Source organism: Thioalkalivibrio sp. ALE25, assembly GCF_000377285.1.
In the GTDB taxonomy this organism is placed as follows: Bacteria; Pseudomonadota; Gammaproteobacteria; order Ectothiorhodospirales; family Ectothiorhodospiraceae; genus Thioalkalivibrio.
Genome location: NZ_KB897929.1, coordinates 115,344 through 170,846, shown reverse-complemented (window position 1 = coordinate 170,846; position 55,503 = coordinate 115,344). Strand labels below are relative to the sequence as shown.

At 67.9% G+C, this 55,503-nt stretch carries 53 protein-coding genes and 2 pseudogenes (2 of these 55 running past the window's edge); 31 read left to right on the top strand and 24 right to left on the bottom strand.

Annotated elements, in window-relative coordinates; genetic code table 11:
• A protein-coding gene (locus C996_RS0105895; RefSeq protein ID WP_018866528.1) for a cupin domain-containing protein crosses the window boundary here: on the top strand, window positions 1-138 show its 3' portion. Its footprint begins 342 nt before the window's first position; only the last 138 of its 480 coding nucleotides appear in the window; its start codon lies off the left edge, out of view; the stop codon is at window positions 136-138.
• A gap of 134 nt (window positions 139-272) precedes the next feature.
• On the opposite strand, the gene C996_RS0105890 is transcribed toward C996_RS0105895, so the two are convergent.
• Window positions 273-695: a rhodanese-like domain-containing protein gene (locus C996_RS0105890; protein WP_018866527.1), complete on the bottom strand. Its 423-nt coding sequence runs from the start codon at window positions 693-695 to the stop codon at window positions 273-275.
• 275 nt (window positions 696-970) lie between these two features.
• On the opposite strand from C996_RS0105890, the gene C996_RS0105885 reads away from it, so the two are divergent.
• The 4 genes from C996_RS0105885 (at window position 971) to C996_RS0105870 (ending at window position 4,325) form a co-directional block, all read left to right on the top strand.
• Entirely contained in the window at window positions 971-1,597 is a 627-nt protein-coding gene (locus C996_RS0105885; protein ID WP_018866526.1) for a hypothetical protein, read from the top strand.
• Between the two features lie 313 nt (window positions 1,598-1,910).
• Entirely contained in the window at window positions 1,911-3,545 is a 1,635-nt protein-coding gene (locus C996_RS0105880) for a methyl-accepting chemotaxis protein (protein WP_018866525.1), read from the top strand.
• 111 nt (window positions 3,546-3,656) lie between these two features.
• Window positions 3,657-3,935, top strand: a complete 279-nt coding sequence (locus tag C996_RS0105875) for a hypothetical protein (RefSeq protein ID WP_018866524.1) — start codon at window positions 3,657-3,659, stop codon at window positions 3,933-3,935.
• Window positions 3,936-4,022: 87 nt separating this feature from the next.
• On the top strand, window positions 4,023-4,325 hold the full coding sequence (locus C996_RS0105870) for a DUF3817 domain-containing protein (protein WP_018866523.1): 303 nt from the start codon (window positions 4,023-4,025) through the stop codon (window positions 4,323-4,325).
• A gap of 286 nt (window positions 4,326-4,611) precedes the next feature.
• Here C996_RS0105870 and C996_RS0105865 read toward each other — a convergent pair whose 3' ends face one another.
• Window positions 4,612-5,943 (bottom strand): ethylbenzene dehydrogenase-related protein, encoded by a 1,332-nt coding sequence (locus C996_RS0105865; protein ID WP_018866522.1) that lies wholly within the window; start codon window positions 5,941-5,943, stop codon window positions 4,612-4,614.
• A gap of 177 nt (window positions 5,944-6,120) precedes the next feature.
• On the opposite strand from C996_RS0105865, the gene C996_RS0105860 reads away from it, so the two are divergent.
• From C996_RS0105860 to C996_RS0105840, 5 genes are all read left to right on the top strand, one after another.
• On the top strand, window positions 6,121-6,486 hold the full coding sequence (locus C996_RS0105860; protein WP_018866521.1) for a rhodanese-like domain-containing protein: 366 nt from the start codon (window positions 6,121-6,123) through the stop codon (window positions 6,484-6,486).
• 119 nt (window positions 6,487-6,605) lie between these two features.
• Window positions 6,606-6,953, top strand: coding sequence for an antibiotic biosynthesis monooxygenase (locus tag C996_RS0105855; protein ID WP_018866520.1), 348 nt, complete (start codon window positions 6,606-6,608; stop codon window positions 6,951-6,953).
• A 77-nt stretch (window positions 6,954-7,030) separates the two neighbouring features.
• On the top strand, window positions 7,031-7,441 hold the full coding sequence (gene mscL, locus C996_RS0105850; RefSeq protein ID WP_018866519.1) for a large-conductance mechanosensitive channel protein MscL: 411 nt from the start codon (window positions 7,031-7,033) through the stop codon (window positions 7,439-7,441).
• A 95-nt stretch (window positions 7,442-7,536) separates the two neighbouring features.
• Window positions 7,537-8,505 (top strand): daunorubicin resistance protein DrrA family ABC transporter ATP-binding protein, encoded by a 969-nt coding sequence (locus tag C996_RS0105845; RefSeq protein ID WP_018866518.1) that lies wholly within the window; start codon window positions 7,537-7,539, stop codon window positions 8,503-8,505.
• A complete protein-coding gene (locus C996_RS0105840) occupies window positions 8,502-9,269 on the top strand; it encodes an ABC transporter permease (protein ID WP_018866517.1) in 768 nt (255 codons plus the stop codon). Before C996_RS0105845 ends, C996_RS0105840 begins: the two co-directional genes overlap by 4 nt.
• Window positions 9,270-9,352: 83 nt before the next feature.
• On the opposite strand, the gene C996_RS0105835 is transcribed toward C996_RS0105840, so the two are convergent.
• The 4 genes from C996_RS0105835 to C996_RS0105820 all read right to left on the bottom strand — a co-directional run bounded on the left by C996_RS0105835 (window position 9,353) and on the right by C996_RS0105820 (window position 12,748).
• Entirely contained in the window at window positions 9,353-9,853 is a 501-nt protein-coding gene (locus tag C996_RS0105835) for a DsrE family protein (RefSeq protein ID WP_026279220.1), read from the bottom strand.
• A 72-nt stretch (window positions 9,854-9,925) separates the two neighbouring features.
• Complete coding sequence (locus C996_RS0105830) at window positions 9,926-10,417, bottom strand: DsrE family protein (protein WP_018866515.1); 492 nt, start codon at window positions 10,415-10,417, stop codon at window positions 9,926-9,928.
• Window positions 10,418-10,446: 29 nt separating this feature from the next.
• A complete protein-coding gene (locus tag C996_RS0105825) occupies window positions 10,447-11,058 on the bottom strand; it encodes a TetR/AcrR family transcriptional regulator (protein WP_018866514.1) in 612 nt (203 codons plus the stop codon).
• Between the two features lie 370 nt (window positions 11,059-11,428).
• Entirely contained in the window at window positions 11,429-12,748 is a 1,320-nt protein-coding gene (locus tag C996_RS0105820) for a rhodanese-like domain-containing protein (protein ID WP_018866513.1), read from the bottom strand.
• A 138-nt stretch (window positions 12,749-12,886) separates the two neighbouring features.
• On the opposite strand from C996_RS0105820, the gene C996_RS0105815 reads away from it, so the two are divergent.
• From C996_RS0105815 to C996_RS0105805, 3 genes are all read left to right on the top strand, one after another.
• The gene (locus C996_RS0105815) at window positions 12,887-13,120 is read left to right on the top strand and encodes a hypothetical protein (RefSeq protein WP_018866512.1); all 234 of its coding nucleotides are present in this window, start codon (window positions 12,887-12,889) and stop codon (window positions 13,118-13,120) included.
• 360 nt (window positions 13,121-13,480) lie between these two features.
• A complete protein-coding gene (locus C996_RS0105810; RefSeq protein ID WP_018866511.1) occupies window positions 13,481-15,016 on the top strand; it encodes a GGDEF domain-containing protein in 1,536 nt (511 codons plus the stop codon).
• Entirely contained in the window at window positions 15,013-16,314 is a 1,302-nt protein-coding gene (locus C996_RS0105805; RefSeq protein WP_018866510.1) for an NRAMP family divalent metal transporter, read from the top strand. Before C996_RS0105810 ends, C996_RS0105805 begins: the two co-directional genes overlap by 4 nt.
• A 4-nt stretch (window positions 16,315-16,318) precedes the next feature.
• On the opposite strand, the gene C996_RS0105800 is transcribed toward C996_RS0105805, so the two are convergent.
• Window positions 16,319-17,227, bottom strand: a complete 909-nt coding sequence (locus tag C996_RS0105800; RefSeq protein WP_018866509.1) for an NAD(P)-dependent oxidoreductase — start codon at window positions 17,225-17,227, stop codon at window positions 16,319-16,321.
• 76 nt (window positions 17,228-17,303) lie between these two features.
• Here C996_RS0105800 and C996_RS13760 point away from each other — a divergent pair.
• The 7 genes and pseudogenes from C996_RS13760 to rlmKL all read left to right on the top strand — a co-directional run.
• A pseudogene (locus C996_RS13760) lies at window positions 17,304-17,834 on the top strand (EamA family transporter); the annotation flags it as partial.
• A gap of 284 nt (window positions 17,835-18,118) precedes the next feature.
• Window positions 18,119-18,448 (top strand): annotated as a pseudogene (locus tag C996_RS13755) (EamA/RhaT family transporter); the annotation flags it as partial.
• A gap of 197 nt (window positions 18,449-18,645) precedes the next feature.
• Window positions 18,646-19,095, top strand: coding sequence for a DsrE family protein (locus C996_RS0105790; protein ID WP_018866508.1), 450 nt, complete (start codon window positions 18,646-18,648; stop codon window positions 19,093-19,095).
• A gap of 282 nt (window positions 19,096-19,377) precedes the next feature.
• On the top strand, window positions 19,378-19,824 hold the full coding sequence (locus C996_RS0105785) for a DsrE family protein (RefSeq protein ID WP_019583198.1): 447 nt from the start codon (window positions 19,378-19,380) through the stop codon (window positions 19,822-19,824).
• Between the two features lie 132 nt (window positions 19,825-19,956).
• Window positions 19,957-20,862: an ABC transporter ATP-binding protein gene (locus C996_RS0105780; protein ID WP_018866506.1), complete on the top strand. Its 906-nt coding sequence runs from the start codon at window positions 19,957-19,959 to the stop codon at window positions 20,860-20,862.
• Window positions 20,862-21,650 carry an ABC transporter permease gene (locus C996_RS0105775; protein ID WP_018866505.1) on the top strand — a complete coding sequence of 263 codons (789 nt, stop codon included), beginning with the start codon at window positions 20,862-20,864 and terminating at the stop codon, window positions 21,648-21,650. Before C996_RS0105780 ends, C996_RS0105775 begins: the two co-directional genes overlap by 1 nt.
• 67 nt (window positions 21,651-21,717) lie before the next feature.
• On the top strand, window positions 21,718-23,940 hold the full coding sequence (gene rlmKL / locus C996_RS0105770; RefSeq protein WP_018866504.1) for a bifunctional 23S rRNA (guanine(2069)-N(7))-methyltransferase RlmK/23S rRNA (guanine(2445)-N(2))-methyltransferase RlmL: 2,223 nt from the start codon (window positions 21,718-21,720) through the stop codon (window positions 23,938-23,940).
• A gap of 112 nt (window positions 23,941-24,052) precedes the next feature.
• Here rlmKL and C996_RS0105765 read toward each other — a convergent pair whose 3' ends face one another.
• Entirely contained in the window at window positions 24,053-24,379 is a 327-nt protein-coding gene (locus C996_RS0105765; protein WP_018866503.1) for a hypothetical protein, read from the bottom strand.
• A 9-nt stretch (window positions 24,380-24,388) separates the two neighbouring features.
• Window positions 24,389-25,720, bottom strand: a complete 1,332-nt coding sequence (locus C996_RS0105760; protein ID WP_018866502.1) for a sulfite oxidase — start codon at window positions 25,718-25,720, stop codon at window positions 24,389-24,391.
• Between the two features lie 330 nt (window positions 25,721-26,050).
• Between C996_RS0105760 and C996_RS0105755 the strand changes: the two genes are divergently transcribed.
• Window positions 26,051-26,788, top strand: a complete 738-nt coding sequence (locus C996_RS0105755; protein WP_018866501.1) for an FKBP-type peptidyl-prolyl cis-trans isomerase — start codon at window positions 26,051-26,053, stop codon at window positions 26,786-26,788.
• Here the strand turns inward: C996_RS0105755 and scpB are convergent.
• From scpB to C996_RS0105730, 5 genes are read right to left on the bottom strand one after another with little or no spacing between them, the layout of a single operon-like run.
• Window positions 26,785-27,498, bottom strand: coding sequence for an SMC-Scp complex subunit ScpB (scpB, locus tag C996_RS0105750; RefSeq protein WP_019592967.1), 714 nt, complete (start codon window positions 27,496-27,498; stop codon window positions 26,785-26,787). The genes C996_RS0105755 and scpB overlap by 4 nt on opposite strands.
• An 8-nt stretch (window positions 27,499-27,506) precedes the next feature.
• Complete coding sequence (locus tag C996_RS0105745; RefSeq protein ID WP_018866499.1) at window positions 27,507-28,376, bottom strand: ScpA family protein; 870 nt, start codon at window positions 28,374-28,376, stop codon at window positions 27,507-27,509.
• 9 nt (window positions 28,377-28,385) lie between these two features.
• On the bottom strand, window positions 28,386-29,606 hold the full coding sequence (locus tag C996_RS0105740; protein ID WP_018866498.1) for a tryptophan--tRNA ligase: 1,221 nt from the start codon (window positions 29,604-29,606) through the stop codon (window positions 28,386-28,388).
• A gap of 54 nt (window positions 29,607-29,660) precedes the next feature.
• Window positions 29,661-31,028, bottom strand: a complete 1,368-nt coding sequence (locus C996_RS0105735; protein ID WP_018866497.1) for a DUF945 family protein — start codon at window positions 31,026-31,028, stop codon at window positions 29,661-29,663.
• A gap of 50 nt (window positions 31,029-31,078) precedes the next feature.
• Window positions 31,079-31,693: an L-threonylcarbamoyladenylate synthase gene (locus C996_RS0105730; RefSeq protein WP_018866496.1), complete on the bottom strand. Its 615-nt coding sequence runs from the start codon at window positions 31,691-31,693 to the stop codon at window positions 31,079-31,081.
• Window positions 31,694-31,859: 166 nt separating this feature from the next.
• On the opposite strand from C996_RS0105730, the gene C996_RS0105725 reads away from it, so the two are divergent.
• A complete protein-coding gene (locus C996_RS0105725) occupies window positions 31,860-32,156 on the top strand; it encodes a YciI family protein (protein ID WP_018866495.1) in 297 nt (98 codons plus the stop codon).
• Window positions 32,156-33,013 carry a peptidylprolyl isomerase gene (locus C996_RS0105720; RefSeq protein WP_018866494.1) on the top strand — a complete coding sequence of 286 codons (858 nt, stop codon included), beginning with the start codon at window positions 32,156-32,158 and terminating at the stop codon, window positions 33,011-33,013. The genes C996_RS0105725 and C996_RS0105720 overlap by 1 nt, the downstream gene beginning before the upstream one ends.
• Window positions 33,014-33,031: 18 nt before the next feature.
• Here the strand turns inward: C996_RS0105720 and C996_RS0105715 are convergent, their stop codons facing one another.
• Window positions 33,032-33,586, bottom strand: coding sequence for a copper chaperone PCu(A)C (locus C996_RS0105715; protein WP_038028427.1), 555 nt, complete (start codon window positions 33,584-33,586; stop codon window positions 33,032-33,034).
• A 456-nt stretch (window positions 33,587-34,042) separates the two neighbouring features.
• On the opposite strand from C996_RS0105715, the gene C996_RS0105710 reads away from it, so the two are divergent.
• A complete protein-coding gene (locus C996_RS0105710) occupies window positions 34,043-35,299 on the top strand; it encodes an efflux RND transporter periplasmic adaptor subunit (protein WP_018866492.1) in 1,257 nt (418 codons plus the stop codon).
• Window positions 35,296-38,484, top strand: a complete 3,189-nt coding sequence (locus C996_RS0105705) for an efflux RND transporter permease subunit (protein WP_018866491.1) — start codon at window positions 35,296-35,298, stop codon at window positions 38,482-38,484. The genes C996_RS0105710 and C996_RS0105705 overlap by 4 nt, the downstream gene beginning before the upstream one ends.
• Before the next feature lie 205 nt (window positions 38,485-38,689).
• Here C996_RS0105705 and C996_RS0105700 read toward each other — a convergent pair whose 3' ends face one another.
• Complete coding sequence (locus tag C996_RS0105700) at window positions 38,690-40,012, bottom strand: MFS transporter (RefSeq protein WP_018866490.1); 1,323 nt, start codon at window positions 40,010-40,012, stop codon at window positions 38,690-38,692.
• A 70-nt stretch (window positions 40,013-40,082) separates the two neighbouring features.
• A complete protein-coding gene (locus C996_RS0105695; RefSeq protein ID WP_019592968.1) occupies window positions 40,083-40,751 on the bottom strand; it encodes a TIGR02281 family clan AA aspartic protease in 669 nt (222 codons plus the stop codon).
• A 201-nt stretch (window positions 40,752-40,952) separates the two neighbouring features.
• Between C996_RS0105695 and C996_RS0105690 the strand changes: the two genes are divergently transcribed.
• The 3 genes from C996_RS0105690 to ispG all read left to right on the top strand — a co-directional run bounded on the left by C996_RS0105690 (window position 40,953) and on the right by ispG (window position 44,307).
• Window positions 40,953-41,750 carry a hypothetical protein gene (locus C996_RS0105690; protein ID WP_369772450.1) on the top strand — a complete coding sequence of 266 codons (798 nt, stop codon included), beginning with the start codon at window positions 40,953-40,955 and terminating at the stop codon, window positions 41,748-41,750.
• A gap of 22 nt (window positions 41,751-41,772) precedes the next feature.
• Window positions 41,773-42,924 (top strand): hypothetical protein, encoded by a 1,152-nt coding sequence (locus C996_RS0105685; protein ID WP_018866487.1) that lies wholly within the window; start codon window positions 41,773-41,775, stop codon window positions 42,922-42,924.
• A gap of 165 nt (window positions 42,925-43,089) precedes the next feature.
• The gene (ispG, locus tag C996_RS0105680; protein WP_018866486.1) at window positions 43,090-44,307 is read left to right on the top strand and encodes a flavodoxin-dependent (E)-4-hydroxy-3-methylbut-2-enyl-diphosphate synthase; all 1,218 of its coding nucleotides are present in this window, start codon (window positions 43,090-43,092) and stop codon (window positions 44,305-44,307) included.
• Window positions 44,308-44,567: 260 nt separating this feature from the next.
• Here ispG and C996_RS0105675 read toward each other — a convergent pair whose 3' ends face one another.
• The 4 genes from C996_RS0105675 to C996_RS0105660 all read right to left on the bottom strand — a co-directional run bounded on the left by C996_RS0105675 (window position 44,568) and on the right by C996_RS0105660 (window position 50,436).
• Window positions 44,568-45,224, bottom strand: coding sequence for a TorF family putative porin (locus tag C996_RS0105675; protein ID WP_018866485.1), 657 nt, complete (start codon window positions 45,222-45,224; stop codon window positions 44,568-44,570).
• Window positions 45,225-45,307: 83 nt separating this feature from the next.
• Window positions 45,308-46,693: a magnesium transporter gene (mgtE, locus tag C996_RS0105670; RefSeq protein WP_018866484.1), complete on the bottom strand. Its 1,386-nt coding sequence runs from the start codon at window positions 46,691-46,693 to the stop codon at window positions 45,308-45,310.
• 610 nt (window positions 46,694-47,303) lie between these two features.
• On the bottom strand, window positions 47,304-48,875 hold the full coding sequence (locus C996_RS0105665; RefSeq protein ID WP_018866483.1) for a PAS domain-containing methyl-accepting chemotaxis protein: 1,572 nt from the start codon (window positions 48,873-48,875) through the stop codon (window positions 47,304-47,306).
• A 169-nt stretch (window positions 48,876-49,044) separates the two neighbouring features.
• Window positions 49,045-50,436, bottom strand: a complete 1,392-nt coding sequence (locus tag C996_RS0105660) for an HDOD domain-containing protein (protein ID WP_018866482.1) — start codon at window positions 50,434-50,436, stop codon at window positions 49,045-49,047.
• Window positions 50,437-50,546: 110 nt separating this feature from the next.
• Between C996_RS0105660 and motA the strand changes: the two genes are divergently transcribed.
• From motA to C996_RS0105645, 3 genes are read left to right on the top strand one after another with little or no spacing between them, the layout of a single operon-like run.
• Window positions 50,547-51,398 (top strand): flagellar motor stator protein MotA, encoded by an 852-nt coding sequence (gene motA / locus C996_RS0105655; RefSeq protein ID WP_018866481.1) that lies wholly within the window; start codon window positions 50,547-50,549, stop codon window positions 51,396-51,398.
• Window positions 51,399-51,417: 19 nt separating this feature from the next.
• Window positions 51,418-52,350 carry a flagellar motor protein MotB gene (gene motB, locus C996_RS0105650; RefSeq protein WP_018866480.1) on the top strand — a complete coding sequence of 311 codons (933 nt, stop codon included), beginning with the start codon at window positions 51,418-51,420 and terminating at the stop codon, window positions 52,348-52,350.
• Between the two features lies 1 nt (window position 52,351).
• On the top strand, window positions 52,352-53,404 hold the full coding sequence (locus tag C996_RS0105645; RefSeq protein ID WP_018866479.1) for a GTP-binding protein: 1,053 nt from the start codon (window positions 52,352-52,354) through the stop codon (window positions 53,402-53,404).
• 28 nt (window positions 53,405-53,432) lie between these two features.
• Here C996_RS0105645 and C996_RS0105640 read toward each other — a convergent pair whose 3' ends face one another.
• The 3 genes from C996_RS0105640 to C996_RS0105630 all read right to left on the bottom strand — a co-directional run.
• On the bottom strand, window positions 53,433-54,218 hold the full coding sequence (locus C996_RS0105640) for a sulfite exporter TauE/SafE family protein (RefSeq protein WP_018866478.1): 786 nt from the start codon (window positions 54,216-54,218) through the stop codon (window positions 53,433-53,435).
• A gap of 22 nt (window positions 54,219-54,240) precedes the next feature.
• Window positions 54,241-55,221: a M14 family metallopeptidase gene (locus C996_RS0105635; RefSeq protein ID WP_018866477.1), complete on the bottom strand. Its 981-nt coding sequence runs from the start codon at window positions 55,219-55,221 to the stop codon at window positions 54,241-54,243.
• 84 nt (window positions 55,222-55,305) lie between these two features.
• Window positions 55,306-55,503: the final stretch of an EAL domain-containing protein gene (locus C996_RS0105630; RefSeq protein WP_018866476.1), read on the bottom strand. The gene runs 3,708 nt beyond the window's last position; the window shows 198 of its 3,906 coding nt (coding positions 3,709-3,906); the start codon falls outside the window, past its right edge — the gene reads right to left on this strand; it ends in the stop codon at window positions 55,306-55,308.

The following is a 55,503-nucleotide window of genomic DNA, read 5'->3' as shown; positions in this document are numbered from 1 at the left end:
GTAGTGCTTCGGCCCGGGACCTACGCCTATGGCCCTGCGCGACTGGCGCATACCACCCACTGCATCTCGGACGAGGACTGCATCCTGTTCATCGCGTTCGAAGAACCGGTGGACGCGCACGAGACACACGGTCACTGAGGCCAGCCGATCCCTGCCATCCGGGCTTGACGCCCCGGGCTCGTTCCAACGGGCGGGCAGAACGACAAGCCTTTGCGCAATGCGCCGAGAGCCGGCGCATTGCCAGCAACGAGGCAGGGAGGCGAGTACGCGCCTTATTCGGTAGCGGCGTCGCGGGGCCACTCGCGAAAGCCTTCGCGAACCGAAAGGCAGCGGGTATACCCCAGGTCCCGCAGCAGTTCGGCGGCGCGCAGGCTGCGCCGGCCGCTGTTGCACAGGCACAGCAGGATCTGGTCCTGGGTGACGTGATGCCGGTTAATCAGGGAGATGAAGTGCTGGAAGTCGCGATCATCCGGCTCGTCCGCGTCCAGCAGCTCCTGCTCTTCCTCCGACAGGCCCCGACCCAGTAGCTGCTTCAGGCGGAACAGGGGCACCGGGACCGCCCCTTCCACCTCGCCCTCCAGTTCCAGCTCGAAGGGCTGACGGATATCCAGCAGCACCGCCAGACCAATATCCACCAGCTCGCGGGCCGCGTTGACGCTGATCTCCAGCTTTGGATCGTCCGTCTCGTTCACCATGCAGGCTCCTTTTGCGTCGGGGTTGTGAGGGCGCACGGGGTTCGCTTCAGCAGGCGCCCCTGGTTCCGATAGATTTCGCGAAACACCGCATGATTGCAAAAGGCCCGAAGCCCGACGCGCACGCGCGCTGGCCCTGCAGCGCCTCCACACACCAGTCCATGCCGCATGCATTGGGCCCCGTGGTTGTACGCGCCGGCCGAATAACCGGTCTCTCGCCTGCTCGAAGCGATCTTCGGGCACTATCGCAAGGGCAATCGTCCCCCATGGAGGCCCCCTTGACCGACGAGACGACCGGTGGAACCGAAGGCACGCTTCCCCTGCAGCGGCTGGCCGGCTGGGCGCTTCGCGGCATCGCCGCCCTGACGGGCCTCGGCGGACTGCTGGCCTCGCTGGCCTTCTGGATGCTGGCACAGGAGACACCGGAGCTCCCATGGCCGCTCGGCTCCCTGATCCTGCTGCAGATCCTGTTCGGGATGGCCGTAGTCGCCTGGGTCGCGTTGTTGTGGCGCCGCGCCCGGGTACTGGGAGCACTGGATACCCGGGACTATCCCGCCATCACCTGCGTTGTCGTCTGCATGCGGCTGGCGGGCGAGTTGCTGGCAACCGGCGTGGCCCTGTTCGCGGTGGCCCTGTCGGTGATCTCCCTGACGGCCGCAGAACCCTTCGCGGGCGCGGCCGTTGCCGCGTTCGGGCTGGAAGCGGAACAGGTGGAAGCAATCGGCTGGGCACTGGCCGTGCTTGCAGCCCTCCTGTGGCCGCTGGCCGGGCTGTTTGTGGCCGGAATGATCCTGTTCGGGGCCTACCTGTTCGCCGACGCCATGATGGCCATGCTGGAGTACGTGCGCGACCTACGGCGGATCCGCGAGACACTGGCATCGACCAGCGGGCGCGACCCGGAATGAGATGGCGGCCGGGCCAGGACCGCGGGTACCGATCCAACCGGCGACCCGCCACCTTGGGCGACCCTCGGCGCGGTTGATGTGGCTCAAGGTTTGGCGCGCGGGGCCGTTTAATCTGTCATCAGGGTAATGCCGCCGCCGGTGGCGTCCGCTGCCATGCGCGCGAACAAGGCGCGGCGCCTGCCGGTAACACCGCAGCCGTCTGCGCACGACGCCCGCCCCCGGAATACCCGGGGCACGGACGCCTGCATGGATCGGCATTCCCCCGGCCCGGCACCTCGGGCTTACCCCTTCCAGGCCATACAAGGACCCGCCCATGAACCTCCGCTCGCTCTCCGTTCGCTCCAAACTGGTCATCACCATCGTGGTGCCCGTGGCCGCGCTCCTGCTGCTGGCGGCCTTGGCCGCCCGCGGCACGGCCAATATCGAAGAAGGCGTGCAGAACATCTACCACGACCGGGTCGTGCCCCTGCAGCAACTGAAGACCATCGCGGACAACTACGCGGTGCTGGTCATCGATGCCGTGAACAAGGCCGATGCCGGGCGCATGACCGCGGAAGAGGCCCTGGCCGACGTGCGCGAAGCGCGCACGGAGATCGCCACGATCTGGGAGGCCTACCTGGCCACGACGCTGACGCCCCGGGAACAGGAACTCGCCGATGGCGCCCGCTCCCTGTTCCGCGCGGCGAACGCGGACCTGGATCGCCTGGAGGCGGCGCTGGGCGGGATGTCGGGCGATGTGCAGGGCGAGCTCGATGCCTTCAACGGCCCGCTGTACGACAGCATCGACCCGATCAGCGACCAGATCACCGAGCTGGTCGACCTGCAGATCGACGTGGCCGGTGCGGAAGCCGAACGGGTATCGGAGTTCTACACCCAGGTCCTGGTGCGCAGCGGCGCCCTGATGCTGCTGGTCCTGATCGGGGTCGTGATTACCGGGGTGTGGACCTATCGCTCGGTAGCGCTCCCGATCGCGCACATGCGCCAGACGCTGGAGGGGATTGCTGGCGACCATGACCTGTCGCGCCGGGTGAATGTCGGTGCGGACGACGAGATCGGCGCGACTGCGACTGCCCTGAACAGCATGCTCGACCAGTTCCAGGACTCCATCCGCGAGCTGCGCACCCTGACCGACCAGATGGCCTCGGCCGCCGAGCAGTTGTCCGCGGTCAGCGCGCAGACCGACGGCAATATTGACCAGCAGCGTTCGCAGACCGAGCAGGTCTCGACCGCGATGAACGAGATGGCGGCGACGGTCCAGGAGGTCGCGCGTAACGCCTCCGATGCCGCCTCCTCCAGCCAGGAAGCCGACCAGGAGTCCCGCTCGGGGGGCGAGGTCGTGCGTACCGTCGTCAGCGACATCGGCCGCCTGTCCGGCGAGGTCGCCACCATCGAAGAAACCGTGCGCAACCTGGACGAGAAGGGCCAGCAGATCGGCTCGGTGCTGGACGTGATCCGCGGGATCGCCGAGCAGACCAACCTGCTGGCCCTGAACGCCGCGATCGAGGCCGCCCGCGCGGGCGAACAGGGCCGCGGCTTTGCCGTGGTCGCCGACGAGGTCCGCACCCTCGCCTCGCGCACCCAGGACTCCACCGCCGACATCCAGGCGATGATCGAGGCCCTGCAGGCCGGCACCCGCAACGCGGTCACCGCCATGGGTCGCGGACGCGAGATGGCGGAGGCCACCAGCCACGATGCCGAGCGCGCCGGTCAAGCGCTGGAATCCATCGTCCAGGCCATCGGCCGGATCAGCGACATGACCACGCAGATCGCCAGCGCCGCGGAAGAGCAGAACGCCGTGGCCGAGGAGATCAACCGCAACATCTACGCGATCAACGACATCACCGGCGACACCGCCAATGGCTCGCGCCAGACCGCGACCGCCAGCCAGGAGGTCGCGGATATCGCGTCGCGGGTACGCGACCTGGCCTCCGCCTACCGCATCGCCTGATCCCCACGCAGGCGGCCCGGGCCCGGCCCGCGCCACGGCGGCCACCGGACCCGGCTTCCGGGCGCAGCAATCGCGACGGTATAGTCGTGCGGCGTTTTCCCGGGAGGTCGCATGAGACTCTGGTCGAAATGGAAAAAAGGCGGCACGCTGCTGGCCGATGTGCTCAAGCGCAACGGGGTCGACCCCAGGGCGGCCGCTGCCAGGGAGGTCTTTCGCCAGATCCTGGACGATGCGGAGGCGGCGGCCGATGCCCGCCTGAAAGACGAGCAGGCCGACGGCTCGCTATCCCCGGACGAACGCAACACCCGCTGGGAGGCGCTGTTCTTCGAGGAGATCCGCGCCCGGGCCAAGGACTACGCACAATCCGCGCGCAACCAGCGCAAGGATTAACCCGACCACACTGCCGGGTCCATTTCGTGGCGCCCGTCGCGCTTCGTGCTACCCTCCGCCGCGTTTCCCGACCCACCGGTCCCGCCCATGAAATTCTTCCGCCTGATCAGCGTCCTCGAGGGTTTGTCGCTCATTACCCTGCTGTTTATCGCGATGCCGCTGCGCACCTACGCGGACATGCCCCTGGCCGTCACCTATGTCGGCTGGGTCCACGGCATCCTGTTCATCGTCTACGGCGCGGCGTCGGTGATGGCCAGCCACCTGAGCGGCTGGCCGGTTTGGAAATGGCTGCTGGTGCTGTTCCTCGGCGTGGTGCCCTTCGGCTTCCTCTACGTGGACTACCTGATCCGCCGCGAAACCACCCCCACCGGCAACGCCGAGACGGCCTGACGCGCGGCACAGCCCACACGGCGTCATCCCGGCCTCAGCGAAGCGCAGAGCCGGGAGCGCCCACGCCGGCCTTGCCACCGACCGCGCCCGCCCCACCGGCGGAGACCCCGGATCACCGCTGCGCGGCGTCCGGGACGACGGAGCGCAGGAGACCCGACGTCAGGCTTTGTGCCTTGCCCTGCACGTCTGGTGGCGCAAGGGCGTCGGGCGCACCCCTTCCACGGCCGAGAGTGTCGACACCAGACGAGTCCGGGTCTGAGCGCGCGTGGTGCCGACCCGCGCCGGCTCAGTCTGCGTCGCGCAGGAGCTGCTGCTCCATGTCGACTATGAAGCCCGGCAGGGTGTCTAGATCGTGCTGATCACGCACGCCCTTCTCGCCCTCGCGCACCAGCGTGCCGCCCGGGTGGTCGTCGCTGTGCAGGAACTGATAGGTGATCTGACCCGGGTAGAACACCTCCACCTCGGTCCATTCCAGGTCGGCTTCGTCCAGGTCCCCATCGACACGGCGAGCGACGATGTCGGCCTCCCCGTCTTCCAGCCCCAGGGTCATCGGCAGCGAGACCAGGTGCCAGCGCGCGCCCGCGGCACTGTGAACCGCGAAGGCGACGTTGTAGGACGCGCCATGTTCCAGGGTCTTGCTGTCCCGGGCGTTGGGGGCCTCCAGCGTGCGGGTGAGTGCAATCCGCCAGGCGCCGTCTTCGTAGCCACCATCGGCACGGATCGCGCCGCGGCTGCCGCTCGGCTCCCGCAGGAACCGCTGCGGGATCACATCGCCTTCCTGCCAGTCGTGGTCCGGATCGAAGGCGATTGCGTTGCCCTCGTGGATGTAATAAGCATCGTCCTGGCCGTACTCGCGGGCGATCAGGGCCTCCCACTCCAGAGCGGGGGCTCCGACCTGCTCCGGATCGAACATCCAGGCAGGCTGATCGGCGTCGTCATCCCAGTTGGTCGTGAACATGCTGGTGCCCTCGGACGACAGGCGGTAGTGCAGCACGTAGTTGTTGTCCGCGTAGCCCATCGGGTGGCTGCGGTGGGAGCGCCACTGCCACAGGTCGAGGAACACACCGTCGGACTGCAACTGTTCCAGGGCCTCGTCATCGATGACCTGATCCCAGGAGACCTCTTCCGGATCCTCCGTGACGCGGGTCTGCGGGAGGTACTTGCGCACGTCGCTGCGCCCGAGGTCGCCGCCCAGCTTGGGATGCTCGCGAACGGCATCCGCGTCCACCTCGGAGGTCAGGCTGCGCATACCGTCGTGCGCGGTCATCCACCCGCCCATGCGGTCGAAGCCCTCCACCTTGCCGTCGTCCAGCATCATGGAGATCCGGTCCTCGTACAGGCCGTGCTCGTCCGGCCCCGGGCCGCCGGATCCGTAGCGCACCCACTCGCCATCCTCGTAGCGCCAGACCTGGTGATACCAGCTGGGCGTATCGGTCTCGTACTCGTAATGGATGCGGAAGTCTTCGTCGTTATAGACCGCGGCGACCCGCAGAACCGCGCGGGCATCCTCTTCGGCGGGAATAAAGACATTACGATCGGTGTCCACGACACGGGGTTCGGCCAGCGCCAGAGCCGGGCAGGCGGCGGCGACCGCAAGGGCCATCAGCGTTTTCTTCATGTGGCTCTCCCTATATATGGCTTTGAAGATATTTTGAACTCCCTACGACCACAAGGGAATTAGCCAGTTCCTGCCGGGTGTCCCGACAGAGATCACGGCCAGAGGCCGTGCAACGCTGGCACCCGCACCCGGCAGGAGCCGCACACCCTCAACAAACCCTCAACGAAGGAGACCTGGATGGATCACCACGACGAAGCGTTTCTCCGACGCGCACAGGCCGCGCGCGAGCGCATCGATGAAATTGAACCGAAACAGGTAGACGACCACCTGGCATCCGGTGCCATCGCCATTGATGTGCGCGAACCGGAGGAGTACCAGAAGGGCAGCCTTCCGAACGCCCGCAACGTTGCGCTGGATTCCATCACCCGCCAGATCGAGGGGGTGGTGCCTGACAAGGGCGCGCCCCTGGTCTGCTTCTGCAATGGTGGCAACCGCGGGGCACTGGCGGCGGCCCAGCTGGTGGATATGGGCTATACCAATGTCCAGTCCATCGCGGGCGGACTGCGCGCCTATCAGGACCCGGATGACACCCCGGAAAAATGAGTAATCCCCCTGATCGATGACAGGCCGTGCGCCCGAGCCTCCGCGGGCGGGCGCAGCTTCCACCTTGCGCCTGCGCGCATGGTTAAATCGGCCCTCGTCTTTCTGATAGCGAAACCGCCATGATTGCCGTGATCTTTGAAGTGGAACCGCACGCCGAGCGCAAGCAGGACTACCTGGACGCGGCCGCGAGCCTGCGCGAACACCTGAAGGACGTCGACGGATTCATCTCCATCGAACGTTTCGAAAGCCTGAGCCAGCCGGGCAAGGTGCTGTCGCTGTCCTTCTGGCGGGACGAGGCCGCGGTGCGGCAATGGCGCAACCTCGAGGAACACCGTCAGGTGCAGGCGGCCGGGCGCGGCGGCATCTTTGCCGACTATCGCCTGCGCGTGGCCGAGGTGGTCCGCGACTACGGCATGCACGAACGCGACCAGGCCCCGCACGACTCACGCGACGCCCACGGAAACTGACGCTCGCCACGCCCACTGCGCGCAACGGCCCCCGCGCTGGACTATAGCTTCAGGGTTACTCACTGGAGGAGACGGGCATGGGCATCCTGAACGAGTTCAAGCAGTTTGTGGCGCGCGGCAACGTGGTGGATATGGCCGTGGGCGTGATCATCGGGCTGGCGTTCGGCCAGATCGTGTCGTCCTTGGTATCGGATGTGGTGATGCCGCCGATCGGCCTGCTGATTGGCGGGGTCGACTTTTCCGATCTGGTGATCGTGCTGCGCGAGGCCGAGAATGGCGTGGCGGCGGTCACCATCAATTACGGAGTGTTCATCAAGCGCGTGGTGGACTTCCTGATCATTGCGGCCGTGGTATTCGCCGCCATCAAGATGATCGCGCGCCTCCAGCACAAGGAGGAGGCCAGGCCCGCGGAACCCCCGGCCCCCAGTAACGAGGAGAAGCTGCTGGCCGAGATCCGGGACCTGCTGAAGGCGCGCCAGGACGGCTAAGGGAAAAATCTGGGGTACCAACCCCGCGGGGCTGTCCGGCGGAACCCGGTCGCCCCGCCCGCGTCCGAGCGTGGAGAGCCGATCAGGAGACAGGTTTGGACAACGCCATCGAAGTACAGGGACTGGTACGGGACTTCGCCGCCACGCGGGCCGTGGACGGCGTCGATCTGCGGGTACCGACCGGGCAAGTCCTGGGCCTGCTGGGGCCGAACGGCGCCGGCAAGACCACCGTGGTGCGCATGCTGGCCACCCTGCTCGCGCCCACCGCCGGCACGGCCCGCGTGGGCGGGTTCGACGTGGCCCGCGAGGCCGCGCGGGTTCGCGAGATCATCGGCCTGACCGGCCAGTACGCCTCGGTGGACGAAAAGCTGACCGGCCGCGAAAACCTGATCCTGATCGCCCGCCTGCTGGGGCTCAAGCGGGCCGATGCCCGGGCCCGCGCGGACGCGCTGCTCGCCGACTTCTCGTTGCAGGAGGCCGGGCGACGCCCCGCGCAGACCTACTCCGGGGGTATGCGCCGACGCCTGGACCTGGCCGCCAGCCTGGTTGGACGACCGCGTATCCTGTTCCTGGACGAGCCGTCCACCGGCCTCGACCCGCGCGCCCGCCGCGACCTGTGGGAACGGGTGCGCCAGTTGCAGGCGGCGGGCACCACCGTCCTGCTGACCACCCAGTACCTGGAGGAGGCCGACGCCCTGGCCGATGCCATCGTGGTGCTGGATCAGGGCCGCGTGATCGCCGAGGGCACGGCCGCCGAACTGAAGGCCCGGGTCGGGGCGCGCAGCCTCTATGTGACAGTGGCAGACCCAGCCACCAGCGACCGCGCAGCCGGGATCGTCACCGAGCTCGCGGGACGCGCGGCCCAGGTCGAGGGGGCGCAGATCAGCGCGCCGGTGCAGGATGCCGGGCTGCTTCCCGCCGTGTTGCGGCGCCTGGACGACGCCGGGATCGAGGTGGTCGACCTGGGGCTACGCGGCGCCAGCCTGGATGATGTGTTCCTGTCCCTGACCGGGCGCAGTGGCGCCGGCCACGCGGAACCGGGCGCCGGGGAGGACGCGGCATGAACGCCATTGACCAGACCCTGGCGCTGGCCTGGCGCAGCCTGGTGCAGGTACGCCGCAACCCCTGGGAACTGGGCGACTACTCGATCCAGCCGATTCTGTTCCTGGTGCTGTTCCTGTTCGTGTTCGGCGGGGCCATTGCCGGTTCGCCCGAGAACTATCTGGCGTTCGTGCTGCCCGGGGTGATCGTGATGAACATGCTGTTTGTGACCGTGTACGTCGGCCACGGCCTGAACACCGACCTGACCCGCGGTGTGTTCGATCGCTTTCGCGCCCTGCCCATCCCCCGCTGGGCGCCGCTGGCTGGACGCATCCTGGCGGACGTGGTCAAGCAACTGCTGTGTATTGCCCTGTTGCTGATCGTCGGGTTCCTGCTCGGCTTCCGCCTGGAGACTTCGTGGGCGCACCTGCTGGCGATGGTCGCGCTGGTGCTGAGCTTCGCGGTGGCCTTTTCCTGGGTGATGGTGCTGGTCGGCGTGATCGCGCGCGACCCGGAGCATGTGCAGCTGTTTGGCTTTACCGCGCTGTTCCCGGTCACCTTCGTCAGCTCCGCGTTCGTGCCCGTGGACACGATGCCGACCTGGCTGCAGGGCTTCGTACAGGCCAACCCCGTCTCGCTGCTGGCGGAGGCCGCCCGCGCCCTGATGAACGCCGACGGCCCGGCCCTGCAGCCGGCCCTGTGGTCGCTGGCCTGGGCCCTGGGCATTGCCGGGGTGTTCGCGCCGCTGTCGGTCTATGCGCTCAACCGGCGACTGGCGCGCGGCTGAACGTGGCACCCGTCGGCTGACCAAAAAAGGGCCGCCGCTTCCCGCGACGGCCCGGCAGGCCCCGTGTGAGGGGGGTTACGGGATCAGTAAACCGGCACCAGCGCGTAGCCCTGGTTCTGGTAGCCCATGACCGCGATGAAGCCGCTGCGCACCGGCTGGATCGGATCCAGGATGGTGTCGTTGTCCACACCATAGGCCCGCGTCGCGGCGGCGCAGACCTCCATCTTCACACCCAGCTCGTCCAGGCGGTCCACCGCCTTCGCGATCTCCTCCAGGGTGTCGGCATGATCAATCGCCACCTCCGGCTCGGGGTCGGTGTTGATGAACTTGACCGCCTCGGCGATGAAGACCATGCGCAGGTCCGGCTCCACACCCTCCTTGATCAGGTTCTCGTGGTTGGTGGCGATGCCGCGCAGGTAGGCCAGCATCACGTTGGGGTCGGACTTGCGCATGTCGTAGACCGCGCGCATCGTCTCGATGCCCTGGGTGGCCTCGCGATTGTCCAGACCCTCGGCGCTCGCCGTGGAGGCCAGGCCAAACGGCAACAGCAGGGCCAGGAACAGGATCAGCATTCGATTTCGCATGGTGGTTCTCCTCCTTTCATGGTGAAGGCCCGGGTGTTGCGTCCCCGGGCTCGATACCCGAACCCTTCAGGCTCAATAGATCGGGATGACCGCGTAGCCCTGGGCCTGGTAACCGGTCAGGGACACGAAGGTGTTGCGCACCGGCTCGATGCCGGGCAGCAGCTCGCCGTGCTCGACGCCGAACAGGCGGGTGGCCACGGCGCAGGATTCCATGCGCACGCCCTTCTCCTTCAGTGCCGCCACGTGTTCCTCGATCGCATCCAGGTGGTCGAAGTCGGTTAGCTCGAAGCGCTCGCGATCCTCGGAGACCATGGTCACGGCCCGCCCGCGAAAGGCGAGGATCATGTCCGGGTCCACGCCCTGATCGGTCAGGTCTTCAAAGGTCTCGCGGATCACCATCAAATACAGCGCGAGCATCTCCGGGTCGTTGTTGTTCAGGTCGAACACGACGCGGCCCTGCTCGACGCCGTCCAGGGCGCGGGCGTCGGTGGGGGCTTCGGCCTGGACGGTCAGGGTGGCCAGCGACAGGGTCAGCAGCAGGAACAGGGATGCAATGATCTTCATCGGGGATTCTCCTTCGGTAGAAAAACGGGTTACGGGCAGTTAGCCGAGGGCATCGCGATGGCGCGCCAGGCGGCCTCCTGGGTCTCGGGCAGGTAGTGCGCCAGGGGTTTCTCGAGCACGCCGTCGAGGTACAGGTGCAACAGGCGGATGGCGCCACCGAACGCGACGGTGGCCGCCACCGGGATCTCCATGGGCCGGACCTCGCCGGCGGCCATGCCCTGTTCGATGCACTCGCGCATGCGCTGGAACGGCTGCGAGGAGCACACCGGCGGCTCGTCCGGAAGAAACTCGCGGTGCCGCGCCTCGAGCACGAAACGCATCGTCTGCGGCGCCTCGCTGGCGGCCCGGAACAGGAACGCGATGATCCCGTCGCAGCGTGCTCGGCAACCGCTCTCGCGCTCCATCACCTCGGTCAGGCCCGCGTCCATGCGTTGCAGCAGCGCGTCGTACAGCGCCTTGGCCAGCGCCTCCTTGTTGCCGAAGTGGTGATAGATCGAGCCGATGGAGACACCGGCCTGACGCCGGATGTCATGGATGGAGGTATTGAAATAGCCATCCTGACTGAACCGCTCGAGCGCGGTATCCAGTACCAGTTTGCGCAGCGCGGCGCCGCGCACGGATTGCTTCGGGTTCTCTGTCATCGCCCATACCGAACCGAACGTTCGTTCTAATTTAGCGCGAAGATATGGGAAATGCCATATGCGACCCGGCACTGCCTTCTTGCCAGGACCCATTCTCCGCACAACCGACCTTCACGTACGCGGTGTACTTCCCGCGCTGTACTTCCCAGGGAAATGCTGACCCACGTACACCCTCGCCCTTGCAAGAGCCCGGGCTTCCGGCCGATTGCAGTTGTGCAAGCGCCGCATCGGCCAGGGGGCTGGCCTCCTGCAAACGCTGACTCCAGACCAGTAGGAGCCGAGCCCTCTCGGCGATTGAGGCCTTGCCCACGCCCTGCCGGCAGGGGCTGGCTTCCCACAGGCGAGGGACCCGGACGCTCCGCATTGGGATTCAGAAGTCCTCGAACTCCATGGCGCGGAACACGCGGCCGGCGTTCTGGCGATGCAGTTCGCCGTAGGTGTCCAGGTGGCGGTAGGCGGTCTGGTCGATGTTGTAGGCATCGTTCAGCGTGCCGCCCTCGTCGAGGATGCGCTGGACCTCCTCGCGCAGGTACACGAGATAGTCGTGGGTGTAGCGGCGCAGCACGTCGAAGTCGTTCACCGGGCCGCCGTGGCCGGGGATGATGTACTCGGCCTCCAGGGCCTCCAGTTCATGCCAGGTCTCGATCCAGCCGGCGGTATCGGTGTATTCGAAGATCGGCAGCATGCGCTGATGGAACGCCAGGTCCCCGGTGATCAGGACCTTGCGCTCCGGCGCCCAGAGGGCGATATCGCCCGGCGCGTGGCCCGGCCCGAGGTAGAGGATCTGAATGGTTTCACCGCCCATCTCCAGGTCCAGGCGGGTGGCGAAGGTGACGTCCGGCGTGCCCAGCTCGGTCATGAACGCCTTGTCGCGGGTGCGCGTGGCGGCCGCTTCCAGGCTCGCCTGACCATTGGCCTCGATCTCGCGCCAGGCATCGTTGTGCGCGATCACCGTGGCGCCCTGCTCCTGCCAGTAGGTCATGCCCAGCATCGCGTGGCCCTGGGCATTCTCCAGTACCACGTATTTCACGGGCTGGTCGGTGATTGCCTTGATCTCCTGATGCAGCGACTTGGCCAGCAGGTAGTTGTCGCCGGCGTTCATCACCACCACGCCATCATCGGTGATGATGAACGACAGGTTGTTGTTGTGGCCGGAGTTCTCGTAGGTGGAGGGCTGGGTCGCGCCGATCGCGGACCAGACGCCGTCGGTCACCTCCTGCGGGCGGTCGTAGAGGAACGAGTCGCGGGCCTTGTCCAGCACATACAGCGGCAGCCCGGCGTCTTTCCACTCGAAAAAGCCGCCGGGGTAGTTGTACACATTGGTGTAGCCCATCTGCTGCAGGGTCTGCGCGGCGGCCACACTGCGCAGGTTCTGGCCGCAGTAGACGACGATCGGCGTGTCCTTGTCCGGGATCTCGCCGGGCACCTCGAACTCGATCCAGCCACGCGGGATATTCAGCGTCTCGCTGGAGCGGATCTGCCCGCCGGTGTGATCAATCTCGGTACGTGTGCGCACATCAATCACCACGTGGTCGGGCTCGCTGGCGATCAGGTCCTGCAGGCCCTCCTGGTCGATGTTGGTGATCTCCGCGTTCGCCGCCTCCAGCAGCGTGTCGCCCGTCAGCACATCGGCCTGCGCGGCACTGCTGCCCACCGCGGCAAGGGCCAGCCCCAGCCAGATCGCTCGCATGGTGATTCTCCGGTTCGTATCCATCCCTTCACCATAGCCCTCCGCGGCGGCGGCAGCCAGGCACGGTGCTTGAGCCGCCTCCGGCAGCGTCTATATTCATGTTGTAGGCACACGGCCCCGCGGCCGAAGGAGCCCGCAATGAGCACCCATATGGCGGATGTCACCATCCACATCGACGAAGACACCGACCACGCGGCCCGCGAACGCATCCAGGACGCCCTGCGCGAACTCCCGGGCGTGATGGCCGCGTCCAGCCACGATGAACGCCCGCACCTGATGGTGGTGGAGTACGACCCGCAACGCATCAACAGCCGCAAGCTGCTGGACACGGTCACAGCCTCCGGTGTGCATGCCGAACTGATCGGCCTTTAAGGAGACGCTGATTGAATCGCACGTCCGCGTTGGCGCCCCCTGTTTTCCGAGACAAGGCGCGTCGTGCAGCGGGTAGTGGTTCTACCCGCAAGCGGCGCAACGCAGGATCGGGGAACAGGGGGCACCAACCCCACAAGCCAGTGAAAGCAGGGGCTCGGCCGCTTTTGCGCGCGCACAGCGTTGCGGTTCCCTTGTGCAGAATGACTGCACGGCAGTCACCGCGCCTTGTTCGCGCGCAAAAGCGACTCGAGCGCGGACGTGCGATTCAATCAGCGTCTCCTTAAGCCCCCCCCTGCGGAGGGAGCCGCGCGCCGCCGCGGAGGCGGGACAATCCTGCATCGGTCTGTCACCATACGGCCGATGGGGGAATCGGCCGACATCCAGCGTGGCAGCACGCATGCCGCAAGCAGGGACGCCCGCCGCACCGCGCGACGGCCGCGCCCGGAGGGCTGGGGCGTACTGCTGGGCATCGGCCTGGTGCTGGCCATGGCCTATGTCGCCCTGCCCCATGGCCCGCTGGCCAGCGCCCTCTACGTCATCACGACCGCCGGCGCCGCGGTGGCAGTTGCCCTCGCCACCCTGCGCCCTCAACGCCCGTTCGCCGCCTCGTCCTGGGCCCTGATCGCCGCCGCGCTGGCACTGGCCGCCACGGGGCACGGCATCTGGTACTGGCTGGACCTGCAGGGCCTGGAGCCCTTCCCTTCGGCCGCGGATGTCTTCTACCTCGCCGTGTACCCGCTGTTCGCCGTGGCGTTGTGGCGCTTGGGGGCCCAGGCCGCGCGGAACGATGGCGCCTTCGTGGATGCGCTGATCGTGGGGATCTCGGCCGCGGTCCTCGGCTGGGCCCTGCTGATCGCCCCCTACACCTACGACCCCGGACTCGGCTGGCTGCAACTGCTGGTCTCCACGGGCTACCCCGTTGCCGATCTCATCCTGCTGGTGCTGGTGCTGCGCCTGGTGTTCCTGCAGCGTACGGGCATCACTGCCCACAGCTTCCTGCTGCTGGGGATGCTGGCCTATCTGGCCGCCGACCTGCTGTATGCCCACGGCAACTCTGCGGGCTGGTACCGGGCAGGCGGGCTGACCGACGCCCTCTGGCTCGTGGCCTATGCGCTGATCGCGGCGGCCGCATGGCACCCGTCCGCGAGGGTGGAACCGCGAACCCATACCTCGCCTGCCGAGCTCTCCGGGCGGCGCCTGCTGATCCTGGGGGCGGCCTCGGTGCTGGTCCCCATGGTGATCCTGGCCACCGCCGGCGGCGAGACGGAGACCATCCGCGTGGCCGCGATCGCGTCCATCCTGCTGTTCCTGCTGGTGATGTACCGCATGGCAGGCCTGCTCCGCGAAACCCACGTACTGGCGCAGCGACTGGAACACCTCTCCCGCAGCGACGCACTGACCGGGGTCGGCAACCGTCGCCACCTGGAGGAGCAACTGGACCGCGAAATCGCGCGGGCCGAGCGTAATGCCGGACCACTGACCCTGGCCTTCCTGGATATCGATCACTTCAAGCGCTACAACGACACCCACGGCCATGCCGCCGGCGACGCCCTGCTCCGCGACATGGTCCGCGCCTGGCGCCCGAGCCTGCGCCCCACGGACCTGCTGGCGCGCTTCGGCGGGGAGGAGTTCGTGATCGTGTTTCCGCATACGGATGCCCGGCAGACGCGCCATATCCTGGAGCGCCTGCGCGCGGCGATGCCCAGCGGCCAGACCTGCTCCGGCGGCATTGCCAGCTTCCGCCCCGGGGATACGGCCGATTCGCTGCTGGGCCGCGCCGACCAGGCCCTGTACGCCGCCAAGAACAGCGGACGCGACCGCATTATCATCGCCAGCACCGACGCCCTGCCCCAGTCGGGCACGGCAGCAACCGATCAAGGAAACATCGATTCATGACCGCATCCACCCGCGCCACGCTGCGCGCCGCCATCGGACCCGGCCTGCTGATGGCCGGCGCGGCGGTGGGCGTCTCGCATCTGGTCCAGGCCACCCGTGGCGGCGCCGAATACGGGCTGCTGCTGATCCCGATCGTGCTCCTGGCCTGCCTGTTCAAGTACCCCTTTCTGGAATTCGGGCCACGCTACGCGGCCGCCACCGGGCACAACCTGCTGACCGGCTATCACCGGCTAGGCAACTGGGCCCTGGGCTTGTACATCGCGGTGACGCTGGGCACGCTGTTCATCATCCAGGCCGTGGTGACACTGACCACCGCGGGGCTGTTCGCCCTGGTCTTCGGGCTGGACCTGTCGATGGTCGTACTCTCCGCACTGATCCTGGCCGCCTGCATCGCCTTCCTGATGGTCGAGGCCTACAAGGGGCTCGATCTGGGCATGAAGATCATCATGGCCGCGCTGAGTGTCTCCACCGTGGTCGCGGTCGCCCTGGCGTTCCAGGAGGCCCCCGACTGGCATGCGCTCTCCGGCGCCCGGGAATGGTCGAACCTGTGGACTCTGGCCGGGCTCGCCTTCGTGCTGGCGTTGCTGGGATGGATGCCGATCCCGCTGGACGTGGCCGCCTGGCATTCGGTCTGGACCCAGGAGCGCGCACGCATGACCGGGCATCACCCCAGTGTGCGCGAGGCCGTGTTCGACTTCCGGCTGGGCTTCTTCGGTGCCACCGCGCTGGCACTCGTGTTCATGCTCCTGGGGGCCCTGCTGATGTACGGCAGCGGTGTCGGCTTCGCCCCGGGGGCGGCCGCCTTCTCGGCGCAGCTGGTGGATCTCTACGCCCAGAGCCTGGGCGAGTGGAGTCGCTCCCTGATCGCGATCGCGGCGCTGACCACGATGTTCTCCACCACCCTGGCCGTGACCGACGCCTACCCTCGAGTGATCATGGCCACCCTGCGCGCGCTGCGCGAGAACAGCCACCAGCCCCGGGGCAGCGACCCGGACACGGGCGCCGAGGGCCGGCTGGAATGGTGGGGCTATCGCATCGCCCTGCTGATCGTCGCCACCGGGGCGTTGACCCTGATCTGGCTCGCCGGCGAGCAGTTCACACGCTTCGTCGATATCGCGACCACCCTGTCATTCCTCTCGGCCCCGATCCTCGCCTGGATCACTTTCCGAGCGGTGATGTCACCAGATATGCCGGCGGATGCCCGACCCGGGCCCGGCCTGCGTGCCCTGGCCTGGGCCGGCATCATCTTCCTGGCCGGGTTTTCGCTGGCCTGGCTGGTCTGGCGCTTCGTGCTCTGACCCCTCAGGAAGCGGGTTCGCTGGCGCGCACGCAGAAGCGGGCGAGGATCGACACATCATGCCGGGCCTGCCCGGCCTCAAGCGCTGCATCCACGGCCTCGCGCACCGGCTTGAGCCCATCGGTCGCGAGCCCAAGGTCCCGGCTCAGATCGGCGATGATGCCCAGGTCCTTGTGATACAGCCCGACCTGGAACCCCGGCTCGAAGTCCCCGTCCAGCAGGCGCTGGCCATGCACCTCCAGGATGCGCGAGCTGGCAAAGCCGCCCATCAGCGCCTCGCGGACCCGGGCCGGATCCACACCCGACTGCTCCGCCAGCGCGAAGGCCTCGCCCACCGCGACCAGCGTCTCGCCCACCACCAGCTGGTTGCAGGCCTTGGCGATCTGCCCCGCCCCGCTGTCACCCACGTGCGTCAGGGTGGATCCCACGACCTCGAAGATCGGGCGCAGCGACTCGACCACCGCGGCGGGGCCGCCTACCATCAGGCTCAGTGAACCGGCGCGGGCACCCGGCTCGCCCCCCGAGACCGGGGCATCCACGAAGGTCACTTCGCGTTCGGCGGCCGCGCGCGCGATGGCGCGCGTCCGCATCGGGTCGATGGTGCTGTGGTCGATCACGATCAGGCCGGGACGGGCGTGCTCCAGGATGCCGTCCGGGCCCAGCATCAGCGCCTCGACATCCGGCGTATCGGACACATTCAGCACCAGAACCCGCACGCCGCGAACCAGCTCCGGGAGGCTCGCGCACGACTGCGCCCCCTCCTGCGCGAGTGCCTCCGCCGTCTCCGGCCGGCGTGCCCAGACACGAACTTCGGCCCCGGCGGCCAGGAGGTTGCGGTTCATGGGCGCGCCCATGATGCCGAGGCCAATGGCCCCGATCGGCTGCAGTTCGGGCGGGATGGGGGATGCGGACATAGGGCACTCCGAAAACGGTACCCACGCACTGTAACAACCCCGCTGGAAAAGCGGCACATGGAGGGTGACCCGAATCATGCAACGTGAACACCTGCACGGCTCGCTGCTCGCCTTCACCGGTGTGATGGCGCTCAGCTTCGACAGGCTGCTGGTGCGCCTGGCCGACACTCAGGGCATGAACATCGTCTTCTGGCGCGGGCTGCTGATGGCGCTTGCCCTGACCCTGTTGCTGCGTGTCCTCGACGGGCGCTGGGCCTGGATCCACCTGCGCCTGGGCGGCGCGGATGCCGGCTGGGTCTCGGCGGGCTTTGCCGCCACCACCATCCTCTTCGTGCTGGCCATCCTGCACACCACGGTGGCCAACGTGGTGGTGATCCTGGCCGCCTCGCCGCTGTTCGCCGCCGTGTTTTCCGGGGTACTGCTGCGCGAGTGGGTGCCCCCGCGGACGTGGGTCGCGATGCTGGTCTGCCTCGGCGGGATCATCGGCGTGTTTGCCGGGTCGCTGGAGGCCGGGGGCTGGCTGGGGGACGGGCTTGCGCTGATGGCCGCGCTCGTGGTCGGCATCAACCTGACGTTGCTGCGGCGTTCGCCGCGGGTGGATCGCCTAGGGAAACACTGATCAATGTGCACGCTCGCGCTCGAGTCGCTTTTGCGTGCGAACAAGGCGCGGTGACTGCCGTGCAGTCATTCTGCACAAGGGAGCCGCAACGCTGTGCGCGCGCAAAAGCGGCCGAGCCCCTGCTTTCAATGGCTTGTGGGGTTGGCACCCCAGGTTCCCCGATCCTGCGTTGCGCCACTTGCGGGTAGAACCACTACCCGCTGCGCACCGCGCCTTGTCTCGGAAAACCTGGGGTGCCAACGCGAGCGTGAACATTGATCAGTGTTTCCCTAGCCGTGATCGCGGCGGGCGGGCTGCTGGCGGCCGTGACCGCCTGGCCGCTGGCCTCGCCGCTTGCGATCACGCTCGACAGCTTCGCGGTACTCGCCGTGATGGGGCTGGTCCAGCTCCCGCTGGCACTCGCGCTGATCGCCCTGTCGACCCGTTTCCTGCCGGCCGGCGAGGTCGCGCTGTTCCTGGTCCTGGAGGCGGTGTTCGGAACGCTCTGGGTCTGGCTGTTCCTGGCCGAGGCCCCGGGCCGCTTCACGCTGCTGGCCGGTGGCCTGGTACTCCTGACCCTGGCCCTGCACGCCGCCCGGGGCATGCGAAACAACATCCCCTAATGTTCTAATTTTCTACATATGATCAGGCAGTTATCTAGATTCTGATCGGAATAATCGCGGATAGTTCCCGTCCTACCTGTAACCGGAAACGAAAGGCATGGAAGCCCGCCACCGGATCCGGTCAGCTGCTTGCAGCGCGACATACGCCCCGGGCGTATCGACAACGAACACACGGGAACACAAGCAGGAGCCCGATCATGAAAAAACGCTACATCCTTCCGCTGGCCCTGGCCGCTGCCGCATTCGTCCTGCCGGGCACCGCCCTGGCCAACGACAACGGCTACTCCGAACAGAAAGTGGTCTACCACGTAAACCACGACAACGAACAGCGTCAGATCGGCGCGATGCGCAACATCCAGAACCACATCAACGCCGTTGGCGCCGACCGCATGAGCATCAAGGTAGTGATGCATGGAAACGGGCTCAGCCTGCTGCAGCACGCCAAGTCGAACGAAGACCTGAAGGCCTTCGTCGACCAGCTGAAGATGCAGGACGTGGACTTCCAGGTGTGCAACAACACCGTGGTCGGCCGGAACATCGATATCGCCAATGATCTCTACGACGCCTCCGCGGACGACATCATCCCGAGCGGCGTGGCCCACCTGTCGCATCTGCAGCAGCAGGGCTACACCTACGTGCGCCCGTAGGCGTTTCAGGCAAGTTCCCCCCGCGGCGGCCGCCATCTCCCGGTCGTCGCTTCGGGCCCGGGCCTTCCCGGGCCCTTTTCTTTGCTCCCATCCGAACCGAAGAACACCCCTTCAAGCCCGCCCGGACGGGAATAGGCGCATGCCCGGTGCGTCTTATAAACAGCCGCCGACCGCCTTCCCAGTGAAGCCCCCGGTCGCGGCGCGCCAACCCCGGCGCAAGGCCCCGTGGCGTACCCAAGACCCGCCCGGGTTCGTGATTGTTTCAGGAGAGGAGCCTGTGCAATGAACGCAATGAAACTGATCCTTCCCGCCTTGCTCGCGATGGTGCTGAGCCTCCCCGGCCTGGCCGCCGCGGGCGACTTCGACTATGGCTATCACAAGGTCGTCTACCACGTGAACTACGATGACGAACGGCGCTACATGGCGGCGATGGGCAACATCCAGAACCACATCAACGCGGTCGGCGCCGAGAACATGGACATCAAGGTCGTCATGCATGGCGATGGCCTCGGCCTGCTCCAGACCGCGATGACCAACGAGAACCTGCGCGGGCGCATCGAGAACCTGAAGATGCAGGACGTGGAGTTCCAGGTCTGCGCGAACACCCTGCGCGGGCGCAACATCGCACTGGACGAGCTGTTCGATGCCTCCGAGGACGACGTGATCCCCAGCGGCGTGGCCCATATTTCCTGGCTGCAGCACCAGGGTTATACCTACAGCCGTCCGTAACGCCGGCAGCGGTATCAGAACGACCGGCCCGGATCGAACGATCCGGGCCTTTTTCATGGCGCGGCACCGGGACATTGGGGGCAGGCACCCGAACCGGTATGGTATGCGCACCCCTTCGCCGCGAGTCCCGCCATGTCCGCGATCCGTATCGACCAGCTCCGCAAGACCTACGACGGCATCCACGTGGTCGACGGCGTGGATCTGGAGATCGCTCCGGGCGAATTCTTCGGGCTGCTGGGCCCCAATGGGGCCGGCAAGACCACCACCCTGCGCATGCTGCTCGGCATGACCCCGATCGACGGTGGCCGGGTCGAGGTCCTGGGCCTGCCGATGCCCGAGGGCGAACGCGCCGTGCGCGAACGACTGGGCATCGTGCCGCAGTTCGACACCCTCGACCCCGACTTCACCGTGATCGAGAACATGCGCACCTACGCTGCCTACTTCGGCCTGGCCGGACCAACGGTGGAGGCGCGCATTGACCGGCTGCTGGAGCAGGTCAACCTGAACGACAAGCGCGGCGCGCGTATCGACGCCCTGTCCGGCGGCATGAAGCGACGCCTGACCCTGGCACGCGCCCTGATCAACGAGCCGGAGGTGGTCGTCCTGGACGAACCCACCACCGGGCTGGACCCGCAGGCCCGCCATCACCTGTGGCGCCAGCTGCGGGCGCTGCGCGCCTCCGGGGTCACGTTGGTGCTGACCACGCACTACATGGAGGAGGCCCAGGAGCTGTGCGATCGCATCGCGATCATCGACCACGGCCGCATCATCGCCTGTGACGCCCCCAGCCGTCTGATCGCCGAGCACATCGAACCCTGGGTGCTGACCGTCGGCGGGGCCGGGGCCGGCGATGTGCTGCAGCGCGAACTGGGGGCGAAGGACCGCGCCCACCAGGTGGCCGATACCTGGCTGGTCTACACGACCGAGCCGGACCGCCTGCGCGAACGCCTGCGCGCGCTCGGCCACGAGCCCACCCTGCGCGAGGCCGACCTGGAAGACGTCTTTCTGAAACTCACCGGACACGAGCTGCGCGACTGATGGCCCATCCCGCGATGCCCCTGCTGCCCCGTCCCAGCCTGCGCTTCGTCGCCGTCTGGCGGCGCAATGCGCTGGTCTGGCGCAAGCTGATCGTGCCGTCGATGCTCGGCAACTTCGGCGAGCCGATCCTGTACCTGCTGGCGTTTGGCTACGGTTTCGGCAGCCTGGTCGGCGACCTCGACGGCATGAGTTACATGGTGTTCATCGCCTCCGGCATCATCTGCTCCTCCGCGATGTTCACCGCCAGCTTCGAGGGCATGTATTCCGCCTACACCCGCATGGCGGAGCAGAACACCTGGCTGGGCATGCTCGCCACGCCGCTCACGCTCGACGACATCGTCTTCGCCGAGGCCGTCTGGGCGGCGACCAAGGGCCTGGTCAGCGCCATCACCATCCTGGTCGTCGCCAGCCTGCTGGGGCTGGTCAGCGATGCCCGCGCACTGCTCGCGCTGCCGGTGATCTTCCTGGCCGCATTCACCTTCGGCGCGCTGGCGCTGGTGATCACCGCGCTGGCGCGCAGCTACGACTTCTTCCTCTACTACTTCACTCTGGCGGTAACCCCCATGCTCCTGCTCTCCGGTGTGTTCTTCCCGCTCACCGAGCTGCCCGGCTGGGTGCAGGGCCTGGCGCTGGCCCTGCCGCTGGCGCATGTGCTCGAGATCGTCCGCCCGCTGATGACCGGCGCCTGGCCGGACGCCTGGCTGCCGCATCTGACGGTGATCGCCGCCTACGGCGGCGGCGCCATCGTCCTCGCGACCTTCCTGATCCGCCGCCGCCTGCTGCGCTGAGGGGCCGAACGCGCCGCCGGGTGTGCCAGAATAAGCGGCCTTCCCGCCCTGCCTGTCCGAGCCCGCAATGACCGACACCCCTGCCGACGACACGATCCTGCCCTACGACCCGGCGGCCACAACCCGCACGTATCTCGCAACCGCCGCCGGCGGGCTGGCCCCGCTGGTCGCGCGGGAGCTGGAGGGCTTCGGCGCGACGGACCTGCGCGAGGACCGCGCCGGCATCCACTTCCGGGCGGACCTTGCCACGCTGTACCGCTGCCTGCTCGGCAGCCGGGTGGCCAGCCGCATCCTGCTGCCCCTGGCCCGTTTCGACGAACCCGACGGCGATGCCTGCCACGCCGCCAGCCGGGCCCTGGATTGGCCCGCCCTGTTCGGTCTCGAGGCCACCTTCGCGGTGGACGTGACGGGCAAGAGTTCGCACGTCCGGCATACCCATTTCGCCGGGGTGCGGGTGAAGGACGGCATCGCCGACGCCTTTCGCGCCGCCACCGGCGAACGCCCCGACGTGGACGCGGCCGACCCGGACGTACGCGTACTGCTGCAACTGCAGGGTCGGCAGGCGCAGCTGAGCCTGGACATCGGTAACGGGGGCCTGCACCGGCGCGGCTATCGCGGCGCGGGCGGCCAGGCCCCGCTGCGCGAGAACCTGGCCGCCGCGCTGCTGATTCGCGCCGGCTGGCCGGAGCACCTGGAGGCCCATCCGGACGCGCCGTTCCTCGACCCGTTCTGCGGCAGCGGGACGCTGGTGATCGAAGCGGCGCTGATGGCGACCCGTACCGCACCGGGGCTGCTGCGCGCGGGATTCCGGGCCCGGGGCTGGTCCGGCCATGATGCGGAGCTCTGGGACCGCTGCCTGGCCGAGGCTCGCGATACCGTGCGCCCCTGGCAGGGCCCGCCCCTGCTGGGCAGCGACCGCGACCGGGGCGCTGTGGCCGCCGCCCGCAAGGCGGCCCGGGCCGCGAGTGTGGACGACTGCACGCGCTTCGATCAGGCCGATGCCCTGACCCTGGAGCCCCCGGCCGATCACGGCATGCTGGTGAGCAACCCGCCTTACGGCGAACGCATCGGCAACACACCGGAGCTGATCAAGCTCTACAGCCTGCTGGGCGAGCGCCTGCGCAGCGCGTTTGGCGGCTGGCATGCCGCCCTGCTGGTCGCGGACACCACCGACTCGCAGCGCCTGGGTCTGCGCGCCAGCCACAAGCACCGCTTCTACAACGGCACCCTCGCCTGCCACCTGCTCCAGTTCGAGATCCATCGGCGCGAGGAACCGCCGGCTGACCCGGCGCCGGACTTCGCCAACCGGCTGCAGAAGAACCTGCGTCACCTGACCCGCTGGGCGCGGCGCCAGGGCATCACCTGCTACCGCATCTACGATTCCGACCTGGCCGAATATCCCCTGCAGATTGACCGCTACGAGGCGGAAGACGGGACGCTGCATCTGCATGTGCAGGAGTTCGCCGCCCCCGCCAGCGTCGAGCCCGCCCGAGCCGAGGCCCGCCTGCGCGGCGCACTGGCCGCCACCCTGGAGGTCACCGGCGTCGAACCCGCACACCTGCACTACAAGCAACGCCGGACCCAGAAGGGGCGCTCGCAGTACCAGCGCGCCGAGGCCGCCGAGGCCGCGCCCTTCACGGTGGTCGAACACGGCTGCCGCCTGCGGGTGGACCTGGATGCCTACCTGGATTCCGGGCTGTTCCTGGACCACCGCCCGATGCGCCTGCGACTGCAGCAGGAATGCCGCGACCTGCGCCTGCTGAACCTGTTCTGCTACACCGCCGCGGTCAGCGTGCATGCCGCGGTGGGGGGCGCACGCCAGACCGTGTCCGTGGACCTGTCCAATACCTACCTGGAATGGGCCGAGGCGAACTTCCGCGCCAATGGCCTGGAGGCCGAGATCCGCGATGGCCGCAGCCGTCGCCTTCCGGGCACCCACACGCTACTGCGCGAGGACGTGGTGCGCTGGCTGGAGGGCGCCACCGACATGCCCGGCATGGTCTTCGAGCGGATCTTTCTGGACCCGCCCACCTTCTCCAACTCCAAGCGCACCGAGGATGACTTCGAGGTCCAGCGTGATCATGTGCCGCTGATCCTTGCGGCGGCGCGCCTGCTCACCCCGGATGGCGTGCTGTACTTCTCTACCAACCGTCGCCGCTTCGAGCTGGACCACGCGGCGCTGACCGGGCTCGTTGCCCGCGACATCACCCGCGAGACCCTGGACGAGGATTTCCGCCGTCCGCCGCCTCCCCATCGCTGCTGGGCAATCACACCCGCCAACGCCGGATAGCCGGATCCCCGAGGCGCTTCCGCCGACCCGCGCGACGCCCTGCCAACATGCAGTGAGGCCACAAAAAAACGCCCCGGACCAGCCGGGGCGTTTCGTCATCACCGTGTCAGGATCAACTCGGTGGGTAGTAGGTTTCCAGGTAGTCCAGGATCTCTTCCTCCACTTCGGGAGAAAACTCCCAGAGCCCCTGGGTGTCCTGCATCCAGCGGATCTGTTCCAGCCAGATCTTGCGGGTGTACCCGCGGCTCGTGAACAACCGGGCCGAGTGGCAGACCGTGCAATTATTCTTGACGGTATCGAACCCCGGGGCCTTGAGCAGGCCGGTTTCCGGATCGGTCTCGTACTCCTCGGCGGCCTCGACGTGGTCGCCCGCGATCGCGGGCGCCACCCAGAGGAGGCCGAGGATGGCCGGCAACAACAGGACCATCTTCGACTTCATTAGTGCTCCTTACGCTTTGACTCGGACATCGATGTGGTGGGCCTTGTTGTTGCCGTAACCGCGCGGGTTCCAGCCCGGCAGCACCATCGGCTGACGGTCGCCCTTGCTGTTGGTGGCCACGGCCCACACCTGATAGAAACCCTGCTCGGGGAACTCGATGTCTGCCTCCCAGGTTTGCCAGGCAAACTTGTTGACCGGCCGCTTCAGGTCGGCCTTCTGCCAGGTCACCCCGTAGTCGGTCGACACGTGGAGCTCCTCGACATCGCCGTAGCCATCCCACGCCTTGCCCTCGACCTTCAGCGTGCTGCCAGCGGAGGTCTCGACGCCGGTCTGCGGATACGTGATCAGCGACTTCACCGGCATTTCCTCGAGGACGACCATGTCCTCGTTCGGCACGTCAGCACCCGGCTCCACCGGATGACGCGGCACGCGGTAGCTGTGGCCGGTCATGCCCTGACCATCATGCTCGCGGTCGCGCACCAGGATCTCGGTCAGCCACTTGCCGCTGGCGGAACCCGGGAAGCCAGGCGTAATCAGGCGCAGCGGGTAGCCGTGCTGTTCCGGGATGTCCTCGCCATTCATCGCCCAGACGATCAGGGTCTCGTCCTCCAGGGCCTTGCGCATCGGGCAGCCACGGGACAGGGCGTCCAGGTCGTCGCGACCGCTGAGGTGGGCATCGCCCGCCTTGTAACCGATGTACACGGCCTTGTCCGCGTCGTAGCCGACGTCTTCCAGCACGTCGCGCAGGCGCACACCGGTCCAGGTCGGGCAGCCGACCGCACCCAGATCCCACTGGTTACCGCGCGGAGACGGCGAGAATGCGGCACGGCCATTGCCGCCACACTCGATCCAGATCTGCAGGGTGTGGTGCTCGAACTTCTCCTTGAGGTCGGCGATCGTGTAGGACTTCTCCTGATTTGCCGCCTCACCGTGCACGGTGAGTGTCCAGGCCGCGGCATCGATGCCGGCCTTTTCCGGCGGGACACCGTTGTTGCGGATGAACATGTTGGGGAACGGGGTGACCTCGTCGTGCAGGAGGTGCGGCGGCAGCTCGCCGTTGATCGGGCGATCATTCAGCCAGATGAACCCGTCCACCTTGCCGTCCACGTGGAAGCCCTCGATGCCGGCGGCGACGGCGCTCGACAGGGTGCTGCGGTTGAACATGGTCTGCATGGCGGTTTCCGCCCCCATGCCGAACACGGCCAGGGCGGCGCCGCCCTTGCCCAGTTTGCCCAGGAAGCTACGACGGGCCGCGCCCGTCTCGGTCAGCTCCCCGGTTTCCTTGATCGCTTCTTCGGATTTGTTTTCCAGCTCGGTATGGTCATTCTTGTGGTCTGTCATTTGCCAGCCTCCGGCTTGTACTTCGGATCGAAATCGCATGTGCTGCCCCTCTCTCCCTGGGACAGCCGAGTGCAGTTTTAGTACATCCTCTAAAAACCTGCAATAAAAGATCGGGATTTTTTACGGATTCCAGAATGCCTCCTCTAACACCTGTATTCGGGGCTCGGAATACGGTGTAGAATACCGACCACAACGACACTGCAAGTGACTGACAATAAAGAATGATCACAAATTTTTAATATTAGCGGAATCTACATAATGAAGAACCGAATTCATCAGTTCGTATATACCCCTATTGTTATATTTTCGGCTGCGCTGGTTGCGGCCCTGATGGTCACGGGAACCGCCGGTGCGGAATCCGAGCCCTCCATCGAAATTCACGAGGTGGAACGCGGGGAGGGTCCCGAAATCGTTCGCCACGACACGGCGATCCTGCATTACACCGGGACCCTGGAAGACGACGGCAGCGTGTTCGACTCCAGTCGCGAGTCCGGTACACCGTTCGCGCTGACCTTGGGCCGGGGCCAGGTCATCCCCGGCTTCGAACAGGGGGTGATGGGCATGCGCGAGGGTGGCAAGCGCGAGATCGTGATCCCGCCGGAGCTTGGCTACGGCGAACGCGGCGCGGGCAACATCATCCCGTCCAACGCCACGCTGCGCTTCGAGGTCGAGGTGCTGGAGGTCGAGCGGGCGCCCTTCAGTGGCCTGGACAACGAGGGACTGGCGGAGAAGATCGAGGAAGGCGCGACAATCGTCGACATCCGCCGGCCGGACGAGTGGGCGGAGACCGGCGTGATCGAGGGCAGCCATCGCATTACCGCTTTCGATGAGAACGGCGACCTGCATCCGGAGTTCGGGCAACGCTTCACCGACCTGGTGGACCCGGACGAAGAGGTCGTGCTGATCTGCCGCGTGGGCAACCGGACCAGCGCCCTCGCCCGCGCGCTGGCGGACGGTCTCGGCTACGACAACCTCTACAACGTGACCGACGGCATCATGGAGTGGTTGGCCGAGAACCGTCTGGTGCAGCACGACTGCCCCGAGGCGGCCGAAACGGCCCAGTGCTAACTATGGGCTGAGCCGGACCGGGAGTCCGGTTCCGGCTCGGCGTCTGCGACGTCGAAATCCAGCCGCTGGTTCGTGCCCGGGCCAGTGTCTTCTTCCGCTTCCGGCGGTGCCAGGCTCAGCCCCGCGTCCGACGCCACGTCGGCCAGATCGCGGATCTGGTCCAGCGGCGGCAGCTCCTCCAGGCGCTTGAGCCCCAGGTCGTCCAGAAAGCCGCGCGTGGTCGCATACAGCGCGGGCCGTCCGGGGACCTCCTTGTGCCCCACCACGCGCACCCATTCGCGCTCCTGCAGCGTGCGCATGATGCCCGAGCTGACCGCCACGCCGCGCACGGCCTCGATCTCCGCGCGCGTGACCGGCTGGCGGTAGGCGATGATCGCCAGCGTCTCCAGCAGCGCCCGCGACAGGCGCGCCGGGCGTTCGGGCTGAGCCGCCTGTACGGTGGCGGAGAAACGCGAGCGCACGCGGAAGCGATAGCCCCCGGCGGACCGAACCAGTTCAATGGCGCGGTCCCGGTAGCGCTCCTCAAGACGGCCCAGCGCCTGTTCAAGCAACGCCTGATCGATCTCGCCGAGGTCCTCACAGGCCGCCTTCAGGTCGCGGGGGGCGACGGGCTCGGCGGCCGCGAACAGTACCGCCTCCACCGCCAGCTCGACGGCCCGCAGCTGATCGTCATCCGCGGCCGCCACGGGTGCGTGGATCGTTGAATCCATCGTGTCGCTCACGCCGGCTCTCCCCCCTCATCGTCTACGGCCGCCCCGCGCCGGCGCAGCCGGATCGGGCTGTAGGGCTCGCTCTGGCCCCATTCGACCAGGCCCGCCTTGGTCAGCTCCAGCACCGCCAGAAACGATACCACCACGCCCTGGCGCCCCTCGGCAGCCAGCAGCAGGGCCACGAAATCCGTGAAGCGCTCGGGGTGCAGGCTGTCGAGGATGCTGGACATACGCTCGCGCACGGACAACTGCTCGGTGGAGATATGGTGATGCGCCATCAGACTGGCGCGGTGCATCACCGCGGCCAGGGCCTCCATCAGCTCGTCCATGCTCGGGGCCGGGGGCGGCGGGCCCTCCAGTGCCTCGACGCTGGCGCCCGCGGCGAACACGTCACGGTCCATGCGCGGCAGGGCATCCAGGCGCTCGGCCGCGGTCTTGAACTGTTCGTACTCCTGCAACTGACGGATCAGGGCCATGCGCGGGTCGGCGTCCTCGTCCGCCTCGGCCTCCTGCGGCCGCGGCAGCAGCATGCGCGACTTGATCTCGGCCAGCAGCGCGGCCATCACCAGGTATTCGCCGGCCAGCTCCAGGCGCAGGGCCCGCATCACCTCGATGTAGGCCATGTACTGGCGGGTGATCTCGGCGATGGGGATCGCCAGGATGTCGAGGTTCTGCCGCCGGATCAGGTACAGCAGCAGGTCCAGCGGCCCCTCGAAGGAGTCGAGAAAGACCTCCAGGGCATCGGGCGGGATGTAGAGATCGGCCGGCAGCTCGGCCACCGGCTCGCCATGCACGCGATAAAGCACCTCCCCGTCCGCGCCCGTCTCGACCGTCGCGGGGCGCTCGAGGTCACCGTTCGCTTCAGCGTGCGGATCCATGCCCCGGGCTCATCGCAGGTAGTCCAGCCCCATGGCCCGGCGCACCTCTTCCAGGGTCTCGCGCGCCTCCTCGCGGGCCGCCTCGGAGCCCTCGACGATGATGGACCGCACCAGCGCGGGGTCCTCGGCGTATTCCTTCGCGCGCTGCTGGATCGGCTCCAGCTCCGCCTGCACCGCCTCGATCAGGGGCCGCTTGCAGTCCAGACAGCCGATACCGGCCGTGGTGCAGCCGGTGTAGAGTTCCTCACGCTGACTCTCGCTGGTGTAGACCTTGTGCAGATCCCACACCGGGCACTTGGCCGGATCGCCGGGGTCCGTGCGCCGCACCCGCGCAGGGTCGGTGGGCATGGTGCGAATCAGGCTCTCCACCTCGGCCGGCTCGGCACGCAGGCTGATGGTGTTGCCGTAGCTCTTGGACATCTTGCGCCCGTCCAGCCCCGGCATCTTCGAGGCCGGGGTCAGACGCGCCTGCGGTTCCGGCAGGATAATCTTGCCGCCCCCCTCGAGGTAGCCGAACAGGCGCTCACGGTCCCCCAGCGAGATGTTCTGCTGCGACTCGAGCATCGCCCGCGCCACCTCCAGGGCCTCGTCCTCGCCCTGCTCCTGGTAGCGCTTGCGCAGGTCGCGGTAACGCTTGGCGGCCTTCTTGCCCATCTTGTCGGCAGCGGCCTCCGCCTTCTCCGCGAAGCCCGGCTCGCGGCCGTAGAGGTGGTTGAAGCGCCGCGCGATCTCGCGCGTGACTTCCAGGTGCGATACCTGGTCCTCGCCCACCGGGACCATGCCGGCGCGGTAGGCCAGCACGTCCGCGCTTTGCAGCACCGGGTAGCCGAGGAAGCCGTAGGTCGCCAGATCCTTCTCGCGCAGTTGTTCCTGCTGGTCTTTCCAGGTCGGTACCCGTTCCAGCCAGCCCAGCGGCGTGATCATCGACAGCAGCAGATGCAGCTCGGCATGCTCGGGCACGCGCGACTGCACGAACAGTGTCGCGGACCCGGGGCTCACACCCGCCGCCAGCCAGTCGATGACCATCTCGGTCACATGCTGCTGCAGGTCACCGGGGTCCTCGTAGTGGGTGGTCAGCGCATGCCAGTCGGCGACGAAGAAGAAGCACTCGTAGTTGTGCTGCAACTCGATCCAGTTCTTCAGCACACCGTGATAATGGCCCAGATGCAGGCGCCCGGTGGGGCGCATGCCGGAGAGCACACGCTGGTTGCTACCCTGATTGCTGCTCACGGAATCAATCCCTTCCTGTCAGGAAACGGGCGCATCCACGCCCGGTCAGTCGTCTCAGAACATGCCGCCGGAAAAGGCGAACAGCATCGCCAGCAGCATGGCCGTGCGATCCACGTCGTTGATATGCACCCGGCCGTCCGCCATGGCCAGCGTACTGTGCCAGTACCCGGCCTCGGCATCGCGGCGGAGCCAGCCGTCGGCCGCCAGCGCGTGCAGCTGTGCATCCAGGTCGATATCGGGATAGGCGGCGTCGAATTCGGCCACCCATTCCAGCCCGAGTCGCAGTTCGCTGTCCAGCCGCAGCGTCTCCAGCGGACGGGTAGCGAAGGTCTGTTGCGTGCCGTACAGCCCCAGTTCGGTGTCCAGCGCGACCTGACGCGCCGGCTCCTCGTTCAGCGATGCCTTGAGCTCGACCACCGGGCGGTGCTCGATCATCCCGCCGACGGCGTCGATCATCGCCGCGCCGATCAGGGCAGTGCGCTGCTCGCCCTTGATGCCACGCGCCTCGATCGATTCCAGTTCGCCGAGCAACTGCAGCAGGCTGGGACGATCCCAGCGCAGGATGCCCGCCTGCAGGTCCAGGGCGCTCAGCGTCAGCGCATCCCCGGCGCCATCGTCCATGCGCGCCTGCTCGACCTGCAGGCGCAGGCGCGAGTCCATGCGGTCGTTGTTGGTCTGCTGGAAGGCATCCAGACGCGGGCGCTCGATCCGCAGCCGACTCGCCTCGCCCTCGCGCAGCTCCACCACGGACGCCGCCAGGCCGCCCTCGTAGTCCGGCAGGCGCCCGAAGACCTCGTCGGCGTCGGCCTCGAACACCGTGGCATAGCGGGCGTCCTGCGCCTCCCAGACGAAGGTGTCGTCCGACAGCCTCAGCTCCGGCAGATCCAGGCTCACCAGGATCTGCTCGGCCGACCAGGCGAACCGACCCTGGCCGGCCGCCAGATCCAGCCACAGCGGGCCACCCACCGTGGCGGCATGCTCGGCCACCTCGGGCACGCTCATCAGGTCCATGCGCAGGTCGTCGAACGCAACGCGGGTCGTCACGCCACCGCCGATCCCCGAGCGCGAATGCACCTGCAGATCCAGCGAGCGCAGCAGATGGCCGAGCAGGGAATCGTCCGGCGCTGCCAGGGTATCGAGATCCACGAACGAATCGCCGCGCGCCCCGAGCAGACCGTGACGGATATCGTGCACCAGCGGGATCTCGAAGCGCCCGTCGGGGTCTTCCAGGATCAGCTGGCTGCGGCCGCTGGCGCCCAGGTAGCCGCGTTCGTATTCAAGCATCTCGTGGCGCAACTGCACCTCGCCCAGCTGGGCCTCGTGCGTTCCGGCAACGGTACCCTCCACCTGCTTGCCGACCACGACCGGCCACACAGCGGCCACCGCCAGCACGACCACGGCCAGAACCACCCACTTACGCATTGCGCCTCCCTGCGGCCGTGCCGCGCCGTAGCCTCGGTATGCGGCCGGGGCTATTCATCCAGAAATCCCACATCGCCCATCCCGTGACGGATCACCTCGGGGGCATCACCGGTCAGGTCCAGCACACTGGTCGCCTCCAGGGTCCCGGCCCCGCCATCGACCACCAGATCCACCACCTTGCCCAGGCGATCCTCGATCTCCCAGGGTTCGCTCAGCGGGTTCTCGTCCCCGGGGAGCTGCAGGGTCGCCGACATCAGCGGTGATCCGAGCTCCGCCAGCAACGCCGACAGGATCGGACTAGCCGGCACACGCAGCCCGATGGTGCGCCGCTTGGGGTGCTGCAGACGCCGCGGCACCTCGCGGGTGGCAGGCAGGATAAAGGTGTAGGGCCCCGGCGTTAGCGCCTTCATCAGGCGAAACGCGCTGTTGTCCACCTTCGCGTACACGCCCAGCTCGGAGAGATCGCGACACAGCAGGGTCAGATGATGGGTCTCGTCCACCTGGCGGATACGGCGGATCCGGTCCGCCCCGGTCTTGTCCCCCGGCAGGCAGGCCAGGGCATAGCAGGCATCCGTCGGCAGGGCGATCACGGCCCCGTCCTGGAGCCGGTCCAGGACCTGCCGGATCAGCCGGGGCTGGGGGTTTTCGGGGTGGATCGAGATCATGGATCGATTCGACGCGGGGATCGGCTGCGCAGTGTAGCGCATCCGCCGCCACGCCCATAAGAACGCGCACGGGCCGCCCGCGCGGAAAGGGGAAAACTGCGAACCCGGAGCGCGAGGCGCGGCCAGTGATCGGTTACGATGCACCCAAAATCAAGGAGAACACCCCATGCTGTACATGATCCAGGGCCAGGACGCCCCCGACTCGCTGGATGCCCGCCTCGCCGCGCGGCCCGAACACGTCGCCCGGCTGCAGGCCCTGCGCGACGACGGCCGGCTGGTCCTGGCCGGCCCGTTTCCCGCCATCGACAGCAACGACCCCGGCCCGGCCGGCTTCACCGGCAGCCTGATCGTCGCGGAATTCCCGTCCCTGGAAGCCGCCCGCACGTGGGCCGACGCCGATCCCTACGTCGCGGCCGGCGTGTACACCGCGGTCGACGTACGCCCCTTCAAGCAGGTGTTCTGATGCGACTTCGTCCCCTTGCCACCACGCTCGCCACCCTGGCCTTCGCCGGTGTGCTGGTCGCCTGCGACGCACAGGAGGCGCCCGCACCGGATGCCGAAACGGACGCGATCACCACCGATACCGACGACGTCGACACCGTCGCCCTCGTCAACGGCGAGCCCATCACCCGGGCCGACCTGTTTACCTACTCCGGCATGGACGAGGACCCGGGCCTGGCCGAGGGTGATGGCACGCTGGAAGAGCTGATCAGCCTGGAGCTGTTGCGCCAGGAGGCGGTCAACCGCGGCCTGGATACCGATGCCGAGACCCGGCGGATCCTGCGCATGGTGGAGACCAACCTGCTGGCCTCGCTTTTGATGGAACGCATCACCGCAGAGCTGGAGATCACCCGCGACGACCTCGAGGCGGAGTACGAACGCCAGGTTGAGCAGATGCGCGGCACCGAGTACCGCGCCCGCCATATCCTGGTCGAAGAGGAACAGCAGGCCCGCGAACTCCTCGCGGAGCTGGACGACGGCGCGGACTTCGGCGAACTGGCCGAGGCCCATTCCATCGACCCCGGCTCGGCCGCCCGCGGCGGCGAGCTGGGCTGGTTCTCTCCGGAGCAGATGGTCCCCGCGTTCAGCGACGCCACCGTGGCCCTGGAGCCGGGTGAAACCACCGCGGAGCCGGTCGAAAGCCGCTTTGGCTGGCACCTCATCCGTCTGGAGGAGACCCGCGAAATCGAGGTGCCGGAACTGAATGCCGTGCGCGCCGAACTGGTCGAGATCCTCGAAAGCCGCGCCATCCAGGAATTCCTGGAGACGCTGCGCGCGGATGCCGACATCCAGATCCCGAACCGGCCCGCCAATCAGTAGTCGGGCAAGCCCCGGGCCTCAGTGCCCGTGGTGTCCGCCTTCGGCACCCATGCCAGGGGCGTCACCCTCCATCATGTGGCCACCCGAATGGCCGCCACTGGCACCCTCGCCACGCTGTACGCGGGCATGGATCTCCATGGTCTCGCCATCCGCGAACTCCAGGGTCACCGGGATCCAGTCGCCGGCCGTCAGCGGCTCGTGCAGCCCGATGAACATCAGGTGCAGGCCACCGGGCTCCAGCACCAGGGTCTCGCCCGCCGGGAGGTCCAGCCCCTCGACCTGGCGCATGCGCATCACCCCGTCCACGTGGGCATGCTCGTGCAGTTCCACCACCTCGGAGATCGGCGCCTGCGCGGCGACGATCCGGAGGTCCTGTTCGCCATGGTTGCGCAGGACGAAGTAGCCGCCGGTCATGTCACCCGGCATCAGCCGAATCCAGGGCGTCCCCTCCATCTCGAGGCCCGCCCGGCACTCGCAGACCTCGGGCGCGTCGGCCAGCGCCGGTGCGACCGCGCCGCCCGCCAGAAGGGTGGTCGTCAGCAACACTGCCGGAAACAGCCTGGATCCTTTCATGACCTTTCACCTCATTTAAGCAAAACGTAATATTGACACACAAGGGAAACACTGATGAATGTGCACGCTCGCGTTGGCACCCCAGGTTTTCCGAGACAAGGCGCGTCGTGCAGCGGGTAGTGGTTCTACCTGCTAGCGGCGCAACGCAGGATCGGGGAACCTGGGGCGCCAACCCCGGAGGGGCTCGGCCTCTTTTGCGTGGGAACGGCGTTGCGGCTCCCTTGTGCAGAATGACTGCACGGCAGTCACCGCGCCTTGTTCGCACGCAAAAGCGACTCGAGCGCGAGCGTGTACATTCATCAGTGTTTCCCTGGGGACCGACCGCAACCGCGGGGGTTCCCCCACAAACCGCGGTGGTACGATAACGCCCGCGAAGGGAACCTCCGGCCCGCAGGTGCCTCCAAGCGACGGGCCGCACCCGCCCCACCGAACTGCCAAGCCACAAACGAGACGTCCATGCCGCGCGCCCTCCGCCGAGCCCTTCTTCCCGTCCTGATCCTCGCCGTCGCCGTGGTGGGCTTCATGGTCCTGCGCGCGACCGGGCCCGAGGCGCCGCCGCCGGAGGCCAGCGAGCGCACCTGGCCGGTACAGGGCGTGACCGCCGAGCCCGGGACGCACCGGCCGGGGGTGATCCTCAACGGGCGCAGCCGCTCCGCCCGCGATGCCCAGCTGCGCGCCGCGGTGGAGGGCGAGATCGAAGCCGTGCCGGCGCGCGCCGGCCAGCGCGTGGCCGCCGGCGACACGCTGGTGCAGATCGACCCGCGCGAGGCCCGGCTGCTGCTGGACCAGCGCGAGGCCGAGCGCCGCGAGCTGGAGGGCGCGGTCGAAAGCGAGGAACTGCGTGCCCGCTTCGACCGCGAGGCCCTGCAGCGCGAGCGCGAACTCCTGGCGATCGCCGAACGCGGCCTGGAGCGCGCCCGCGACCTGCGCGAGCGCAACCTTGGCTCGGAATCGGATCTCGATGCCGCCCGCGAGCGGCTGCAGCAGGCCAGCATCACCGTGGACAACCGCGAGCAGGCCGTGGCCGACGCCCCGATGCGCAGGGCCCAGGCCGAGGCCCGCCTGGCACGTGCCCGCGCCGCCGAGTCCCAGGCCGAGATCGACCTGGAACGCACGACCATTCGCGCGCCCTTCGACGCACGTATCGTGGAGGTCGACGTCGCCGCGGGCGAGCGCGCCCGACCGGGAGACCCGCTGCTGCGCCTGTTCGCGGTGGATGACCTGGAGATCCGCGCCAGCCTCCCGGAACACCTGATCGCCCGGGTCGAACGCCTGCTGCAGGGGGACACACCCCTGCCCGCCCTTGCCCAGGTCGCCGGCCACACGGTCGAGACCGAACTGGTGCGCCTGGAGGGCGAGACCCGCACTGGCGATGCCGGGATGCGCGGGGTGTTCGAGGTGCGCTCCGGGGGCGAACAACTCCCGCTGAACCGTTTTGTCGAACTGCGCCTGCAACTGCCGGAGGAACCCGACAGCCTCGCGGTGCCATTCGAGTCCCTGTTCTGGCGTGACCGCGTGTTCCGAGTGGTCGACGGGCGCCTGGAGTCGCTGCAGGTCGAGCGCCTGGGCGATTTCATCGATGCGGACGGCAATACCCTCGCGCTGATCCGCAGTGACGCCATCGCCGCCGGCGACACCCTGATCGCCACGCGCCTGCCGAATGCCGTCGATGGCCTGCGGGTCGAGGTGGAACAGCAGGATTCCGGTCGATGAGCGAAGCGGAACCCGGCAACTCGCCGGCATCCGGACAGCCGATGCCCGGGGGCGGCGCGCAGGACCCTGACCGGCCCCCACGCGGGCCGATCCAGCTGTTCCTGGAACACCGCCTCGCGGCCAATCTGCTGATCGCGCTGATGCTGCTGGCCGGGGCCTTTGCCCTGACCAAGCTGAACACCCAGTTCTTCCCCAACTTCGAGCTCGATTTCATCACCGTGGAAGTACCCTGGACCGGGGCCAGCGCGGAGGATGTCGAGCGCGCCATCGTCGACCCGCTGGAGCAGGACCTGCGCACGGTGGACGGCCTGCGCAACATGACCTCCACCTCGGCACTGGGCATCGGCGTGGTGACCATGGAATTCGAGGCCGGGACCGACATGACCCTGGCGCTGGAGCAGGTCAACGACCGCGTGAACCAGCAGCGCAACCTGCCGGAAGCCGCCGAGACCCCGGTGGTCACCCGGGTGATCCGCTACGAGCCGGTGGCACGGCTGCTGCTGACCGGCCCCGACGACCCGCAGCAGCTGCGCATCCTCGCGCGCCAGTTCGAGCGCGAGCTGCTGGATACCGGGATCGCGCGCATCGAGTTCACCGGCCTGACCGAAGACGAGATGGCCATCCAGGTGCCCTCGGCCACACTCTATCGCCTGGACATGACGCTGGCGGACATCGGCGAGCAGATCCGCGCGATGGCACAGGACCTGCCAGCCGGCTCGGCGGGCCGCGACGACACCGCGCGCCAGATCCGCAGCCTGGAGCAGGCCCGCGACATCGTCAGCTTCGAACGCCTGGTCCTGCGCGGCGACGGCGAACTGGGACGCCTGACCCTGGGCGACATTGCCACCCTCGACCTGCGCCACCGCGACGGCCAGGTGCGCGCCCGCGCCAACGGCCAGCGCGCGATCGAGATGCAGCTGCTGCGCTCGGAGACCGGCGACTCACTGGAGGCCGCGCAGGTCCTGGAGGACTGGCTGGCAGAGACCCGCCCGGCCCTGCCTCCGGGTGTCGATCTGCAGGTGACCGACGCCTTCTGGGAGCTGCTCTCCGAGCGCATCACCCTGCTGCTGAAGAATGGCCTGGGCGGCCTGCTGCTGGTGCTCGGGATCCTGTTCCTCTTCCTCAACCGGCATATCGCCCTGCGCGTGGCGCTGGGCATCCCGATCGCCTTTACCGCCGCGTTCGTGGTGCTGTGGGTGGTCGGCGGCTCCATCAACATGATCTCGCTGTTCGGCTTCATCATGTCGCTGGGGATCATCGTCGACAACGCGATCGTGGTCTCCGAGCACGCCTACAGCCTGCACCAGCGCGGGCTCTCGGCCAGCCGCGCCGCGCGCGACGGCGCCCGGCGCATGGTCGGGCCGGTGATCGCCGCCTCGCTGACCACGGTGGCGGCCTTCCTGCCGCTGATGCTGATCGGCGGGATCATCGGCAACATCCTGTTCGACATCCCGCTGGTGGTGATCTGCGTGATCGTCGCCACGCTCCTGATCGCCTTCCTGATCCTGCCCGCGCACCTGAAAGGCGTGATGCACCGGCTCAAGCCGCCGCGCGCCGGCAGCCTGCGCGAGCGCTTCGACAACGGCTTCGAGACCTTCCGCAATGGCGCCTTCCGCCGCGCGGTGACCGTGTCGGTTAACCACTCGGGCACCACCCTGGCGCTGGCGGTCGGCGCGCTGATCCTCGCCATCGGTCTGGCCGCCAGCGGACGCATCGGCTTCACCTTCTTCCCGTCGCCCGAGGGCACCATCGTCAACGCCGGGGTCAACTTTGTCGCCGGCACACCGCCGGAGCGGGTCGAGGCCTTCCTGATCCACGTCGAGGAGGCCCTGGCCGAGACCGAGGAGGCCCTGGGCGGCGACCTGGTGCGCGCCTCCGTCACCCGGCTCGGCCGCGGCATCGATCCCGGAGACGGCAACGCCCCGCGCGGCGACCAGTTCGGCAACATCCAGGTGGAGCTGGTCTCTCCCGAACAGCGCGAAGTGCGTAACCGCGAGTTCATCCAGGCCTGGGAGGACCGCGTGCGCCAGGCCCCGGGCATCGAGAACTTCAGCATCGACGAACGCCAGACCGGGCCGCCCGGACGCGACCTGGAGGTGCGCCTGACCGGTGATGACCCGCACGTCCTGAAGAACGCCGCCCTGGACCTGGCGGAGATTTTCGATGACTTTGCGGGTACCTTCGCCACCAACGACGACACGCCATTCGGTCGCGAGCAACTGGTGTTCCAGGTCAAGCCGGAGGGCCGCGCCCTGGGCCTGACCACCGAATCGGTCGGCGCCCAGCTGCGCGACGCCTATGACGGCCACCTCGCCCAGCTCTACCAGGACGGGCTGGAAGAGGTGGAGGTGCGCGTGCGCCTGCCGGATGCCGAGCGCCATTCCAGCGAGAGCCTGGAGCGCCTGAATCTGCGCCTACCCAGCGGCGAGTTCGTGCCGCTGGGCAGCGTGGTGGACCTGCGCTCGCGTCAGGGCTTCGAGACCCTGCGCCATGCCGACACCCGTCTGGCGATCCAGGTCTCCACCGAGGTTGACCGCAGCGTGAACAACGCCGCGCGCATCCGTGCGGCGCTGGAAGACGGCCCGCTGGACGACCTCGCGACGCGCTACGGCATCGAATACTCGTTCGAGGGGCGCGCGGCCGACCAGGCCGAGACCTTCGCCGACATGCGCACGGGCCTGGTCCTGGCGCTGGGGCTAATGTACATCACCCTGGCCTGGGTGTTCGGGTCCTGGGGCTGGCCGTTGATCGTGATGGCGATCATCCCGTTCGGCATCCTCGGCGCCCTGCTGGGCCACTGGATCCTTAACGTGGAGCTGACCATCCTGTCGCTGTTCGGCCTGTTCGGCCTGACCGGGATCGTGGTCAACAACTCGATCATCCTGGTCAGCTTCTATCAGGGCCTGCGCGAGGCCGGCCTGGCCCTGCAGGAGGCGATCGTCGAGGCCGCCTGCCAGCGCCTGCGCGCGGTGATCCTGACCTCGGTGACCACCATCGCCGGCCTGACCCCGCTGCTGTTCGAGCGCTCGGTCCAGGCCCAGTTCCTGATCCCGATGGCCATCTCCATCGTGTTCGGCCTGGCCATCGCCACCGTGCTGGTACTGTTCGTGATCCCGGCCCTGCTGCGCCTCTACGAAGGCCGCTTCGACCGCGGCGCCACCCTTACCCACCACGCCACCGACTAACACTTGCATGTGGCCCACCGCTAAGAGGGCCAGATCAAGAGCGATCGACAGGAAGGTTCGAAGATGGGAAGGATGATTTGGGTGTGGACAGCGTGATCTGGCCAGCACCCTGACACTCCCGCACCCCTGCCACACCAGCTACGGCCAAACCCAATCCCTCTTCCTGTCTTCACATCTTCCTGTATACCGCTTTTGACCTTCACCCTCAGTGGCGGGAGCGACCGGCGAGGTGGACGGGGATGGAGGCGAGCAGCGCGGCGAGGAACAGGAACAGGCAGAACAGGATGGCGTTGGCCAGCCCCAGCCAGGCCTGCAGCAGCCCGATCCCGGCCAGCCCGAAGATCGCGGCGGCGCGCGCCGACAGGGCCCAGAACCCGAACCAGCGCCCGGCCTCGCGCACCGGCACCATCATCCCGACCAGCGCGCGCCCGGCCGACTGCGCCGACCCCAGGCACAGCCCGGCGACAATCCCCACGCCGAGGAACACGATCTGCGCCTCCACCGGCCGGCCCAGCAGTGCGCTCAGCCACTGCGCGATGGTCGTGGTGCCGAAGATCGCCAGCACCGCCAGCGCCCATAGCGCCAGGGTCAGCCGATAGATCCGCACCGGCCCGGCACGGTCCTGCAGGAAGCCGAAACCGATCGCCCCGATGATCGCGGTGACCTGGGTGATCACGAACATCGCGATGCGCACCGGCTCGTCCCACTGGATCACCTGCGAGCCGTAGATGAAGGTGAAGGAGATGATGATGTAGATCCCGGCCATCATGAAGAAGATGGACACATACAGCGCGCGCAGCTCACGGCGCTGCCCCAGCGTGACCAGCGCCGCGCGCACCCGCCGCCAGCCCAGGCCCAGCTGCAGCTGCCGGCGCATCCGCCGACGCGTGCCGCGCTCCTTCAGGAACAGGAAGGTCGGGATCGCCGAGATCAGGAAGAACACCGCGGCAAACGGCCCCACCCAGCGAATACGCTCAAAGTTATCGGCGCTGACCTCGCCCAGCAGGCCCAGGGCAAAGGCGGTGGCGATCAGCCCGCCGATATAGCCCATGCCCCAGCCCAGCCCCGAGATCCAGCCGAGCTTCTCCGGCGGCCCGAGGCTCGGCAGGAAGCTGGCGATGAAGGATTCGCCGATCGCGTAGCCGAAGTTGGAGGCGATGATCAGCGCCATGCCGAACAGCACCAGCCCCGGCTCGACGAAATACAAAAGCCCCGTCGTCACCACCGTCAGGATCCACGAGGCCATCAGGAAGCGCTTGCGCGAGGCCGTTGCATCCATCACCGCCCCGGCGAACGGGGCCGCGATCACCACCATGGCGTAGCTGATCGCCAGCGCCAGGCTCCACAGCAGGTTGCCCAGGCGATAGTCCGGGGCATCCCCGACGATGATGCGGGTGAACAGATCGCCGAAGATCACCGTGATGATCAGCAGCGTGTAGGCCTGGTTGGCGAAGTCGAACATCGCCCAGCCGAAGATCTCGCGGCGCGGGGCGGGGGCGTCCTCGGGGTGGCGCCGAATCAGCGGCATGCAGGCATCCTGGTGGGCGTGACGGCCGCCATGCTAACGCAGCTCGGGGAAACACTGATCCATGCTGCCCTCAGCGATCCCGGATCACCAGCGCGTCGCCATCGCGCTCGACCGCGAAGTGTTCGAGGAAGCTGCGCCCCAGACGCGAGCGCGGCAGGTCGCCGTCCGGCAGCACGATCGCGCTGACCCCCGCACGCCGCAGCCCCCCCACCTGGAGCTGGTCGATGCGCACCCGCTGGCCATGCCGTGTGCCGCGCTCGTCACGAAAGCGCACCGAGCGCCCCTGGTCGGGATCAATCCCGACGCGCCCGGCATCCGTGGCGCGCAGCAGCACGGAGTCGGCCTGCGGGTCGACCACCAGGGTCACCGCGGTGCCATTCAGACCGGCGGTCACGGCGTGATCCCCCCGCGAATCGCGGTGCACCCGAACCGCTCCAGCCTCCCCCGCCGAGGGATCCGGGCGTGCCGGCGCGGGCCGCGGCTGCACCCGCAGCTCGCGCTGCTCGCCGCGATACTCCACCAGGGCCATCCCGGGGCCGGTGCGCAGGACCCGCACGCCACCGGGCCCCGTATCCCCGGTCGACACCACCGCTCGCTCGTCGCCCACGGACACCACGGCACGTTCGCCGAACACCGCGTGCAGCCGAAGCTCCTCCGCGGCAACCCCCAGAGGCAGCCAGAGGGCCAGGAGCCCGACGAGCCAGAACCGGCGCCCCGTCAAAGCCCAGGCCGAAACCATTGCATGCGCTGTACGATCCATGGGCCGGTTATACCGGGTTCGGCTGAACGAAGCCCGAACGTCCGCAATGGCACCACGGACACACCACGGCCCGGGCCCGCGCGCCTGCTACCATCGGGGCATTCCCCTTCGCGTGGAGCTGCCGTGTCCCGCCAACCGTCTGACGATTCCGCCCGCCCCGGCCCGACCACCCATGTCGCGCTGCGGCATGCCTTTACCGTAACCGTACTGGTGATCGGGCTATGGCTGATGCACATGAACCTGCGGGTCCTGCCGGAGGCCGGCGTGGTGGCGCTGTGGATCGCCGTGACCCTGCTGATCGCCCATGGCGGCTTCCGCCGTCATCGGGTACGGCGCGCGGCGTTCCTGCGCGGCTACCTGGAGCCCACCAGCCAGTGGCCCCGGCGGTTGCGCGGCGGCCCGCTGATGGCCCTGCGTCACCTGGTCATCGGTGCCCTGCTGGGCGGCCTGCTGCTGATCACCCTCGCGCGCATCCCGACGCAGGAGGTCTGGGCCGCCCTCCTCGTCGCCGGCTTCGTGCTGGTATTCGGCGAGGCCCTGTTCGACCGACTGCTGCGGGGACATGCCCATCCACAGTTCGCCCCGGAGCTGGCCCGCCGCGGGGCCCTGCGCCTCACCGGGCTCCTGCTGATCGTCGCCCTGCTGATCCTGGCCCTGCAGGCGCGCTATCCCGACCTGACCGGCGCCACACTGGAACAGGCGGTGTGGTTCCTGGTGCACCACGAGGCCGCGCGCAGTCACCTGCTGGAGGCCGGGCTGCAGCTCGCCGCGGCGCAGGACGGCCTGCGCCTGTGGCTGGGACAGCAGTGGTTCCCGCAGGGCGTGGAGTCCCTGCCGGCCCTGCTCGGCTGGCTGCTGGTGCTTGCGGAACAGGCCTTCCTCGCGGCCGGGTTCCTGCTGCTGGCCAACGGCCTGCTGCCGCTGCGACCGGCAACCGACACCCTGGGCGATCCGCGCAACGCGCCCGTGATCGAGTAGTCGGGTCCGGAGCCACCGACCCATGACCACGCCGGCAGCGCACACCACCTCCAGCTCAGCCCGCGCCGGCCTGTGGCTCTGCATGACCCTGCTGGCCAGTCTCGCCCTGCTCTGGCTCGCCAGTCAGCACGAGCCGCGCAGCTGGGACGGGGACGGCGCGCTGACCCTGCAACTCGGCGAGCAGCGCTACCAGCTCGACCACCAGCGCCTCACCGCGCTCGAGCGCTACACGCTGGAGTGGCTGGAGGCCGGCGACACCGCCGCCCGCGAGCACTGGCAGACCCGCGTGGACGCGGAACTCGAGGCCCGCTTCGCCACCCTCCATGACCGTGTCCCCGAGGTCGTGGACGGGTACTACTCCCTCGGCGCGGAATACACCCGGCTGTGGCGGCGCGGCGTACAGTGGCTGGGCGACGCTGACCCGGATGCCGGGGCCCGCATGCTGCGCGAACAGCTGCTACCGGACGCCCTCTGGGACGAACCCCTGCGGGAACTCGCGACCCGCGTCGAGTGGGGACTGGACGAACAGCAGCGCCAGGTCCGCGATGCCTGGCGCCTGGAACTGATCGACCGCCTGGCGGATGCCCGTATCCCCAACCCGCCACCCCGCGCCACGGCCACCTCGGCCGCCGAGATCGAACGCGGCCACGCCCTGCATACGGCCCTGGACATCGACCTGGAGCGCTTCGATCAACGCACCGGCCTGGCCGCGACGGCCGCCGCCGGCAGCGGCCTGGCCACGCCCCTGATCGCCCGCGCCGTGCAGGCCCGTCTGGCCGCCCGCACCACCCAGGCGGGGCTGGCCCGCAGCCTGGGGCGCGCCGGACGCGCCGGGGCCCTGGGCGCCGGGGTCTGCGCCTGGAGCGGACCGTTCTCGCTGGGCTGCGGCATCACGGCGGCCGGGGCCACCATCATCGGTGTCGACTGGCTGCTGCTGCGACTCGACGAGGCCCGCCATCGCGAGGATCTGGAACAGGCCCTGCACGAGGCCCTGGACGCACTGGAGACCGAGACCCGCCAGGCGCTGCAGCAGGCAATCGCCGAGCGCGTGGAGGCCCGCCACGCGGCCAGTCGCAGCGCGGTGGAGAACACCTTCCAGCCCTGGCGCGGACCAGGACCAACGTCGGGGGTTGCGTCCGGAAATGGCCACGCCCCCTCCGGGGCCTCGCCATGACAGGAAAGTGAGCACCGTCATCGCGAGCGCCGCAGGCGCGTGGCGACCTCCGTGGACACCCCGACGCCGTCCAGCGGGGACATTACGGGGCCTGCAGCTTCTCGGCAGTCGCGCACGCCTGCGTTACACTCCACGCACCGTTTCCACGCGCCCGCGTAGGTCAACATGAACACGACCCCAACCCGCCACAAGACCGTCCCCGTCCGCGTCGGCAATGTCACCGTCGGTGGCAATTCCCCGGTGATGGTGCAGTCGATGACCAACACCGACACCGCCGATGCGCTGCGCACCGCCGTGCAGGTGGCGGAGCTGGCGCGCGCCGGCTCCGAGGTCGTGCGCATTACCGTGAACTCCGAGGACGCGGCCAGGGCCGTGCCGGAGATCCGCGAGCGGCTGGAGGCCATGGGGATGGACGTGCCGCTGGTCGGGGACTTCCACTTCAACGGGCACAAGCTGCTGACCAAGTACCCGGAGTGCGCCGAGGCGCTGGCCAAGCTGCGCATCAATCCCGGGAATGTCGGCCGCGGCTCGAAGCGCGACGCGCAGTACGCCGCGATGATCGAGACCGCGATCCGCTTTGAGAAGCCGGTGCGCATTGGCGTGAACTGGGGCAGCCTGGACCAGGCCCTGCTCGCGCGAATGATGGACGAGAACAGCCAGCGCGCCGAGCCGGCCGCGCCCGAGGCAGTGATGCAGGAGGCGCTGATCGCCTCGGCGCTGGAGAGCGCCGCCGAGGCCGAACGCATCGGCCTGCCGCATGACCGAATCATCCTCTCGGCCAAGGTCAGCGGCGTGCAGCCGCTGATCAGCGTCTACCAGGACCTGGCCGCGCGCTGCGACTACCCGCTGCACCTCGGCCTGACCGAGGCCGGCATGGGCGCCAAGGGCATCGTCGCCTCCACCGCCGCGCTGGCCGTGTTGCTGCAGCAGGGCATCGGCGACACCATCCGCATCTCGCTGACCCCGGAGCCCGGCGGCGACCGTACCCAGGAGGTCCTGGTCGCCCAGGAGATCCTGCAGAGCATGGGGCTGCGCAGCTTCCTGCCGTCGGTGGTCGCCTGCCCCGGCTGCGGTCGCACCTCCAGCGAGTACTTCCAGCACCTGGCGCAGGACATCCAGTCCTACATCCGCCAGCAGATGCCCAGCTGGAAGCAGCAGTACCCGGGTGTGGAGAAGATGACCGTCGCGGTGATGGGCTGTGTCGTCAACGGCCCCGGCGAGAGCAAGCACGCCAATATCGGCATCTCCCTGCCCGGCACCGGCGAACAGCCGGTGGCCCCGGTGTACGAGGACGGCGAGAAGACCGTGACGCTCAAGGGCGAGCATATTGCCGAAGAATTCCAGGCCCGCGTCGAGGCCTACATCGAACGCCGCTACGGCTAGAAAAATCCATAATCACCACGAAGCACACGAAGGCACGAAGAAAAGCGATCGCACCACAGAGGGCACGGAGAACACAGAGAAATCCAAAGAAGGTTTGGATGGGGCTCAAACCCGCCGAGCACAGCGAAACGGTTCAACCCCCCTATCGACCTTTCTCCGTGCACTCTGTGGTGCAAAAGCCCTTGACCTTGATCTCCTTCGTGCCTTCGTGTGCTTCGTGGTGAAAAACCAACCCGCGCCGGACCGACGCGGGCGGTGGGTCAGAAGTTGTAGGTGTAGCCGCCGACCAGCAGGTCCTGAGCGCCGCTCTCGTCGCGCGAGCCGTAGGTCAGCGAGAAGGTGCCAAAGTCGGTCGCGTGGGCCGCGCCCAGTTCCCAGAACACGGCATTGTCGTCATCGGCGGGACGATCCTGGCCCACCTCGGCGAAAAGCTCGGTACGCGGGGCCACCTCGAATGCCGTACCCGCGAAGAATTCCCGGCTGCCCCGGGCGTCGCGATCATGGGCATGGGCCAGGTAGTTCACCCCCGTGTACACCGGCCCCCAGTCCACCACCACAAAGGTCTCGCCCTCGTAGCGCTCGTCGAGCTCGGTGTAGTGAAAGTGCTCGTAGCCGAACTCGATACCCACCGAACCGACGTCGAAGCCGTAGCCAACGAACGGCACGATCTCGCTGCCGCGACCACTGCCAAGAGTGGAGGCCTGCACGCCGGTAAACACGCCGGTGGGGAAGCCCAGCTCGAAGCCGCCCTGCACCACCGGGTCGTTGTCGGACTTGGACGCACCGTCATCGATGTAGTCGGTGAACACGCCGATGTTGAATTCGGCCTCGGCGGCCTGGATGGCCGGGATGCCGAAGGCGAAGACCCCGGCCACGGTGGCGGCCAGCACGCCGCGCTGGAAGTTGCGATGGTTCATGTCGATTCCTCTTCTATCAAACGTTCTTTGCAGCCGTGTTGCCGGATTCTGTCTCCGGCAACACGGTTCGGGTTCCCCGGCATTCAGGCCGGCATGTGCGCGCTCAGCAGCCAGGCGGCCATGCCGAAGTACACAGCCAGGCCGGTAAAATCCTTGATGGTGGTGATGAACGGGTCCGCCCCCGGCGCATGGTCCACCCCGATCTTCAGCAGCACCCACGGCAGCAGGAAGCCCAGGATCGAGGCGGTGAACACCGAGAAGAACAGCGCCGTGCCAACCACGAAACCCAGCTGCGGGATGTCATTCGGCGCACCCTGCCAGAAGTAGGCGATCGTCCCGGCGAGCACCGCCATGATTACCCCCATGGCCAGGCCCACGCCCCCCTCGCGCACCAGATGGTTGCGGAAGAAGCGACCCAGGTTGATATGCCCCAGGGCAAGCCCGCGGGCGAAGATCGTGGTCGACTGCGTGCCGACGTTGCCGCCCATGTCCATCACCAGCGGGATGAAGATGGCCAGCGCGACCACCGCCGCCAGGGTGTCCTCGAAGAAGTCGATCACCCCGCCCACGGCCAAGCCGCCGGCCAGCGTCACCATCAGGAAGGCCATGCGCACCTTGACGGCGTAGCCGATCCCGCCGGAGGTCAACTTCTCCGAGCGCACGACATCCCTGTGGTGCAGCAGGTCACCAATCCCCGCCTTCTTGTAGAAGTCCTCCGAGGTGTCCTCCTCGAGTACGTCCATCGCGTCGTCGATGCGCAGCACGCCCACCAGGACCCCGTCGGCATCCACCACCGGCAGGTACGGCAGATCCGTGCGCTGCAGCAGGCGAGCGGCCTCCACCTTGTCACCGTCGGGCGTGGTGCAGAAGTCCTCCAGCTCGATCAGCTCGCCGACCGCCTGGCCAGGCTCCGCGCGAAACATGCGGCCCAGACGCACCAGCCCCTGATAGTGGTGGTCACGATCGGTAATCAGCAGCGCCGCCCCGACATCGTCCGGCATATTGCGATCCCCGCGCAGGCGGGCAGTGACCTCGCCGACGGTTTCTTCCGGGGTCACCCAGAACACCGGGCGGCGCATTACACGGGCCACGGTGTCCTCGTCCTGCCGCCACAGCGCACGCACCTTGTCGCGCTTGGCGCCCGGCAGAGCACTCAGCAGATCGGCCGCGAGCGGCTTGCCCACCAGGGTCAGAGCGCGCGCCAGGGTATAGGCCGGCAGGCCCTGAACCAGCTCACGCGCCTCCGGCTCGGGCATGTGCTCGAACAGGATCGCCTGCTCTTCGTCGTCCATCGCCAGGAAGATGGCGCGGCGCTCGTTGGTATCCACGCCCTCCAGAATCACCCAGCGAGAACGCGGGTCCAGCTCGGACAGGCGATTGGCGGTGATGGCCGGCACCGGATGGATCATCTCGTCGCGGGCAGCGCCCACGTCGCCGGCATGAATCATTTCCAGGATCTTGTCGTTCATTGCAATGCTCCTTGTGCTTAAAAAATAAAAAACGCACGCGGGGCATCACAAAAGACAAAAGAATCCCGTGACCGCTGGTGGCGGTCTTTTACAAAACCCCCATCAGCGAGACGAACACACTTTTACTTTTCTCACTGCCCCGCAGTGAATTTCCGGGCTAGACCCGGGGTCGTCGTCTTCAGGCGCTGGCATGGCGGCCTCCTGCTGGGTGTTCATGGGTGTGATCCATATCCGTTACGCGCACAGCAATGCACGCACCGGCCCGGTATCCGGACAGAGGGAGGACAAATCGAATGGCATGGGAGCCCTCGCGCCGCGCACACGGGCGGGCGCAGGGACAGGCTTCGGGGCTGGGGAGGCGCCCGCGAGGGGCGTTAGGGGAAAGGCGTTCTGTCACCCCCCGGAGTCACGCATATCGCTGACACCGGGGAGGCACCACCGCATTACCGGGTGGCGGGACCCCGCTGGCAACGATATGCACGCTCGTACTGGCCACCGGCCCGACGTTCATGCATCCATCGACAACAGTCCATTGACAGACCTCTGCTACTCAAGATGGGCGCGATTGTAATTGCGCATATTCAATGGCGCAACCCGGAAAAGTAAAATTCTAGCCAGCCTTTTGTTCAAACCGCTGGATCAGCGCTTTCAGCTCGGCGGCCTCGGCCTGCATGCGGGCGCTGGCGTCGCGCGCATGTGCCGAAACCGATCCCGTTTCGCTGGCCACATCGCGGATGGAGGTGACGTTGCGGTTGATCTCCTCGGAGACCGCGCTTTGTTCCTCGACGGCCGTGGCGATCTGGGTGTTCATCTCGGTGATCTGGGCCACGGCCTCGCGGATCGTGGTCAGCGAGTCGCCCGCCGCCTGCGCCTTTTCCACCCCGTCGGCGGCCTGCTCCTGACTGGCCCGCATCGCGGACATCGCCTCGCGCGCACCGTTTTGCAGGGTCTCGATCATGTTGCGGATGGTCACGGTGGACTCGTCGGTGCGCTGCGACAGCGAGCGCACTTCGTCGGCCACCACCGCGAAACCGCGGCCGTGCTCGCCGGCGCGCGCGGCCTCGATCGCGGCGTTCAGCGCCAGCAGGTTGGTCTGCTCGGCGATCTCGCGGATCACGCTCAGGATCTTGTCGATCTCCTCGGTGCTGGCCTCGAGCTTGCCCAGCTTCTCGGCGGTGGATTCCACCTCCGCCGCCATGCGATTGATCACGGACACTGTACCGTTCACGACATCCTGCCCGGCGCCGGTCTCCTTCTCGGCGTTGTTGGCGGCCTCGGCCGCGCGCGCGGAATTGCTCGCCATCTCCTGGATGGTCGAGGTCATCTCGTTCATCGCGGTGGCGACCTGGTCGATCTCGTTTTGCTGGCGCTCCACGCCGGAGGCGGTCTGCTCCACGCTGCTGGCCATGGCATGGGCATCGTCGTTCACCGCGTCGGCCTTGTCCTCGATCCGGCCCAGCACGGTGCGCAGCTTCGCCTCCCCGAACTGCTGCACCAGCTCCAGCGAAGCGCTGTCGTCGCGGCGCCCAGTGTAGATCGCCTCCATTACCGGGTTGTCGAACTGCTCCCGGGCCCGATTGACCGCCTGGCGGATACCGGACGTGAACGCCAGCGACGCGATGCCGCCGGCGGCAAAGATCAATACCAGCAGGCCCGCCTGCACCGCTGGCGAGGACGCCAGAAACACGACCGCCAGCGCCAACAGGAAGCCGACGATCCAGGTCCCGGCGAGGCGGCAGGTGAGGCCGTGGTACCAGCGCCGCGCGAAGCTCCGGCCCCGGTTGATCGCGGCATACACCTTCTCCGCACGGGCGACATGCTCGCGCTCGGGGATCGCCCGCACCGACTCGTAGCCGGTCTTGCGGCCGTGCTCGTAGGCGGGGGTCACAAAGGCGTCCACCCAGTAGTGGTCCCCGTTCTTGCGGCGGTTCTTGACGATGCCCATCCAGGCCCGGTCGGCCTTCAGGGTCTCCCACATGTTCGCGTAGGCGGCCTCGGGCATATCCGGGTGGCGGACGATGTTATGGGCGGCACCCTCCAGTTCCTCGCAGACGAACCCGCTGACCTCGACGAAATCACTGTTGGCGTAGCGAATACGCCCCTTCTCGTCGGTGGCCGAGATCAGGTCGCCGTGCTGATCAATCGAGTACTCCGTCTGGGTGACGGGCAGGTTCTTGCGCATGTCGTAGGTCCTTTTGATTGTTCCACGGGCTCGGGGCCCGTGGGATCAGCCATACGCCGTGGCCAACCCCTCGCGAATGCTGCGGATTATGATCGCCTGTATACGACCCTGTACATGTATCGACCACCCCGCGAAAGACTTGAGCCACCGACCCGGCCCGGGGAAGCGCTCAGTGTTCCCCTGAGGAGCCGAAAGGACGCTCGGCCGCCGCCAGCACGCGGCGAAACCCCTCGAAGGCCACCGGGGTCAGGTCCAGATCGTGCGCACGCCGGTCGGCATAGACCATGCCCAGTACGCGGTCGCCATCGCACAACCGGGCGACCAGACAGTCCACCCCGCCGGTCAGGCGGCGGACAGCCGCCGGCATCTCGTCATGGATGCGTCGGCGATCCCACCACTGGGCGGCGTCCTCCTCCAGGACCCGACCCAGCGGTCCGAGCGCGGACCGGTTGATCACGAAGTGGCTGAACTCCGGTTCGTGCAGGGTCCCGACCAGGTGCTCGGCGCGCAGGCTCTCCCCATCGCGGGACAGACGGGCGAATACCACCCGGTTCAACCCCACGCCGAACTGCATCACTCGCAGCATCCGGCGTATCCGGGCCTCGCGATTCGTTTCCTGTTCGAGGGCGTGGAGCCCGGTCTCCAGCAGGTCGGCCCGCGGCATCAGGGCCAGGCGCGGACGATAGCGCTCGCCCAGCCAGACACGACCGGGGATCTGCGGGTCCAGCGGCGCCCGCTGATACACGGCGACATCCTCGTTGAAACGCTCGATGACCGCGCCCACGCGGTCCGCGGCCTCCTTGTCCGTCAGCCCCATCAGGCCGGCCAGCAGCCCGAGGTCGCGATCGCCGCGCGCGGTGTCCATGCCGCGGAAGACCTGCCAGGCCACGGCGCTCGCAACCATGACCTCATAGGCCCGGTGGTGGACCGCGTTGACCGCACGCAGCGTGCCCTGCACCAGTTCCGGCAGGGCCATCTGCTCCGCCATGGCACGTGACAGGTCGTCCGTCGCATACCCCAGGGCGGCGTAGCTGGCCTCGTCCGGCAGGGCGCTGAGCTCCAGCATCTCCAGCAGCCGATCCAGGCGCGGCTCGCCCTCGGCCAGCAACGCCAGAAGGCCCAGCTGATTCAGCAGGGCCGCCAGGGCCACCTCGCCCGGCTCGGTGTCGTGGCGCTTGTGCGCAATCTCGCCTGCGATCATTGCCGCCAGCCGCGACTGCGCCGCCAGTTCGCGATAGGCCTGGGGTCTTGTGACCACATCCGCGACGCGCGGGGCCTCGGCCGCCTCCCGGTGCACGTTCTCCAGGCCCAGCATGGAAATCGCGTCGCCCACCGAGTGCACCTCCTGGCGCAGACCGCGACGCGAGGCGTTGGCCCGCCGCACCAGGCGCAGGCTCAGGCCGGGATCGCGCTCGGCGTAGCGCGCCAGTTCGCGCAGGGACCGATTCACCAGGGCATCCGGGTCCGCAAACACCGCATCGCTGGCTTCCAGAATCGGCCATTCCAGCGCCGCCAGGCGCGCGGCCTCTTCCATGTAGGGCGCGTCCTTGTCCAGGGACATGCTGTACCTCGCGCAGGGGAGTCGTTATCGTAAAGCCCGTCAACTATAGCAACGCATGCGGGCGGATACCCTGTCCGACATGTCGCTTGAGCAATGTGGGGTCGCGGTCCGTGAAGTATTTCCTGGGTATCGTCATCGTTTTCTCGTCGGTCTTCGGTGGATACTACTTTCATGGCGGCGACCTCCGGGTCATGTGGCAGCCCTACGAGTACTGGATCATCGGGGGCGCGGCGCTCGGGGCATTCCTGATCGCCAACCCGCCCCGCGTCGTCTTCACCGTCTTCAAGTCCATCCCCAGTCTGATGAAGGGCAGCAAGTACAAGTCGGACGACTATCTCGACCTGCTGGCCATGATGTACAAGCTGTTCACCAAGGCCCGCAAAGAGGGCCTGATGGCGGTGGAAGCCGACATCGAGGAGCCGGAAGAAAGCGAGGTCTTCAAGGCCCACCCGCGGATCCTGCAGGATCACCACGCGATGGAGTTCATCACCGACTACATGCGCCTGATCATCTCCGGCAGCATGAACCCGCATGAGCTCGATGCCCTGATGGATCTTGACCTCGAGACCCACCACGAGGAATCGCACAAGCCGGCCCACGCGGTTCACCGCGTGGCGGAGGCCCTCCCCGGCTTCGGTATCGTGGCGGCGGTCCTGGGCATCGTAATGACAATGGGCAAACTCGACGGCTCCATCGCGGAGATCGGCTCAAGCGTGGCGGCTGCCCTGGTCGGCTCGTTCCTCGGGATTCTGCTGGCCTACGGCTTTGCCGGGCCGACCTCGACCGCCCTCGAGTCCCGTGCCCAGGAGGAAGCCAAGTTCCTGCAGTGCATCAAGGCCTGCATTCTCGCCAATGTCCAGGGCTACAGCCCCCAGGTCGCGGTGGAGTTCGGTCGCAAGACCATGGAAAGCGCGATGCGCCCGAGCTTTACCGAACTGGAAGAGTACGTGAAGGGGGCCTGACGGCCTCCGGATCACTACCATGGGAGTCGAGGACAAGACCCAGCCGATCATCGTCAAGAAGAAGGTGGTCCAGGGCGGCCACCACGGCGGCGCGTGGAAGATCGCCTTTGCCGACTTCACGCTCGCGATGATGGGCTTCTTCCTGGTGATGTGGCTGCTCGTTGCGCTGGACGACGACCAGCGCGCCGGGATCTCCGAGTACTTCCAGAACCCCTCCGCCTTCGTGGGCGAAGCCGCTGCGCCGGGCCAGGCGCCCGGCGACGGAACCGGCGTGGACCCATCAATCATCGACTTCGAGGGTATGCCGGAGCTCATCCAGGACCCGGAGGCCATGGAGGCCCCGACAGGGATCGATGAAGAAACCCTCGACGAGCTGGCCGAGGCGCGCGACCGCGAGGCCCTGGAGACCCTGCAGGAGGCGCTGGAGGAGGCCCTGGACCAGAGCCAGGCGCTGGAGCCCTTCAAGGACCAGCTGCTGCTGGACCTCACCCCCGAGGGCCTGCGCATCCAGATCATCGATCGCGAGAACCGCCCGATGTTCGACAGCGCCAGCGCCCGTCCGCTGGATCACGCGGACGCGATCCTGCGCGAGCTGGCCGGCTTGATCAATCAGGTCCCCAACCGCGTCTCGATCACCGGCCACACCGACGCCCGCCCGCTGCTGCGTCCGGACTACACCAACTGGGAGCTCTCGGCCGATCGCGCCAACGCCGCCCGCCGCGCGCTGGTCGCCGGCGGCACCGAGTCCGACCAGATCGCCCGCGTCGTGGGGCTGGCCGCCAGCGTACCCTTTAACCGCGAAGACCCAGAAGCCGCGATCAACCGGCGGATCACCCTGATCGTGCTGAACCAGGAGGCGGAAGAGGCGATGTACCGCAGCCTCGAGAGCGAAGGGAGCGGCCCAGAGGCGCTCCAAGACGACCCGGAGGCCTCCGGCGACGGAGCTGGCTAGCATGCAGCGGCACCACGACATCCCGCTCAACCTGATCACCGGGTTTCTCGGCGTCGGCAAGACCACCGCCATCCGCCACCTGCTCGCGCAGCGCCCGGAGGGCGAACACTGGGCCGTGCTGGTCAACGAGTTCGGCGAGATCGGGGTGGACGGCGGCCTGCTGGCCGATACCGGCGTGGCGCTGGAGGAGATCCCCGGCGGCTGCCTGTGCTGCGTCTCCGCGCAGATGTTCACCGTCGGGCTCAACCGGCTGATCCGCAGCCAGCGCCCCGACCGCATCCTGATCGAACCCACCGGACTCGGCCACCCGGCCCAGATCATCCGCACCCTGACCGAGCCGCCCTACGCCGGCGTACTGGACCTGCGCGCCACCGTCACCCTGATGGATGCCCGCCACCTGGCCTCGCCGCGCCACCGGGAGCACGCGAACTGGCGCGACCAGATCGCCCTGGCCGACGTGCTGCTGGCCAACAAGGCCGACCTCTACAGCGAGGCGGACCGCGAGGCGTTGCAGGCCTTCGTCGCGGCGATGCCGCCACCACGCCCGCTGGTCGTGGAGACCACCCAGGGCCGCATCGAACGCGACTGGCTGGACCGCCCGCGACTGGATCGGGGCGGCGCCCTGTTCCCGGAGGCCCGCGACTTTCTCGCGTCCACGAGCGCGGATGCGCACGCCGACCACGACCACGACCACGACCACGACCACCGGCATGATGACACCGCCCATGCAGCCGACGAGTGGGTCACCATCGACACCCGCGGTGACGGCTACATCGGCCGCAGCTGGCTGCTGCCCGAGGGACAGCTCATCGACCATGCCGCCCTCGCGGGCCTGGTCGCGGATTTCACCGGTGATCGACTGAAAGGCCTGGTCGAGACCGACCGCGGCTGGCACCGCCTCAACCGGGTGGACGGCCACGGCGCCCTGGAACCGATGACCGCCCCGGAGGCCCGGCTGCGCCCTCGCATCGAGGCCATCTTGCCGGAATCCGCGACCGCCACGCTGGACGACCTCGCCCGCCGCCTCGAAACCGCCATCACGCCAAGTCGCTGATCGGTACCCGCTGGCCGCGCCCCGCCGCCTACAGACGTGGCAGCAGCCAGGCGGGTTCGAGGAAGAACAGGGCAGTGACCGCGACACCGACCAGAGTCACCACCTGGCGGTAGCCCGACTCGGGCAGCCGGCGCACCAGGATGATCCCGACACGCGCGCCCAGGATCGCGCCCGCCCCCACCGCCAGCAGCCCGGTCGCCACCACCTGCCCGCCCGCGATGTAGACGACCACGGCCATCAGCGTCAGTACCGAGGACAGAAGATTCTTCAGGGCATTGGCCCGCGCCAGATCCGGAATGCCCTGGCCCCGCAGGATCGCCAGCAGCAGGATGCCGACGCCACCGTTGAAGTAGCCCCCATAGGCGCAGCCCAGCCCCGCGCCCAGAGCACGCAACGGCCCCGGATGCGGCCGCGCGGCCAGGCGCTGCAGCCAGGGTCCCAGCGCAAACAGCAATGTCGCCACCAGCAGCAGCCAGGGGATCAGGACACGAAAGCCCGCGTCGCCGGTCAGCAGCAGGGCGACGGCCCCGAGGGCGCCACCCAGCACCCCCGCGAGCAGCAGCGCCCGGGCCAGCCCCGGGCCGAGGTCGCGCCAGGCCCCGCGCAGCCCGTGCCGATCCGCCAGCACGCTGGCCAGATAGCCGGGCAACAGTGCCGCGGTCCCGGTGGCATTGGCGGCCACCGGCGGGACGCCCACACTCATCAGCGCCGGGAGGGTCAGGAAGCTGCCACCACCGGCCACCGCATTCAGCAAGCCGGCGAAAAAGCCGGCGGCCAGGAGCAGCAGCGCAACACCGGAGGGCGCGAGATCCATGCGGGGCGGGCAGAAGCGCGGCTCAGATCACCCGGCGGTCGCTGAACTCGGCGCGATAGAACCACTCGTTGCCCGGCAGCGAATTGGGGTTGGGGAACACGATAAACCCGGGTTCCGGCGCCCGCACCTCGGTCCCGTCGGCGCGGACGCCGATCAGGTCACCCGCTTCCAGCGGGTCGAAGCTCTTCCACTCGCACGCGAAACGGTCGTCGGGGTGATCCCGGTCGATCACCTCGACCAGACGCAGGACCTCCGGGTCATCCTGCCCCGGCGTGGCCGACTCCGGCAGCATGCCCAGGTGCGCCAGGGTGTTGATGATCGCGTTGTAGGCCACCACCGGGGCCTGCGGGTCATCGTGCTGCCCGCACTCCAGGGTCACGCCGTAGCCGCCCTGGCTGCGCATGTACTCGGTGGTCCCGACCCCGTAGCTGGGATCGGTGCTCAGGATCTGCGCCCGGTGGCTGGCGTTCGGGTTCTTCATCCGCGCCGCCACGCCCCGGGCATAGGTATCCAGCCAGCCCTCGACCATGCGCCGCGGCCCCAGGCAGGCCGCCAGCGCCTCCTCCTCGCGCGCCTGCGCGAAGCCCTCCAGCGAGCCTTCGTTATTGCGCGGGCCGAGCATGATGAACGGCTGCCCGCCAGTGTGGAACGAGTGCAGGTCCAGCAGCACGTCGTGCGCCGCCAGCAGCGGACACAGCACGTTGGCGATGCGGTCCTCGAAATCCTGCGGATCCTCGGTCACCCGCAGGTTGCGGTTCAGGTTGCGTTCGCCCATGCGCTGTCCGAGGTCATAGGCCAGCGGATTGGTGCGCGGCACCAGCGTCAGGCTGCCACGCAGCAGATCCCGTTCGCGCGCCTCCAGCTCGGCATGGACCCGCTCGGCGGCCTGGGTCCCGCAAGTCTCGTTGCCATGCACCGCGCCCAGTACGATCAGGCGCGGCCCCGGCTCCAGCCCGTGAAAGGTGATCGAACGCAGCGCAGTGGGACGGGAGGGATCGGCCATCGGGGAAACTCCGGGCAAGGGGTAACGGATATCCTGCGGCGCAAAGGCTACCGGAGCCATCCGTCCGGCGCCACGGGAAGGCCGTCAGTCCACCGGTAGCGCGCCATGCTCGGTCATCCAGCCCTGCAGCACGTCGAGTTCCAGCGGCCGGCTGTAGAGGTATCCCTGCCCCAGGGCGCAACCGCGTTCGTGCAGGAAGGCGGCCTGCTCGGCGGTCTCCACGCCCTCGGCGATGACCTGCATGTTCAGGTTGCGCCCCATGGCGATGATGGTGGCGGCAAT

What these genes read in the sequence shown, in the direction of transcription:
- scpB (WP_019592967.1), bottom strand. Translation starts at nt 27,498, where the DNA reads ATGGATTCAACGATCCACGCACCCGTGGCGGCCGCGGATGACGATCAG.
- C996_RS0105760 (WP_018866502.1), bottom strand. Translation starts at nt 25,720, where the DNA reads ATGACAGACCACAAGAATGACCATACCGAGCTGGAAAACAAATCCGAA.
- C996_RS0105755 (WP_018866501.1), top strand. Translation starts at nt 26,051, where the DNA reads ATGGTCACGGGAACCGCCGGTGCGGAATCCGAGCCCTCCATCGAAATT.
- C996_RS0105705 (WP_018866491.1), top strand. Translation starts at nt 35,296, where the DNA reads ATGAGCGAAGCGGAACCCGGCAACTCGCCGGCATCCGGACAGCCGATG.
- C996_RS0105660 (WP_018866482.1), bottom strand. Translation starts at nt 50,436, where the DNA reads ATGTCCCTGGACAAGGACGCGCCCTACATGGAAGAGGCCGCGCGCCTG.
- mgtE (WP_018866484.1), bottom strand. Translation starts at nt 46,693, where the DNA reads ATGAACGACAAGATCCTGGAAATGATTCATGCCGGCGACGTGGGCGCT.
- C996_RS0105745 (WP_018866499.1), bottom strand. Translation starts at nt 28,376, where the DNA reads ATGGATCCGCACGCTGAAGCGAACGGTGACCTCGAGCGCCCCGCGACG.
- C996_RS0105820 (WP_018866513.1), bottom strand. Translation starts at nt 12,748, where the DNA reads ATGCGAGCGATCTGGCTGGGGCTGGCCCTTGCCGCGGTGGGCAGCAGT.
- C996_RS0105825 (WP_018866514.1), bottom strand. Translation starts at nt 11,058, where the DNA reads ATGACAGAGAACCCGAAGCAATCCGTGCGCGGCGCCGCGCTGCGCAAA.
- C996_RS0105725 (WP_018866495.1), top strand. Translation starts at nt 31,860, where the DNA reads ATGCTGTACATGATCCAGGGCCAGGACGCCCCCGACTCGCTGGATGCC.
- C996_RS0105730 (WP_018866496.1), bottom strand. Translation starts at nt 31,693, where the DNA reads ATGATCTCGATCCACCCCGAAAACCCCCAGCCCCGGCTGATCCGGCAG.
- C996_RS0105635 (WP_018866477.1), bottom strand. Translation starts at nt 55,221, where the DNA reads ATGGCCGATCCCTCCCGTCCCACTGCGCTGCGTTCGATCACCTTTCAC.
- C996_RS0105790 (WP_018866508.1), top strand. Translation starts at nt 18,646, where the DNA reads ATGAAAAAACGCTACATCCTTCCGCTGGCCCTGGCCGCTGCCGCATTC.
- ispG (WP_018866486.1), top strand. Translation starts at nt 43,090, where the DNA reads ATGAACACGACCCCAACCCGCCACAAGACCGTCCCCGTCCGCGTCGGC.
- C996_RS0105855 (WP_018866520.1), top strand. Translation starts at nt 6,606, where the DNA reads ATGATTGCCGTGATCTTTGAAGTGGAACCGCACGCCGAGCGCAAGCAG.
- C996_RS0105665 (WP_018866483.1), bottom strand. Translation starts at nt 48,875, where the DNA reads ATGCGCAAGAACCTGCCCGTCACCCAGACGGAGTACTCGATTGATCAG.
- motB (WP_018866480.1), top strand. Translation starts at nt 51,418, where the DNA reads ATGGGAGTCGAGGACAAGACCCAGCCGATCATCGTCAAGAAGAAGGTG.
- mscL (WP_018866519.1), top strand. Translation starts at nt 7,031, where the DNA reads ATGGGCATCCTGAACGAGTTCAAGCAGTTTGTGGCGCGCGGCAACGTG.
- C996_RS0105835 (WP_026279220.1), bottom strand. Translation starts at nt 9,853, where the DNA reads ATGCGAAATCGAATGCTGATCCTGTTCCTGGCCCTGCTGTTGCCGTTT.
- C996_RS0105710 (WP_018866492.1), top strand. Translation starts at nt 34,043, where the DNA reads ATGCCGCGCGCCCTCCGCCGAGCCCTTCTTCCCGTCCTGATCCTCGCC.
- C996_RS0105810 (WP_018866511.1), top strand. Translation starts at nt 13,481, where the DNA reads ATGGGGGAATCGGCCGACATCCAGCGTGGCAGCACGCATGCCGCAAGC.
- C996_RS0105775 (WP_018866505.1), top strand. Translation starts at nt 20,862, where the DNA reads ATGGCCCATCCCGCGATGCCCCTGCTGCCCCGTCCCAGCCTGCGCTTC.
- C996_RS0105640 (WP_018866478.1), bottom strand. Translation starts at nt 54,218, where the DNA reads ATGGATCTCGCGCCCTCCGGTGTTGCGCTGCTGCTCCTGGCCGCCGGC.
- C996_RS0105765 (WP_018866503.1), bottom strand. Translation starts at nt 24,379, where the DNA reads ATGAAGTCGAAGATGGTCCTGTTGTTGCCGGCCATCCTCGGCCTCCTC.
- C996_RS0105890 (WP_018866527.1), bottom strand. Translation starts at nt 695, where the DNA reads ATGGTGAACGAGACGGACGATCCAAAGCTGGAGATCAGCGTCAACGCG.
- C996_RS0105675 (WP_018866485.1), bottom strand. Translation starts at nt 45,224, where the DNA reads ATGAACCATCGCAACTTCCAGCGCGGCGTGCTGGCCGCCACCGTGGCC.
- rlmKL (WP_018866504.1), top strand. Translation starts at nt 21,718, where the DNA reads ATGACCGACACCCCTGCCGACGACACGATCCTGCCCTACGACCCGGCG.
- C996_RS0105830 (WP_018866515.1), bottom strand. Translation starts at nt 10,417, where the DNA reads ATGAAGATCATTGCATCCCTGTTCCTGCTGCTGACCCTGTCGCTGGCC.
- C996_RS0105865 (WP_018866522.1), bottom strand. Translation starts at nt 5,943, where the DNA reads ATGAAGAAAACGCTGATGGCCCTTGCGGTCGCCGCCGCCTGCCCGGCT.
- C996_RS0105860 (WP_018866521.1), top strand. Translation starts at nt 6,121, where the DNA reads ATGGATCACCACGACGAAGCGTTTCTCCGACGCGCACAGGCCGCGCGC.
- C996_RS0105800 (WP_018866509.1), bottom strand. Translation starts at nt 17,227, where the DNA reads ATGTCCGCATCCCCCATCCCGCCCGAACTGCAGCCGATCGGGGCCATT.
- C996_RS0105875 (WP_018866524.1), top strand. Translation starts at nt 3,657, where the DNA reads ATGAGACTCTGGTCGAAATGGAAAAAAGGCGGCACGCTGCTGGCCGAT.
- C996_RS0105685 (WP_018866487.1), top strand. Translation starts at nt 41,773, where the DNA reads ATGACCACGCCGGCAGCGCACACCACCTCCAGCTCAGCCCGCGCCGGC.
- C996_RS0105695 (WP_019592968.1), bottom strand. Translation starts at nt 40,751, where the DNA reads ATGGTTTCGGCCTGGGCTTTGACGGGGCGCCGGTTCTGGCTCGTCGGG.
- C996_RS0105785 (WP_019583198.1), top strand. Translation starts at nt 19,378, where the DNA reads ATGAACGCAATGAAACTGATCCTTCCCGCCTTGCTCGCGATGGTGCTG.
- C996_RS0105815 (WP_018866512.1), top strand. Translation starts at nt 12,887, where the DNA reads ATGAGCACCCATATGGCGGATGTCACCATCCACATCGACGAAGACACC.
- C996_RS0105720 (WP_018866494.1), top strand. Translation starts at nt 32,156, where the DNA reads ATGCGACTTCGTCCCCTTGCCACCACGCTCGCCACCCTGGCCTTCGCC.
- C996_RS0105700 (WP_018866490.1), bottom strand. Translation starts at nt 40,012, where the DNA reads ATGCCGCTGATTCGGCGCCACCCCGAGGACGCCCCCGCCCCGCGCCGC.
- C996_RS0105840 (WP_018866517.1), top strand. Translation starts at nt 8,502, where the DNA reads ATGAACGCCATTGACCAGACCCTGGCGCTGGCCTGGCGCAGCCTGGTG.
- C996_RS0105645 (WP_018866479.1), top strand. Translation starts at nt 52,352, where the DNA reads ATGCAGCGGCACCACGACATCCCGCTCAACCTGATCACCGGGTTTCTC.
- C996_RS0105880 (WP_018866525.1), top strand. Translation starts at nt 1,911, where the DNA reads ATGAACCTCCGCTCGCTCTCCGTTCGCTCCAAACTGGTCATCACCATC.
- C996_RS0105805 (WP_018866510.1), top strand. Translation starts at nt 15,013, where the DNA reads ATGACCGCATCCACCCGCGCCACGCTGCGCGCCGCCATCGGACCCGGC.
- C996_RS0105735 (WP_018866497.1), bottom strand. Translation starts at nt 31,028, where the DNA reads ATGCGTAAGTGGGTGGTTCTGGCCGTGGTCGTGCTGGCGGTGGCCGCT.
- C996_RS0105715 (WP_038028427.1), bottom strand. Translation starts at nt 33,586, where the DNA reads ATGAAAGGATCCAGGCTGTTTCCGGCAGTGTTGCTGACGACCACCCTT.
- C996_RS0105780 (WP_018866506.1), top strand. Translation starts at nt 19,957, where the DNA reads ATGTCCGCGATCCGTATCGACCAGCTCCGCAAGACCTACGACGGCATC.
- C996_RS0105870 (WP_018866523.1), top strand. Translation starts at nt 4,023, where the DNA reads ATGAAATTCTTCCGCCTGATCAGCGTCCTCGAGGGTTTGTCGCTCATT.